This window comes from Hansschlegelia zhihuaiae, from assembly GCF_004103825.1.
GTDB lineage: Bacteria > Pseudomonadota > Alphaproteobacteria > Rhizobiales > Methylopilaceae > Methylopila > Methylopila zhihuaiae.
In genome coordinates this window covers 71,018-127,313 of the sequence record NZ_RYFI01000002.1, presented here as the reverse complement: position 1 = coordinate 127,313, position 56,296 = coordinate 71,018, and the positions used below count along the sequence as shown (strand labels likewise).

Sequence of the window (56,296 nt, the reverse complement as noted above, 5' to 3'; positions counted from 1 at the left end):
GCGGAAAGGCTCCTCTTGCGGACGGCCCCGCCGCTCACCCTCATCCTTACCTTCTCCCGCAAGCTGGAAAAGGGGTGGCCAGCGTTGCGCCTCAATGAGGCCGCCCTTCCTCACCCCGGCTCGTCATAGCCGCGGCCCCTGAACTCGATCAGGCAGAAGCCGTGCCCGAATGGGTCGGCCAGCATCGCGATCCGGCCGTAGGCGACGTCCGCGACGTCGCGTTCGACCGTCGCGCCGGCTGCGATCGCCCGGTCGCGCGCGGCTTCGACGTCCTCGACCACGAGGTCGAGATGCACCGGCGTCCAATGTCGAACGTAGCTTCGCGGGGCGCGGCCTCCCGGCAGCGCCGGCGAGCCCTCCGGCTTCTCGAGCAGATAGAAATTTGCGCCGAGCCCCGAGAGCTCGACGACGTCCTGCCCGATCCGGCGCGTCACCTCGAGCCCGAAGGCCGCGACATAGAAGGCGGTCGCGGCGTTCAGCTCCGGCACGTCGATATTGATCAGCGCCCTCATTTTCGCCTCCCCGCGGCGTCGGTCGCCTTGCCCGGCCCCGGCGCTCCGCTAGCTTCGCGGCGCCGCCGACGATCGAACCCGAACCGAACTTGAAGCCGATGCCCCAAGGTCAAGACGAAGCGCCCGTCACCGCCGCGATCCTCGTGATCGGCGACGAAATCCTTTCCGGCCGAACCAAGGACACGAATTCCGGCCACATCGCCGAGACAATGACGGCTATCGGGATCGACCTCACCGAGATTCGCGTGGTCTCCGACGTCGAGGAGGCGATCGTCGAGGCGCTCAACGCGCTGAGAGCCCGCAACGCCTATGTGTTCACGACCGGCGGCATCGGCCCGACGCATGACGACAAGACAGCAGACGCGGTCGCCGCGGCCTTCGGGGTCGGCATCGACCACGACCCGCGCGCAGTCGCCATGTTGCGGGAGCGCTTTCCCAATCCGGGCGACCTCAACGAGGGGCGGCTCCGGATGGCGAGAATCCCCTTCGGCGCCGACCTGATCGACAACCCGGTCTCAAAGGCGCCGGGCTTCCGGCTCGAGAACGTCTTCGTCATGGCCGGCGTGCCCTCGATCATGAAGGCGATGCTCCAGACCATCGTCCCTCAGCTTCGGACCGGCGTCCCGGTCGCAAGCGTGACGCTGCGCGCCGACGCCAAGGAGGGCGACATCGCGGTCCCGCTCCGCGACGTCCAGAACGCCCATCCGAGAGTCACGATCGGCAGCTACCCGTTCACCGAGGGCGGCCGGTTCAACACCAATCTGGTGCTGCGCTCGCGCGACCCCGCCGCACTCGCAGATGCGAAGGCCGTGGTGGAAGCCATGCTCACGAACATGAGAGCGGCGCCCGCCTAGCCCTGATCGGCTATCATATTCCTTACAATTTTACGAATTCAGCCGTCCAAAGCCATGCGTAAGACGCATGGCATACCAGCAAACAACGCGCATTGTGCGCTGCGGCATCCCGCTTATCTTGTCGTCACGAGGCAAGCGCCTCATGAACGATTGGAGATTGAACGTGGCCCGCAACCTGTCCCTCGCCATTGGCCGGCCCGCGCCGTCTTTTGGCATCCGCGAAGTGATCCGCGAGGCGCGCGACGCCCTCGTGCTGATCGCCGCCGCCGGTCGGGTGGGCGCCGCGGTCGAGGCGCGCCAGACGCCCTCGCCCGAAGACCTGAAGCTCTCCGGCCTCGACAAGGCCGAGATTCTTCGCGCCCCCTACCGGTTCTGAGTTTCCTCCCCCGCGCAATCCTCCCGCGCGGAACCTTCAAAGCGCGCCGCTTGCGGCGCGCTTTTTTTCTGTGCATGCACGGCGCCGCGCGGACGTGGCGAAACCGGTAGACGCACGGGACTTAAAATCCTGGGCCGCAAGGCGTGCGGGTTCGACTCCCGCCGTCCGCACCATGCTTCGCGACCGAGCCCTCAGGCGCCGTCACGCACCGCGCCCGGCTGGCCATCCAGCACCACGAAGCGCTCGGCCAGGCTGACGGTCCCGTCGGGAGCCTCGACCTTGCTCGCGAAGCGCAGGCGGGCATGGAGCATCGCGGGGGTGAGGGTCATGCGGAAATAGCCGCGCTTGTCGCCCTCGTAATATTTGATGTGCGGGTTCGTGGGGATCATCGGGCCGTAATAGGGGCCGTAGGGCGTGCCGTCGCCTCCGCTGGTGATGGCGGGCGTCACGAACTCGGTCGCGAGCACGGGCGCGTTCTGGTCCTTAAAGCGCAGCTTCAGGTCGTTGACGAAGGTTGAGTGCCAGTCGCCGGTGAGCACCACCGGATTACGAGCGCCGGACGCCTGGATGTCGCGGAACACCCGGTCGCGGGCGCTCGGGAAACCGTCCCAGGCGTCGTTCCAGAAGCGCTTGCCGGGGCCGATATCGTGGTCGAGTTCGGCCATCAGCAGTCCCTGGGTCACGAAGGTCCAGCGGGCGCGCTTGGCGAACAGCTGGCGGGACAGCCACTGCTCCTGCGCGGTCCCGAGCATCTGGACGCGGTAGTCGTAGGCCGCGTCGCAGCGCAGGCTCTCGCCGTCGCCGCACGGATTGTCGGAGCGGTACTGGCGGGTGTCGAGCATCACGAACTCGGCGAGGTCGCCGAACTGCAGGCTGCGGTAGATCTTGAGGCGGTTGTTCGCGCCCTTCGGCGGCAGCCTGAGCGGCATGTGCTCGTAATAGGCCTGATAGGCGTTGGCGCGGCGCGCGAGGAAGACGTCGAGCGGCATGTTGTCATATTCGGGGAACTTGCCCGAATAGTCGTTCTGCACCTCGTGATCGTCCCAGATCACCACGAAGGCGTGGTTCTTGTGCGCGAGCTGCAGGTCCGGATCGGTCTTGTAGAGCGCGTGCTGATCGCGATAGCGCGTGAGCGACGCGGTCTCGCCAGCGAAGCGGTCGGGCAGCACGACGCCGCGCTTGTTGGTCCGCGGGTCGTATTCGTAGAGGTAGTCGCCGAGGTGGAAGACGACGTCGAGGTCCTGGGCGGCGACGTCGCGCAGCACGGTGTAGAAGCCGTCCTGCCAAGCCTGGCAGGTCAGCACCGCGAATTCGAGCTTCTTCAGCCGCTCGGCGGCAGACGGCGCGGTGCGGAAGTGGCCGACCGGGCTTTCGTCCTGGCGGTAGTCGAACTGGTAGAAATAGTCGCGGCCGGGCGTGAGCCCTTCGACCTCGACATGGACCGAATGAGCGAGCGCCGGCGTCGCCATGGCCTTGCCGGAGGCCACGACGTCGCGCATCGCCTCGTCGCGCGCGACGCGCCAGCCGACGCGGACCGTCTGGTCCTTCATGCCGCCGCCGAACAGCGGGTCGGGCGCGAGCCGCGTCCAGAGCACCGCGCCGGTCGGCGTCGGATCGCCGGACGCGACGCCGAGCGTGAAGGGATCGGCGCCGATCGCCTTGGCGAACAGGTCGTCGCCCGGGATGAGCGCCATCGCGGTCGCCGCGGTCGCGGTCGTCCAGGCGGTGTTGATGAAGCGGCGACGATCCATCGCGTCGCGCAGCCGATCCGAAATCGCCACGTCCAGTCCCCCCGGTGAAGCGCCTCCGACGGCGCGGCCTGACGGGAGACGGTAACGGGCTGCGATGACAGCCATGTGAGACGCCGCGTCGAGCTGGACGAATTCGAGACAGGCCGAGACGAACCGAATGGTTGAATTCGTCGGCGCGCCACGGTCAGTTCAGGGTGCCGCCATCACCGACGGAACGCCGATGCCCGCGCCGATCGAGTTCTTCTTCGACTTCCCCTCGGCATACGCGTACTTCGCCGCGCTCGAGATCGACGAGCTTGCGGCGCGGCACGGCCGGGAGGTCCGGTGGCGGGCTTTCAGCCTCGGCACGGCGTTCCGGCTCACCGGGGCGCAGCCGCTGACGCGCGTCCCCCTGAAATCGGATTACACGGCGCTCGACTGGGCGCGCGTCGCGCAGCAGAAGCGCCTCGACTTCGCCATCCCCGAGGGCCATCCGCATGCCGGCCTGCCGGCGCTCAGAAGCTTCCACTGGATCGACGCGCGCGACCCCGGCCTCGCCAAGCGCTTCGCGCTGGAGGTCTATCGCCGCTATTTCGACGGGTCGCTCGCGATCGACGACGTCGCCGCGGTGATCGAGACGGCGGCCGGCCTCGGCGTCGATCGGGAGGCGCTCGCAAGCGGCGTCGCCGATCCGGAACTGAAGGCGAAGGTCAGGGAGGTTGGCGAAGAAGCCGTGTCGCGCGGCGCTTTCGGCGTCCCGTGGGTCATCGTGGACGGCGAGCCGTATTGGGGATGGGACCGGCTGCCGATGATCGAGCGCCGGCTCGCGGGCGATTGATCGGGGAGAGCCTGCGCCATTTCGCCTGACGCGCTAGAACCAGCGTCCCGAGCCTTCCGAACCGATCCGCCCCTCGTGACCCGACGCCTGCTATCGACCGCCCTCGCCGCGGCTCTCTGCCTCGCCGCCCTCCCCGCGGCCGCGCAGGGCTTTGGCGCGGTCGAGCGGAACCAGTCCGCGTTCAGTCCGGCCCTCGGCCGTCCGCTCGTCTACAACGTCTATCGCCCGGCGAGCGCCCCGAAGGACGGCGCGCGCTGGCCGGTCCTCTTCCTGCTCGAGGGCCGGCCGAGCGAGTCCGACTGGCTCGACCAGGGTTTTGTCTTCGAGATCATCGACCGGGCGGTCGACGAGGGCGTGATTCCGCCGACGCTCGTGGTCATGCCGGTCGCGCCGTTCAGCTGGTATATCGACAACGCCGATCCGGGAGGCCAAGGCATGATGGCGACCGCGATCGCCCGCGACCTCACGGGCGCGATCGACGCGCGCTATCCGACCGCCGCCTGCCGCGAGGCGCGCTCGGTCGGCGGCCTGTCGATGGGCGGTTATGGCGCGGTCCTGTTCGGGCTCGACCATCCCGACGCGTTCGGCGCCGCGATGAGCTTCGCCGGTGCGATCACGCCTCCGATCGCCCCGAAGGACGCCGAGCGGCTGGCGCGCGCCGACGCGTTCTACGACGGCGCCTTCGGACGCCCGCTGTCACGCGAGCGCTTCAACGCCTGGAACGTCTTCACCAGGGCCCGCGCGGCGGCCGACCGACCGGGACAGAGGGCCGCGTTCTACATCGCCGCCGGAGACCGGGACCGCGCCGGCCTGCTGCAGAGCGCGACGCTGCTCCACGTGACGCTCGGCCGCCGCGGCTTCGATTCGACGCTCCGGATCGGTCCTGGCGCGCATGACTGGGAGACCTGGCGCCGCCAGCTCGGCGAGGCGCTCGCCTGGCTCGGGCCGCGGCTCGACCCAAGTTGCGGGCAGGAGGTCGCGGGCGCGTCAAAGAACGCAGCGTCGCCGTAGGCGTTCAGAGCTCCAGCGTCTTCTCGAACACCGTGAGCCCGGTCAGGCAGTCCTCCATCGCGCGGCGGGCGCGCGGGCGGGGGCAGTCGAGCGCCTTGGCGATGGTCTCGAGCCGGTGGTTCGGCACGTCCTTGATGCGCGACTGAGCGAACCGCATGGCGCAGACCGTGGTGGGGGGCGCGGACATGCCCTCCCGCTCGGCCTCGGCCACCAGGAAGGCGTGGTCGAAGCCGATATTGTAGGCGACCAGCGGGTCGTCGCCGACGAAGGCGAAGAACTCGGAGAGCGCGGACTTGGCGTCCGGCGCGTCGGCGAAGGCCGCGTCGTCGAGGCCGGTCATGGCCCGGACGAAGGCCGGGATCGCACGGTCGGGCTTCACCAGCGTCTGGAAGCTGTCGAGCTCGCCGCTCGTGCGGTCGAAGCGCAGCGCCGCGATCTCGATGATCCGGTCGCGCTTCGGCGTCAGCCCGGTGGTCTCCAGATCGAAGAACACATAAGGCGTCTCGCCGGCGGCGATGCTTTCGAGAGGCGTCGACATTTTGGCGAATCCACGAGCGAGCGTCCGAGATTTGAGAGAGTTCCTACGCAATCGTCGCGCCGGCTTCCAGCCCGCTTCCCGGAAAAGCCGCCACATGGCATAGGCTCGGCCCCATGTCCCACAACTCTTTCGGCCATCTGTTCCGCGTCACGACCTTCGGGGAGAGCCACGGGCCCGCGATCGGCGCCGTGGTGGACGGCTGCCCGCCTCGACTGACATTCACCCGCGACGACGTCCAGGCGGCGCTCGACCGGCGCCGGCCGGGGCAGTCGCGCTTCACCACGCAGCGGAAAGAGCCGGACCAGGTCGAGATCCTGTCGGGCGTGCTGGAGGCGTCGGATGGGACGCTGACCACCACCGGGACGCCGATCGGACTGCTGATCCGCAATGTCGACCAGCGCTCGAAGGACTATTCGAACATCGCCGGCAGCTACCGGCCAGGCCATGCGGACTTCACCTACGACGCCAAATACGGCGTGCGGGACCATCGCGGCGGCGGCCGCTCTTCGGCCCGCGAGACCGCCTGCCGGGTCGCCGCCGGCGCGATCGCGAAGCTCGTGATCCCCGAGATCACGATCCGCGGAGCGCTTGTCGCGATGGGCTCGATCGCGATCGACCGCAGCCGGTGGGACTGGGAGGAGGTCGCGAGGAACCCGTTCTTCTGCCCGGACCCGATCGCGGCGCGTGAGATGGAGGGCTATCTCGACGGCGTCCGGAAGTCGGGTTCCTCGGTCGGCGCAGTCATCGAGGTCGTAGCGGAGAACGCGCCGGCCGGCCTCGGCGCGCCGATCTACGGCAAGCTCGATTCCGATCTCGCGGCGGCGATGATGAGCATCAACGCCGTGAAGGGCGTGGAGATCGGGGCCGGCATGGGGGCCGCGCTCCTCACTGGCGAGCAGAACGCCGACGAGATCCGGATGGGCGCGGACGGCCGGCCGGTCTTCCTGTCCAACAACGCCGGCGGGATCCTGGGCGGCATCTCGACCGGCCAGCCGGTGGTCGCGCGCTTCGCCGTGAAGCCGACCTCCTCGATCCTGACGCCGCGCCGTTCCATCGACACGTCCGGCCAGGAGGTCGAGGTTTCGACGCGCGGGCGGCACGACCCCTGCGTCGGCATCCGCGCGGTGCCGGTCGGCGAGGCCATGATGGCGCTCGTTCTCGCCGACCATGTCGTTCGTCACCGCGGCCAAATCGGCTGATCGGGAACTGCCTCATCCGAAATGATAATCGACGGGAATCGGGCCGCACGCGATCCGATTGACCCGACCGTCCGTAACTGCGGCCACGACGCCGTCATCTCCGCGGCGGCGACCAACTTGAGACGAAATCGTCCACCGCCGGCGCGGCCCTGCAGTCACCGCGTCGGCGGTTTTTTTCGCCGTCAGCGCTGCGGCGCGGCCTCGAACAGGTTGCCCGCGACCTCACGCACGGTCGGGGCCTTCCGCTCGACGAAGGGCAGCGGCCGGCAGACCGCCATGGCCGCGAGGCCGACGCGGGCCGTCAGCAGACCGTTGAGCACGCCCTCTCCCAGACGCGCCGAGAGCTTCGCCGCGAGCCCGTGGCCGAGCATCTGCTCGATGAGCCCGTCGCCCACCCCCATGCCGCCGGTGACGGCGAGATGCGCCCCGACGTGCCGGGCGAGCTTGAGGAAGCCAAGCGTGCCGGGCCGCCCGCCATAGATCGCGCCGATGCGGCCGATGAGGCGCATCGACTCGACCAGCACGAAGCCGAGGTCGACGATCGCGCGCGGCGAGACCGCCGTGACGACCGACACGCGCTTGGCCGCGGACGCGATGGCGCGCGTGGCCTCCCGGTCGAGCGCCTCCAGCAATTCACGCTCCGCGATCCGCAGGCGGTCGGAGCCGTCGATGATCTCGTCGTCATGGGTCGCGACTGCCGCGCGCGCCCGCGCCGTCTCGGGCCGCGCGGCGTAGAGCGCGACCACGTCCGCCACGACCTTCTTGGCCTGCGTGGGATCGTCCGAACTGTGCGTCTGGTCCGCCGCCGCCCGAAGGTGCTCGATGCGGTTCAGCCGCATCAGGCCGGCGATCTCGCGCGCCACGATGGCGAGCCCCGCGAGCGCCGCAAGGGCCGCCAGGGCGAGCGCGAGCCAGCCGAGCCAGTCGGCGCGCGAGAAGGTCTCCTCGACGACCCGCGTGGCCCACAGACCGAGCGCGAGCGAGATGAGGCCGCCGAGCGCGCTCCAGAACAGCCCGCCGAGCGTGACGCCGCGCCGAGGCTTCTCGACCGGCGCCGCCGCGGGCTCGAGCCCGGCCTCGAAGGCGTCCGGCTGCGGCGTCAGCACGACGCCGCCGCGCGAGGTCGACACCTCCTCGTTCTGGGCGCCGAGCACGACGGAGGGATCGTTCAGCCGGAAGGCCGCGGGGCGGCGGGGAGCCTGGGTCATGCGAGCGCGTCACCGATCAGGAATTCGAGCGTGCGGTCCAGCCTGATATGGGGAAGCTGCGGCGGACGCTCGGCGGCGACGAGCTTCGGCGGCCGAAACTTGATGAAGCGCAGGTCGCCGCCCTCCCCGCTGGCGGCGCGGCCGCGATAGCCGCCGGACCGCAGCGCGACCTCCGGATCGTCCGGCAGGTCGCCGGGGAACACCGCGATCTCCTCCTCGCCGTCGAACGCCTGCCCGTTCGAGCGCTCGCCTTTTTCGGGCACGCCGACGATCACGGGAAGCTCCTCCCTGCCCTGCCGCGCGCTCGCCTCGCGGGTGGCGCGCACCGCCGCAAGCGCGACGACGTCGACCGCAGCGCCGCCGAACTCGGCCTTTTTGATCGCCCGAGACACCAGCCGCTTCAGGATCGCCTCAAGCCGGTCGTGGCTGGTGTGGTGCAGATGGTCGGCCTTAGTGGCCGCGAACAGCAGACGATCCACGCGGGGCCGGAACAGCGAGCTGAGCCAGGAGTTGCGGCCGTGGCGGAAGGCCGCGAGCACATCGGTCAGGGCGTTCTCGAGGTCCGCGACCGCCTCGGGGCCGGCGTTGAGCGCGGCGAGCGCGTCGACCAGAACCACCTGCCGGTCGAGCCGCGAGAAGTGGTCGCGGAAGAACGGTTTCACGACATGGGTTCGGTAGGCCTCGTAGCGCCGCTCCATCATGGCCCAGAGCGAACCCGCGGGCGCCTCGCCTTCCGCAGGCAAAGCGAGCGGCGCGAAGGTGAGCGCGGGGCTGCCCTCAAGCTCGCCCGGCATCAGGAAGCGCCCGGGCGGCAGGGTCGAGAGCGCGACGCGATCGTCGCGTCCGGCGCGGAGATAGGCGGTGAACAGCGCCGCCGCGGTCCGCGCGGCGTCCTCGTCCTGCGGCGCGGATGGATCGAGGCTGGCGAGAAAAGCGCGCCAGTCGGCCGCGAGCGGCGCGCGGGTCGGTCCCTCGCTCGACGCCAGCGTGCGGCCCGACCATTCCCGAAAGTCCTGGCCGAGCAGCGCGAGGTCGAGCAGCCACTCGCCCGGATAATCGACGATGTCGAGGGTGAGGCGCCGCCGCGAGCGCGAGCCGCTCAGGAAGCCGCGCGCCTCGAAGTCGACGACGACGCGCAGCTCCGAGATCCGCCGGGTGCCTTCGGGCCAGCGTCGGTCGGGCCCGGTCAGCGCCTTCATATGCGCCTCGACGTCGAAGCGCGGCACGGCGTCGTCCGGCTGCGGGCTGAGCCGGGCGCCCGCGATCCGCCCCTGGGCGTAGGCCCGGAACGCCGGCAGCCGTCCGCCATGGACCAGCGCCTGGACGAGCGCGGTGAGGAAGACGGTCTTGCCGGCGCGCGAGAGGCCGGTGACGCCCAGCCTGATCGTCGGGTCCAGCGCCCCGGCCGCCGCGTCCGCAAGGCTCCGCGCGACGATGCGGGCCTCGTCGAACAGGTTGTCGAAGATCATGCCTCGCCGAGTCCAAGCGTCTTCGGCGTGACGAACCTGTCCAGCCGGCCGGACGCCTGCTTGACCGAAGCCCAATCGTCGATGGGAAAGTCGACGACTGCGATCGCCGCCGTCGGAAACTTCTCCGACAGCGTCCGGCGGGCTTCGGGGTCGCCTTTTGGAGCAAGCATTTCTACGAACTGTTCGAGGCCCGGATTGTGGCCCACGATCATCAAGGTTTGAACGTCAGCCGGCGCGCTTCTCGTCAGTTCGACCAGCGCGTCGGGGGAAGCCATGTAGATGCCGGGCTCGAACCGCGCCTTAGGGGCCGGAGTGAAGGCGGCCCTCGCCAGGTCCCAGGTCGCGCGGGCGCGCCGGGCCGTCGAACACAGCACGAGGTCGGGCCGGAAGCCGCGGCCGGCGAGCCAGGCCCCCATGGGCCCCGCCACCCGCCGTCCGCGAGGCGCGAGCGTCCGGTCATGGTCGTCCTGCCCGGCTTCGGACCAGTCGGACTTGGCGTGGCGGAAGAGAATCAGGCGGCGCATGGGGCTCCCGGTCGGCGAATGGGCGGGCCTCGGCCGCGCCCCGAGGCAGGTGGGAAGCCATTCAGGCTTTCTCAACCCTGTCGCTTCACCAGCCGGTAACCGTCGAACGGCGAATCCTCGGGCGTCCGGCAGTGAACCCCGAATGAACGTCCCGTTCGGACCAAGTTCAAAGCCGGTCCGGCATCTTGGCGAGAGTGGCGTAAAAGCCACGCAAAGCCAGAAGAAAGAATTTGTAGCAAATGGTGAACCAACCGCGCCCAGATTTGGACAGAACAGGCGCACAGTAACAAAGGGACGAACCGCCGCGTACCCTGGCGGGATCGGAGCGTAGAAGTCATCATGTCGAGCATCATGAAGCAATTCGAGCAACGTGCGGACAGCTCTTTCGCGACCGCGATCGACGTCGTCCACCTCAACCGCCAGACCATGGGCGACCGCTCGCTGGAGCGCGAGGTCCTGGAGCTGTTTCGTCGTCAGGCGCGGATCCTGCTGTTCCGCTTCGACGCGCTGACCAACCCGGAAGAGCGGGCCAACGTGGCCCACACGCTCAAGGGTTCGGCCCGCGGCGTCGGCGCGAGCCGGGTGGCGTTCGCGGCAGAGGAATTGGAGCGCGCCGCGATTTCCGGCGAGCCGACCGGCAAGGCGCTCGCGGAACTCGCCGAGTCGGTCGCGGAAGTGACCTCGGCGATCGAACTCCGCTTCGGCCTCGATCGCTGATCTCAGCCGGCGTTCGCCCGAGGGCGCGCATGCGCCGGCTGGCGCGTTCCTTCGAGACGCTCTAAACGAACCCGCGCGACCGGCCGCCCGCTCGTGCGGCCGGCCAACACCCGGAGGCCGCGCGGCGCATGGCGAAGATCACCTTCATCGATTCATCGGGCGCGAAGCGCACGGTCGAGGCCGAGCCGGGCTCGACCGTGATGGAGAACGCGATCCGCAACGACATCCCCGGGATTGAGGCGGAATGCGGCGGCGCCTGCTCCTGCGCCACCTGCCATGTCTATGTCGACCAGGCCTGGGCCGACACCGTCGGCGGCCCGCAGCCGATGGAGGAGGACATGCTCGACTTCGCCTACGACGTCCGCCCCACCAGCCGCCTGTCCTGCCAGATCAAGATGACGCCGGCGCTCGACGGCCTCGTGGTGACGACGCCGGAGCGCCAGGGCTGACCGACTCGCCGGTTAGGTAGAACTACTTAGACGACCCTACATAAACCTGGCGTTACGAATCTTGGAATAGCTTCGCGCTGGAGTTGCGGAGCGGCCCATGAAGATCGTCATCGTCGATCCAAGCCGCGTCGTCCTGAAGGTTCTGGGCGCGACGCTCGAGAACGCCGGCCATGAGGTCGTGCCCTGCACGGACGCCATGGCGGCGATCGAGCGACTGCGGCAAGACTCCTTCGTCGACGTCCTGGTGACGAGCCTGCAGCTCGACGGCATGAGCGGGCTGCAACTCACGCGCCAGGCCCGTCTCGTCGCAGGCTCGCGCCGCGCGCTCTACATTCTCGTGATGTCGTCCTCGTCGGAGCGCAGCACGGTCGTCGAGGCGCTCGACAGCGGCGCCGACGACTTCATCGTCAAGCCGCCTGCGGCGGACGAATTGCTCGCCAGGCTTCGCGTCGCGTGCCGCCTCGCGAGGCTTCAGTCGGACCTGATCCGCCTCGCCACCATCGACGCGCTGACCGGCTTGCTGAACCGTCGCGCCTTCTTCGAGACCGCGGCGCTCTATTCGCGATGCGAGACGGACGCGGTCGCGATCTTCGACATCGACCGCTTCAAGCAGATCAACGACACCTATGGCCATAGCGCAGGCGACGTGGTGATCGCCGCCGTCGCGCATGCGGCGTCGGCCCGCTGCGCGATGGTCGGCCGGCTCGGCGGCGAGGAGTTCGGGCTGCTGTTTCCCGGCGGCTCCGTGAAAGACGCCGTCACGACCTGCGAGGCGGTGCGCCTCGACGTCGCCGCCCTCTCGTTCCCGGAGATCGACCCGCGGCTCAGGATCACCTGCAGCTTCGGGGCGGGCGAATGGCGCAGAGACGAATTGATGGACGAGGCGCTGAAGCGCGCCGACGTCGCGCTTTACGCCGCGAAGGCCGGCGGCCGGAACAGGGTGATGGCCGCGACTCTGTCGCCGAACGACGTCGCCATGGCGATGAGTTCGCCCCTTGCGCCCGGACGCCGCCCATCCCGGCTGAACTGACCGCCGGGCTGTCCTCGCCGCGCGGCGAGCGCGCTTTTCCTCATGGGGCCATTGTTCTAAACCGTCCCGCGAGGCTGGCCGCGATTTTAAGCGGCGCCGCAAGACGCTTCGCACCCAGGATCCCATGACCGAGACCATCAAGACCGACGTCGTCATCGTCGGGGCCGGCCCCGTCGGCCTGTTCGCCGTCTTCGAGCTCGGCCTGCTCGACATCAAGGCCCATGTGGTCGACATCCTCGATCGCCCGGGCGGTCAATGCGCCGAGCTCTATCCGGAGAAGCCGATCTACGACATTCCGGGCCTGCCGATGGTCACCGGCCAGGGCCTCACCGACAATCTGATGGAGCAGATCAAGCCGTTCGGCGCGACGTTCCATTTCTCCGAGATCATCGCGAGCCTCGAAAAGACGGCAGACGATCGCTTCCTGCTGACCACGGACGCGGGAACGCGCTTCGACACGAAGGTGGTGGTGATCGCGGCGGGCGGCGGTTCGTTTCAGCCCAAGAAGCCGCCGATCGAAGGCGTCGAGGCCTTCGAGGAGAAGTCGGTCCATTACGCGGTGCGGAAGATGGACGTCTTCCGCGGCAAGCGGGTGCTGATCGTCGGCGGCGGGGACAGCGCGCTCGACTGGACGCTGAACCTCGCGCCGGTAGCCGAACGGGTGACGCTCATGCACCGCCGCGACGCCTTCCGCGCCGCCCCCGACAGCGTCAACAAGATGCGCAAGCTGGTCGACGAGGGCGTGATCGACCTCGCGCTCGGGCAGGTGACAGAACTGATCGGCAAGGACGGCGTGCTGCAGGCCGTCAAGGCGAAGCTCGCCGACGGCTCGACGCACGAGATCGCCGCCGACGCCATGCTGCCCTTCTTCGGGCTGACCATGAAGCTCGGGCCGATCGCCGATTGGGGCCTCAATCTCGAGGAGAACCTGGTCCCCGTCGACACCGAGAAATTCGAGACCACGACGCCCGGCATCTATGCGATCGGCGACATCAACTCCTATCCGGGCAAGCTCAAGCTGATCCTGTCGGGCTTCCACGAAGGCGCGCTGATGGCGCAGGCCGCCGCCCGCCGGATCAATCCGGACCGCAAGATCGTGTTCCAGTACACGACCTCCTCGACGAGCCTCCAGAAGAAGCTCGGCGTGGCCTGAGCTTCCGTCAGGAGAAGCTCAGGCGGACGAAGTCCCGGAACAGCATGATCTGGCGCGGCAGGATGCTAGGGTCCTGATGGACCCGCCCGAGGATCAGCCCGCCCTCGACCAGCGTGATGACGCTGTCCGCCATGGCGTCGAGGTCGACCTCGCGCTTCGGCGGGTAGCGTTCGACGATCGCCTCAAAGCGCCGGCGGAAGCTCGTCCGCCAGTCGAGCATGCCCTCGATATTCATTTCGCGTATGCGCGCGCTGAACAGTTGGTCCTGGTAGCAGAACGTGGCCGCAAGGCAGCCGGGATGCGCCTCGGGGATGTTCGAAAGCGTCTCGGCGAACATCTTGAGTGCGGCCAGCATGCCGTGCAGCGGGTCCTCGATCAGCTCGTCGGCCCGGTCGAAAATGTCAGAAATCACCTTACGGTTGTGGACGAGGTAGCGGTCCATCAACGCTTCCGCGAGCTCAGTTTTATCGCGGAAATGGTAGAAAAAGCCGCTCTTCGTGATGCCCACGCCGGCGATCAGCTCGTCGATCGAGGTGCCGCCGAAGCCTTTGGCGAGCGTGGACGCCTCGGCGAGTTCGAGGATGCGCTCGCGAGTGTCGGTGCGGCGACGATCCGCTGCATGCAGCATGCGACCCTCCCCTCGGCGCTCTGACCTTGTCCGGAATGACTGTACCAAAGGTGCAGCCATTATTGGAACGTTCGTTCCGGACATCGGAGCTTCGGACCGAACATTCCGGCCAAACGTCTCTGCCGGCTGCACACTTTTGCGTGACGCCGAGCTGGACCACGGGTCCGCTAGCTTTCGGTCCCGGCGTGGATGATCGTCCAGCCCCATAGGCGCAGGATGAAAGCGCCCAACAACGTCATCAGCGGGTTCGAAACGCCATTATGTCTAAATACCGACACGCCCTTCCCCAACTCGGGGATACGCTCTTCCTGACCGACGGCGGAATGGAGACGACGTTCATCTTTCACCAGAAGATCGACCTGCCGCATTTCGCCTCTTTCGTCCTGATGGACGCCGAGGACGGCGGCGAGCGACTGAAGGACTACTATGCCCAATACGCCGTCATGGCGAAGCGGTGGGGTCTCGGTTTCATTCTCGACAGCCCGACCTGGCGGGCGAACCACGACTGGGGCGCCAGGCTGGGCTACGACGCAGCGGCGCTCGACGCGATCAACCGCCAGGCGATCGCGATGCTGAGCGAGTTGCGCGAGCGCTTCGACGCGCCTTCGGCGCCGGTGGTGACCAGCGGCACGATCGGGCCGCGCGGCGACGGCTACCAGGCGGCCGAGATGATGTCAGCGGCCGAGGCCGAACAGTACCACGCCGCGCAGATCGCCTCGTTCGTGGCTGCCGGCGCCGACATGGTCGCGGCTTACACGCTCACCTATCCCGAGGAGGCCATCGGGATCGCCCGCGCGGCGGACCGGGCCGGCGTCCCGGTCGCGATCTCGTTCACGCTGGAGACCGATGGCCGGCTTCCGGCCGGTCATTCGTTGCGCCAGGCCATCGAACTGGTCGACGCCGCAACGGGCGGGGCGCCGGCATACTACATGATCAATTGCGCCCACCCGACGCATTTCGCCGGCAGCCTCGACGACGAGGGCGAATGGCTGCTGCGGCTCAGGGGGTTGCGGGCAAACGCCTCCAAGCGCAGCCACGCCGAGCTCGATTCCTCGTCGGATCTCGACGCGGGCGATCCGGTCGAGCTCGGGCGCCAGTATCAGGCGCTGCGCAGCCGTCACCGCCAGATCACGATCCTTGGCGGCTGCTGCGGAACGGACTGCCGGCATGTCGAGGAGATCCGCTTCGCCTGCACGAGCGAGCTGCGCGCGGCGTGAGGCCCGCAGGCCGGCGGCGCCCTAACGCGCGCCGGCCTTCAGGGCGGCCGCGCCAACTTTACGACGGAGCGACGCCGGCAGGCGGCCGAGCGCGGCGCGCAGCCGCGGACGCAAGGTCTCAAGCCAGAGGCCGGCATAGAGCGCGCCCGCGATCGTCACCGGCCGGACATGGTCGCGGACCGGAACCGATCCGTTCGACCAGAGCCGCTTGTAGTGATCTGCGGGCGGAAGCAGGTCGATCGTCTCGAGACCCTGCGCTCCGCACCAACGAAACGTTTCTTCCATCAGTATCTTTCCGGGGCTGGCGGCCGCGAAGTCGCCGGCGACGACGCCCAAGAAGGCGTGGTAGCGCGCGCCTTGCACGAGCCCGATCTCGTAAGCCGCGGGCCGTCCCCCGACGCCGAGCCGGGTCGCGACGAGGCAGCGGCCGTCGCGCGGGTCCTTGGCCACGCGCGCGAACGCTTTCGCGAATTCCGGGTCGTCGATGACCGGACTCGCATGGCCGGCCGCCGCGAGCCAGCGCCGCTTCATCTCGACGGCGTCGCGAACCCATTCGCAGGCCTCCGCCCCGCGGCGGACCTCGAAGCCGAGCGCACCCTGCTCCGCCAGGCGCCGGCGCGAGCGGGCGCGTTCTCGCCTCTGCTTCGCGCCGCCGATTGCGTGCAGCAGGTCTTCGACGGGGCGTCCATTCGCGAGATCGAGGAACGGCGCTTCGAGGATCGGTCCGGTCGGTCGCGCGAACCGGCAGAGGGCGGACATGAGCGCCGAGCCATCGCGCACGCGCCGGAACTCCAGGACGTCGACATTGATGGCCCGGGCGAGCTCCCGAAGCGCAAGCTCGCAAAGCCTCGGCGCGACCTCGCGGGCGAGCAGGACGTCGCCATACTGGGCGAACGGGTCGCCCAACAGCATAGCGACCTTGATCCCGCTCCGTCTCGCGACCGCGATCGGAAGCGCGCAGACCAGACGTCCGGACTGCATCACGGTCGCGGTCAACACGCGCTCTCCGCGCGCCTCATGGTAGTGGGCGGCTGCGACCGCGAAGGCGAAGTTGAGGAACGGCGCGCCGTCCCGCGCGGTCGCCGCGAGGGCGCGCCAATCGCATTCGAGCGCTGAAATCCCGGACGACCCTCGGACGACGCCCGCGGTCGCGCTCGCGACGGACGCCGCGCATCGCGACTGCGAACGCAGAGGAAGGATCAATGAAACGGAAGTCATTAACCAGCCCCCTCCTTCCCTGCGCGGCCGGTTAATCATTATGACGACGCCGTCGGTTCGGCTATCTGTCAGCTATTCACTACTTCGTCAGGTGGTCGATATTACTCGGTCCGGAGTGTGTTAACCTTAACGGCGGTGGTTTACGGACGCCGAACGGGCCGACGGATCGGCAGGCTCTTCGGAAGCCGGGTCCGCGAGCCGGCGGCATCAAAAAGGACGTCGGCGCACGGGGTTTTCCACACGCTCACGCGGGCCCGCGCCGCGACGAACCTCAAGCGCTTCAAGCCTCTTCGCTCCTCGCCGTCGAATGGTTGCTGAAACGTTAACGATGTTTGCCAAATGCGGGATTCCGCGGTTCTCTAGAGTTAAGATCGCCGATAGCATTGTCGGCGCAGGAGTATGCCCCGTCGGGCGAAGCGTCGCGCGTCGGGGCACCAAGGGGATCGTCAGGAAGGCCATTTCTCCAGAGAAACGAATGGTTTGAGATCCGGCTTAAAGACCGGACGAGAACCTTCGGGCCTTTCCCAGCGACCAATTGTGTGTGGCGTGCGGACGCGAGGCGACGACGATGGCGAATGCGACACCGGCGAAAGACCCGGCTGAGGCGGCACTGTCGGCGATCGAGGAGGCGCTGAATCTCGTCTCGCCGCAGTCGAAAACGACCGTCGAGCTTCCTTCCGCCGGCAATCCGTCCGCGGCCGCCAACCCGGACCTCACGGCCGCCAGATCGTCGGAGCCCCGCCTCGATCCGCCGGCCGGCGAGCGGCGCCCGCCCGTCGACCGCAGCGGCAGGCGCGCGCCCGCCAATGACGACGCGCGCTCCTTCGCGCATCTCGTCTACGCGTTGCAGCGCAAGCCTTCGCGCGCGCCCTTCGTGGTCGCGACCGCGGCGGCGGTCGCCTGGGCCGCGCTCGGACTGATCTATGCGGTGACGGTGCTCGGCGTCGGCGGCGCCGAGTTCAACCTCGCCGACCGCGGCGCGCAGGCGCAGCTCGCCGTCGCGGCCCTCGGCGCGCTCGCCCCGATCCTGTTCTTCTACATGCTCGCGATGATGTCCTGGCGCAGCCAGGAGATGCGCATCGTCGCCCGCTCGATGACCGAGGTGGCGCTGCGCCTCGCGGAGCCCGAGACGACCTCGGCCGAGACCGTCACCTCGCTGGGCCAGGCGGTGCGCCGCGAAGTCGCCGCGATGGGCGACGGCATCGAGCGCGCGGTCTCGCGGGCCGGCGACCTCGAATCGCTCGTGCGCGGCGAGGTTTCGTCGCTTGAGCGCTCCTTCCACGAGAACGAGGTGCGGGTCCGCACCCTGATCGAGGAGATCCAGGCCCAGCGCGAGGCGATCGACGGCAACGCCGAACGGCTGCGCGAGACGATCGCGGGCGCGCATGATCTGCTGGCGCGCGACCTCAACGCCGCCGCAGGCGTCCTGACCGACAACATCTCCGAGTCCGGCGCCCGCATGACGGGCGACCTCGGAACCCGGAGCGGCGAATTCACCGACGCGATCCGCCGGGCGGGCGAAGAGATGCTCGAGGCGATCGGCGGCCGCGGCGCCGAGATGGTCGAGCGCCTCACCTCGAACGCCGCCGAGGTCGCGCGCGAGCTCGACGAGGTCGGACGCCGCGTCGCCGACACGCTGACCGAGCGCTCCGAGCTCGCCCGCGTCTCGCTCGCCTCGTCGAGCGAGACGCTGGTGCGCGCGATCGACGAGCGGGCGATGCTGGTCACCGACCGCCTCGCGGCCGCGAGCGCCGACTTCGACGACCGCGTCGCGCGGTTCTCGTCCGAGGCCGCCTCCGCGCTCGACATCCGCGGCCAGGCCGTGGTGGGCGAGATCGAGAGGGTCGGCGCGGCGGTCTCCGACCGCCTGGCCGAGCATTCCGACGCCATCATTGAACAGCTCGACCGCACCGGGCTCGGCGTGACGGACCGCTTCGCGGGCCGCGCCGAGGAGCTCACGGGCGCGCTCGCGGCCGCCGGCGCGCTGTTCCACGACCAGATGTCGGAGCGCGCCGACGACGTCCTGTCGACCCTCGCCGACCGCTCGCGCGAGATGACCGACGCGCTGGCCGACGCCGGCGCCCGCTTCCACGAGGCGATCGAGCTCAAGGCGCGCGCGGTGATCGACGCGCTCGACGACCGGTCGCGTGACCTCGTCGAGACGCTGGCCGCGACCGCGGAGTCCGTCACCGAAGCCTTTGGCGAGCGCGGCGATCGCTCGATCGAGGCCTTCGCGACCACGGCCGCGCGTCTCGCCGACGACTTCGCCTCGCGCGGAACCGCCTTCAACGACGATCTGGAGCGCACCGGCGGCCAGGTGGTCGCGCTGTTCGGGGATCGGTCCGACGTCGTGGTCCGCACGATCTCCGAGCGCGCTGACGACACCACGGCGGCGCTGCGCGCGCTCGCCGCGGACGTCGAGCAGTCGCTCGCCGCACGGTCCGACGAGGTCACGAACGCCCTGCGGGGCGCGAGCGACCGCGTCGTCGAGGACCTCTCGCTGCGCGGCGGCGAGATCGCCGAACGGCTCGACGGCGCCGGCCGGAGCCTCGCCGAGGAGATCGCCACCCGCGGCGAGGACCTGTCCGACCGGCTCGCCGAGGCGAGCGCCAGGATGCACGAGGCGATCGTCGTCCATGGCGGCGAGCTTGAGCGCCGCTACACGGAAGGCGGCGACCGCATCGCGAGCCTTCTCGAATCCCAGGGCCTCGAGGTGGCGGCCCGCATCGCCCGCGCCAGCGACCGGGTCTACGAGGCCGTGGTCGACCGCAGCGCGGCGATCGAGACCGACTTCGGCGAAGCCGGCGCCCGCATCGTCCAGGCGATCGACGGCCGGGCCCAGGAGGTCCGCGAGTCGATCGAGACCGCCGGCGTCACGATCGCCGACGTGCTGTCCGAGCGCAGCCAGATCCTGCTCACCAATCTCGGCGACACCGCCGAGCGCATCCACGACGTCGTGGTCACGCGCGGCGACGACCTCGAGCGTCGGCTCTCCGCCAGCGGCGAGCGCATGAACGAAACGCTGGACGCGCGCGCGGTCGCGGCCGAGGCCGCCTTCGACGCCGCCGCCGGCCGGGTCGGCTCCAGCGTCGACGTCCGCTTCAAGGCGTTCGAGGAACGTCTGTCGACGACCGGCGAGGCGGTCGCCGAGCTCATCGCGGAACGCGGCGGCGCGCTGACGGAGACGCTGAACGAGACCGCGGAACGCATCCACGACACCGTGGTCACGCGCGGCGGCGAGTTCGAGCGCCGCTTCGCGACGGCGGGCGACGAGTTCGCGGGGCGGATCGACGCCCGCGCCGGACTCGCCGAGGCCGCCCTGGCGGCGGCCGCGCAGCTCGTCACGGGCCAGGTCGGCGAGCGGCTCGGCGAGTTCGAGCAGCGCCTCGCCTCGATCAGCGAGGCGATCGCCGAGATCATCGCCGACCGCGGCGGCGCGCTGACCGAGTCGCTTGGCGAGACCGCAGATCGGATCCACGAGACGGTCGTGGCCAAGGGCGGCGAACTCGAGCAGCGGCTCGCAGCCGCTGGCGACGCGCTGTCGGGCAAGATAGACGCCCGGGCCCTTGCGGCCGAGGCCGCCTTCGACGCCGCGACCGGGCGTATTTCGACGGGGGTCGAGGACCGCCTCAAGGCCTTCGAGGACAGACTGTCGACCACCGGCGCTTCGGTCGCTGACATCATCGCCGACCGCGGCGGCCGGCTGACCGTGACGCTCAGCGACACCGCCGAGCGCATCCACGACACGATCGTGGTTCGGGGCGGCGACCTGCAGAAGCGGATCGCCGAGACCGAGACCCGTCTCATCGAGCAGATCGCGGCTCGTGCCGCGATCTCCGACGAGGCCTTCCGCAAGGCTGACGAGCGGGCCGGCCAGGCGATCGCGGAGCGCATCGGCGCCTTCGAGGAGCGCTTCGACATCGCAAGCGCGACGCTGGGCGACCGGCTCGCCTCCGAGATCTCCTCGGCCGAACGGATGCTCGCCGACGCGGCCTCCCATGTGGCGCTGCGCCTCGAGGACGGCGCTGCGGTGGCCAAGACCACCCTCGAAAGTTCGGTCGCGGGCTTCGGCGGCCTGATGGACCAGCGCGTCGTCGCGATCCGCGAGCGCCTGGACGGCCTCGCGGGCGAGATCGGCGCGGTCATCGGCCAGCGCGGCGAGAAGGTCGCCGAGGCCCTCGCCGTCGCGGCGCACCAACTCTCCGAAGCGATCTCGGCGCGCGGCGGCGCCGTGGGCGAGACGCTCGCGACGCAGCTCGCGGCGCTCGACGAGGTGTTCGGCACGCGCGGACCGGCGTTGGTCGACCGGCTCGGCCGGGAGACCGGTCGCTTCGCCGAGATCATCACCGACCGGGTCGCCGAAGTGGAGAACCGCCTTCGCGCCGAAGGCGGACGCCTCGCCTCGTCGATCGACGACAGGCTCGTCGCATTCGACGGCAAGCTCGGCGATCTCGACGGCCAACTGGCGGACCGCATCTCCGGCTTCGACGGCCGTCTGTCGGCCTTCGACCAGGCGACCCGCGCTCATGTCGCCGGGCTCGACGCCCAGGTCGCGCGCGTCGGCGACGAGATCGGCTCGCGCGCAGCCCTCGTCCATCAGAAGATCTCGGAGCTCGACGGCACGATCAGCCGCATCGACGGCGCGATGGTTGAGCGGGTCGCGGCGGTCGACGCCAAGGTCGCGGCAGTCGATGAGACGATCGGCGTTCAGATCGGCAAGATCGACGCCCGCGTCGGGACCCTCGACCGCGTCATCGGCGAGCGTCTCGGCGCCTTCGACGCCCGGGTCTCGTCGCTCGACGCGGCGCTCGGCGAACGGCTCCAGACCTTCTCGGCCCATGTGTCTGCGCTCGACGGCGCGATCGAGGAGCGCGTCGGCGCCCTAAACGAACGCGCGACCGCGATGAGCGACGCCATCGCCGAGAGCTTCCAGGGGCTTGACGAGCGCGCCCAGCGGCTGACCCGCTCGGTCTCGGTCCATGTCGCGGGCTTCGACGCCAAGGCCGCGGACCTCGAACGGGCGCTCGCGGAACGGGCGGACTCCTTCGCCGAACGGGCTGCGGACCTCGACACCCAGCTCGCCACGCGCTTCGGCTCCTTCGACGAGCAGATGTCGGCCCGCATGAGCGACCTCGCGCTCTCGCTCGAAAGCCGCATGACGCGGATCGACGACGGCCTGAGCTCGCGCACCCGTTCGCTCAACGAGACGCTGGCGCAGCGCACGCTCGAGCTCGCCCGCACGCTCGGCGAGGGCTCGACCGGCGTCGCGACCCTGCTTGCGAGCCGCGCCGCCGAGTTCGCGGCGACGCTCGCGGCGCGCACCGACGACCTCGTGGCGTCATTCGACGGCAAGGCGGAGGCGGTCAACCGCGCGCTCGGCTCCAAGGCGATCGAGGTCGCGGACACGCTCGACACCCGCATCGCGCGCTTCGAGATGACCGTGCTCGGCCGTCTCGACCAGGTCGGCTCCACGCTCGACGAGCGCGGCGGCGGCCTCGCCGACCTCATCGGCGAACGCGTCGAAGGCGTCACCCGCTCCCTCGCCGACGTCTCGGCCAAGATCGAGTCGGGGCTCGCCAAGCTCACCGACGACGTGGCCGAAGATCTGCGCCGACGGATCGAGGAGCTGTCGGCCGCGCTCGACAGCAACGGGGCCGGCCTGCTCGACAGGCTGGAAAGCCAGGGCGGCGCGGTCACGCGCGAGCTTTCGAGCGTCGGCGAGGCGGTGGTCAGCCGCCTCGACGAACGCTCGGCCGCCCTGGTCGAGACGCTCGGCGTCCGCGGAGAGGCGCTCCGCGAGGCGATCGACGCCCTGAACGGCGACCTCGTCGCGACCTTCGAGACGCGCGGCGCCTCGACCATCGCGAATCTCAACCAGGTGGCCGACCGTCTCAGGCTCACCTCGCAACGGCTCGGCGAAACCATGGGCGCCGAGACCACGCGCGCGGTCGAGCAGCTCGACGGTTCGAGCCTCAAGCTGCAGGAGGCGGTGACCGAGGCGACCTCGACGCTCGCCCGCACGATCTCGCGCGAAAGCAAGCGCGCCGTCGCCGAGCTGACCGAGACGCAGACTGCGCTCGCGGGCGAACTGGCCGACACCCTCACGCGCCTCGCCGACGCCAACACGGCGCTGCAGACCCTGCTCGACAACGCCGGGCGCAAGCTCGGCGCGGTCGAGAGCGACCTCTCCGGCCGCGTCACGGCCTTCGAGGAGATCATGGCGGACATCGCCGAGACCACGACGCGCACCGGCGACCGGGTCGGCGCGCAGGTCGCGTCGCTGCGCGACGTCTCGATGGGCGTGCTCGAGCGGGTCGGCGACGTCGCCCGCCAGCTCGAGAGCCAGACGGCGTCGATCTCCAAGGTCATCGAAACGCTCGACGGCACGCATACCCGTCTCGCGGGCGACCTCGAGGAACGTCGCGGCGCGCTAGACACGCTAGCCTCGGGGCTCGGGGTCAAGGCCAAGGAGCTCGGCGGCGTGCTCGAAGGCTTCGCGACCTCGATCGACGCCGCGCTGGCGAAGTCCGAGCAGCGCGCCACCAAGGTGGCCGAGGGGCTCGCGGCGCAGGTCGGCGCCACGACCCAGTCGATCGCGGGCGAATTCGAGAAGGTGCGGACCACGACCGAGAGCGAGCGCGCCAAAACCACCTCGGCGTTCAAGGCGGCCAATGACGACGCGGCGCGCGAGATGAACCGCATGCTCACGGAAGCGAGCGCGCGGTTCGGCGAGGTCGCGCGCGAGATGCGGACCATGACCGCGTCGATCCAGTCCGAGCTCGACACGACCCGCGAGCAGTTGAAGCGCGGCGTGCTCGAAATGCCCAAGGAGGCGGAGGAGAACGCCGCCGAGCTCCGCCGCGTCGTGGCCGAGCAGATCAAGGCGTTGACGGCGCTTGGGGAGATCGCCTCGCGGCACGGCGCGAGCTTCGACGTCGCCGAACGTCCGCGGGTCGCGGCGGCAGGCGCGGCCGCGCCGGTCCGCGCGGCGCCCGCCGCGCCGCAGGCGCGGGCGCCCCAGCCGCCGCGTCCGGCCGAACCTGCGCCGGCGGCCCCCGCCCCGAAGGCGCCTTCGGAAGCAAAGGCCCCGCCGCAACCCGCCGCGCAGGCCCCCGCGCCGAAATCTGCGCCCCAGCCGGCCGCCCAGCAGCCAAAGGCGGCTCCCCCGGCCGAACCGAAACCCTCGGCGCGCCTGCCGCGCGCCGAGGAGGACGGCGGCAGCTGGATTTCCGGGCTGCTCGCCCGCGCCTCCCGCGACGACGGCGAGATCGATCCGGTCCGCCGCAGCGAGGGTGGCGCGCAGGCCCGCGCCCAGCAATCGGCGACGATGGAGTCGCTCGACAATCTGTCGGTCGACATCGCCCGGATGATTGACCACCAGGCCGTGACCGACCTTTGGGACCGCTACCGGCGCGGCGAGCGCAACGTCTTCACCCGCAGGCTCTACACGCTGCAGGGCCAGCAGACCTATGAGGACATCAAGCGCAAATACGCCGCCGAGCCGGAGTTCCGGGCGACGGTCGACCGCTACGTCGCCGAGTTCGAGAAGCTGCTCGACGAGGTCGCGCCGCAGGGCTCCGACGACGCCCTCGCCCAGACCTACCTGACCTCGGAGACTGGCAAGGTCTATACGATGCTTGCCCACGCGGCCGGCAAGTTCGAGAGCCGCTGAGCCGTCCACGTCTGAGGAAATGCCCGCCGGCAGACCACGCCGGCGGGCTTTCATCCGTCCGGACGGTCAGAGATAGGCGATCATCCGCCCGAGCCCGGCGACGGTCACCCAGAGCGCGATCGAGGCCGCGGCCTGAAGCTTCGCGAGCCATGGCGCGAACAGGTCCCAGTCCGGAAGCAGCCTCCCCCACCAGAGCCGCAGCAGCGCCGCATTGGCCAGCGCCGCAGCGATCAGGACGAGCTTCGCGATCAGCAGCGCGCTGGTCGAGAGCGACTTCGCGTCGGCGACGAACAGCAGCGGCCCGGTGGCGGCCGCGAAGGCGAGGCCGGCAAGCGCGAAGCGGGTCAGCACGCGCGACGCCGCCGCGGCGTCGATCAACCCGCGGCCGAACCCCATCAGCCGGAGATCGAGCAGCATGATCGGGCCGACAAGCAGCGTCAGGCCGAGAAGATGCAGCAGGTTCGCGACCGGATAGGCGAACAGCGACTGGCGCATCGCGACGCCGAGCCAGGAGGCCTCGAGCGCCGCGGCCCATTCCGGGGCGTGGCCGGCGTGCTCCACGTCGGGATTCTCGGCTTAGCGCAGCTCGACCGTCTTGCCGCCCACGGTGATCCGCTCGGCGCGCATCTCCGGCTCGCCGTCGGACTTCGGATAGCCCTCGACCTTGACGGTCTTGCCCTTGGCGATGTCGGCCTCCGCGAGGCCGCGGGCGGTCATGCGCGAGGGCGGCGCCAGCACGATCTCCCAGCGCTTTCCGCCGTGGTCGAGCTCCAGCGAGCCGTGCGGATTGCCGTAGGAGGAGTCGATCACCGGACCCTCGATCACGAACATCTTCGACGAATCGTAGCTCGACCAGCCGTGATGGGCGAGCGCGGGCGTGGCGATCAGCGCGGCGAGGGAAAGCGCGCGAAACAGCTTGGTCATGGCCTTGGGGCCTCCGTCGCTTGTGTCGCGAAGGAGGTCGGGCGGCCAGAGCGCCGGGCAACGGTCCAGCGGATGACGCCTGCGTGAGGCGTCAGGCCGCCCCGCCGCGCCAGGCGACGAGATCGGCCAGCACCTCGCCGAGCGCGGCGTCGAGCGCGCGCGTGGCGTTGGGCCCGTCCACGGCGGCGACCGGCCGCCGCGCCGAGAACACCCGCGCGGCGACGATCTTGCCGGTCTTGTCGTTCACCACCTTGGCCGTGAGCTCGACACTGGCGGTTCCGGTCGCGGCGTCGATCTCGAAGGCGCGGAGCTCGCTCAACAGCTGGTAGTCGACCGTTAGGCGGTCGCCCGGCCGGCCGACCGACCGCAGCCGGTTCGAATTCTCGTAGGCTTCGATGATCTTGGACTGGACGAGCTTCGGCAGTCGGTCGGCCCATTGCGAGTTGGGCAGATAGGTCACGATGCCGGTGGTCGGCTTCACGACCACGTTCTGCCCGTCGAGAGTCGCGACCGCGATCGGTTCGGCCACGATGAGGTTACCGGCGAATCCGGCCGATCGCCCGGGACGGGACGGAGCGGTGAGGTCGAAGGTCTGCGGCGGCGGCGCGCTCGAACAGCCTGTGAGCGCGAGCGCCGCGAGCGCCAGCGCGCCCAGCCGTGCTTTCGCCCGACGTGAAAGGAACAAGGTCATCGGGCGCGATACTCCGGAACGCCGCCCTTGGTCCCGAACAGGAACTGCTGGGGGTTGCGTCTGATGTCGCCGAGCACGGCGTCGAGATTGTTGAGCGTGCGGCGGCCGTCGGCGATGAAGCCCGAAAGGTCGCGCTGACCCGAGCTCGACAGCCTTGTGATGCCCGCGGCGATCTCGGCGGTGCGGCCGTCGAGCTTGAGCGCGAGATCGCGGACCGCCTGGCTGGCCTTCTGGAAGTCCGCGACCGCCCCCTGGGCTTCGCCCGACCCGACCAGCTTGCGGGCGTCGTCGAGCAGCGCGTCGAGCTTGTCGGCGGTGCCGGTCAAGCGCCCGGAGATGTTGCGCGCATCGGCGATGATCTGGTCGACGGTCTGGCTGTTGCGGCCGAGCGCCTCGGCGAAACGGTTCACATTGTCGACGGTGGCGCGGACCTTGTCGCCGTCGATCGCCGAGACGGCGCGGTCGAAGCTCGCCACCGCCCGGTTGATGGTCGGACCGTCGATCGAGGTCGCGAGCCCCGTGAATCCGTCGACCGCCCGGTTGATCTTCTCCGGATCGATCGCCGAGATGGTGCGGCTGGCGTTGCGCGAGGCCTCCTCGATGGAGGCGATCGTCGAAGTGACCTTCGCCGGGTCGACCGACTGCAGGACCTGGTTGAAGCGGTCGACGGCCGCGTTCACGGTTTTCGGGTCCACCGCATTCACGATGCCCTGCACGCGCACCAGCACGTCGTCGACCTTCTGCCCGGAGCCGCGAAGCTGCTCGGCGAGCGCCGCGACCTGGGTCAGCGCCTTCTCGACCTGCGGGCCGGCCTTCTTCAGCGAATCAGTGAACGCGACCGCGTTCGACATGGTCTGGTCGACCTTGTTGACGTCGACGGCGCGCACGAGGTTCTGCACGTCGGTGACGAGCGGCACGAGATTGTCCGCGAGGTTGCCGATCTGCCGCGCCGCGACGCCCGTGTTCTGCATGAAGCTCTTGAGGTCGCCGGAATTCGCCGCGAGCGCCGAGGTGAACTGCTCGACATTCTGCAGCGACCTCTCGATCGAGCCGCGCGAATTGCCGACGAGACCCTGGATGTCGCCGAAGGTGGTGCGTGCCTGATCGAGCACCGTGCGGGCGCTCTCCAGGATGTCCTGGAACGCCGAGCCTTCGGCGATCAGCACCGGGGCGTTGTTGGGATCGCCCGATTCGGTGGTCACCAGCGGAAAGCTCTCGGCGGTCTGGGAGCCGCCCGTGAGCTGGATCACGGCGCCGCCGGTGAGGCCCGTCATCTCGAGCCGGGCGCGCGTGTCGGTGCGGATCGGGGTGTTCTTGAACACCTCGATGCGGGCCACGACCTTGGCCGGGTCCTGCGGATCGAAATTGAGGCTCGTGACGTCGCCGACCCGGATGCCATTGAACTGCACGCCCGAGCCCGGCGTCAGGCCCGACACCGCGCCCTGGAACTGGATGCGATAGATCGCGCGCTCGCTTGTCTTCCCGACCCCCGCGAACCACCATACGAAGCCGAAGGCCGCAGCCAGCACGGCGAGCGTGAAGGCGCCGACGAGAACGTGATTGGCGCGGGTCTCCATCGGTCTACTCTCCCACGCTCACGCCGCCGCGCCGATGCCGGCCGCGCGGGCGCGCTCGCCGCGGAAATACTCCTGCATCCACGGATCGTCGTTCCGCACCATCTCGGACATCGGACCGACGGCGATCAGCTTGCCGCCCTTGAGCGCGGCGATGCGGTCGCACACGGTGGTCAGGCTGTCGAGATCGTGGGTCACCATATACACGGTCAGCCCCAGCGTGTCCTTGAGCGTCATGATGAGCCGGTCGAACGCGTTGGCGCCGATCGGGTCCAAGCCCGCCGTGGGCTCGTCGAGGAAGACGATGTCGGGATCGAGCGAAAGCGCCCGGGCCAGCGCCGCGCGCTTGATCATGCCGCCCGAAAGCTCCGCAGGGAAGAGGTCGGCGGCCTCGGGCTTGAGGCCGACAAGCTCGATCTTCAGCCGGGCGATCTCGTCGCGCAGCTTGGCGGAGATATGGGTGTGCTCGCGCAGCGGCATCTCGATGTTCTGCTTGACCGTGAGCGAGGAGAACAATGCGCCCTGCTGGAACAGCACGCCCCAGCGGCGCTCGATCGCGAGCCGCTCGTCCCAGGTCGCCTTGTCCATATCGACGCCGAACACCTCCACCGTCCCCGCCTTCTTCGGCAACAGCCCGATGATGGCGCGCAACGTGACCGACTTGCCGGCGCCCGAGGGCCCCACCACGCCCAGAATCTCACCGCGCCGGACGTCGAGATCGAAGCCGTCGATGACGTTGCGCTCGCCGAAGCCGACGACGAGATCGCGGACTTTGATCACAACCTCGTGGTCGCCGCCCTTCGGGACGGGCGCGGCGCTCTCGGCGGGGGCCATCGTCAGATCCCCATTGCCGCGAAGAACATGGCGAAGACGCCGTCGAGCACGATGACGACGAAGATCGCCTTCACCACCGACGCCGTCGTCCGGGCGCCCAGTGATTCGGCCGAGCCCTCCACCTTCATGCCTTCGGTGCATGCGATGAGGCCGATCACGACCGCCATGAATGGCGCCTTGATGATGCCCACCATGAAGGTCTGGAACGTGATCGCGTCGTTCAGGCGCTGCAGGAAAGTGATCGGCGTGATGTCGCCATAGCCCCACGAGACGAGTCCGCCGCCAAACAGGGCGGACATCGACGCGATGAAGGAGAGCATCGGCATCGCGACCACAAGTGCGACGAGGCGCGGCAGCGCCAGGATTTCGACAGCGTCGAGACCCATGGTTTTCAGCGCGTCGATCTCCTCGCGCATCTTCATGGAGCCGATTTCCGCCGTGAAGGCCGAGCCCGAACGGCCGGCGATCATGATCGCCGTCAGGAGGACCCCGAGTTCGCGCAGCACCAGGATGCCGAGCAGGTCGACCACGAACAGCGTCGCGCCGAAGTTCCGGAGCTGGAAGATCGACTGTTGCGCGACGATCGCGCCGACCAGGAACGAGATCAGCGCGATGATCGGCACCGCACGCAGGCCCACGCGGTCGAGGTGGTGGACCGTCGAGGTGAAGCGGAACCGCCAGGGCGTGATCGCGAGCTTCGCGCAGACCGAGACGACCGCGCCGAGGAAGCCGAGCCCTCGTTTCACGTCGTCGCCCATCTCGATGACGCTCGCCCCGACGCCGGCCAGCAGATCGACAGCGCCGGAAGTCCGGCGCGCGGGCGGCGGCTTCTGCTTGGCGTGCTCGCGGAGCGCCGCCATCAGCCTTTCGTGCTGCGGCTTCACGGCGTGGAGCTCGGCGGTCGCGCCGGCGGCCTCGGCGGCCGCGCGCAACCGCTGGATCAGCAGCGCTCCGACGGTGTCGAGGCGCGCGACCTCCGCCATGTCGATCACGACCGACCGACCGTCGGCCCCGCTCAGGTTGAGAGCGTCGATCTTGTCCTGGAGCTCGTCCCCCGTGCGCGCCGTCCACGGGCCGAGCGGCGTCAGCACGAGACCTTCGTCGAAGGTCCCGACCGTCAGATCTGCGGCAGTCTCGTCAACATCCACGCGCGAACTGTCCGGGCCCGGCGACGCCGGGTCGCCTTGTCCGATGGGGGTCCGTCCTACTATTCAGGACGCGCGCAATCTGTCGAGGCTGGCGCCGCCCGGAGACCCCCCGTGGAGATCATAAGGCCCTACTTGTTGTTTCTGGGCGACGCCCCGGACCAGCTCGCCGCCAAGACTGCGGCCGGCGTCGTCGACTGGCGGCGCGACTGGTGCGTCGGCCAGATGCGCCTGCCCGGCTGCGGCGCCGATGTCGGCCTGCCGGACATGGACGTGGCCGAGGCCGTCCGGCAGGGCGCCAAGACCTTCGTGATCGGCGTGGTCAACGCCGGCGGACGGTTGCCGGAGCACTGGATCGACGCGATCGTCGAAGCGATCGGACGGGGACTCGACGTCGCGAGCGGCATGCATGTCCGGCTCGCCTCGTTCCAGCGCGTGGCCGAAGCGGCCCACGCGCATGGCCGAAAACTGTTCGACCTCAGGGCGTCGACCGAGCGTTTCGCGACCGGTAATGGCGAGAAGCGGCCCGGGCGCCGCGTGCTCACCGTCGGCACCGACTGTTCGGTCGGCAAGAAGTATGCGGCGCTCGCGCTCGAGGCCGAGATGCGCGACCGCGGGCTCGACGCCGAGTTCCGCGCGACGGGTCAGACCGGCGTGCTGATCGCCGGCCGCGGCGTCGCGATCGACGCGGTGGTGGCGGACTTCATCGCGGGCGCCGCCGAATGGCTCTCGCCCGCCGCCGCGCCCGGCCACTGGGACGTGGTCGAGGGCCAGGGCTCGCTGTTCCACCCCTCCTTCGCGGGCGTGACGCTCGGCCTGTTGCATGGCGCGCAGCCCGACGCCTTCGTGGTCTGCCACGAGCCGACCCGGAAGACGATGCGCAATGTCTCGCATGCGCTGCCCAGCATCGCGCAGGTCATCGAGGCGACGGTCTCGGCCGGCCGGCTCACCAATCCCGACATCCGCTGCGTCGGCGTCGCCATCAACACGTCGGCGCTCCCCGAGGCGGAGGCGCGGGCGACGCTCGAGAAGGCGGCCGCCGCGCATGGCGTGCCGGCGAGCGATCCCCTGCGCTTCGGGATGGCGACGATCGTGGACCGGCTGCTGGAGGAGTTTCCGGCGCCGCGCTGAGTCCGCTCAGCGCCTCTCGTCGCCCGCGTCGAACTCGACCGTCAGCCGGAAGATCCGGTCGAGATCCATCGCGATGTGGTCCGCGCTCTCGAACACCTCGAGCCGTTTCGGCTCCGCCGCGGCCTCGTGGAGGAGCCTGGCGTGGAGCACGGGGATGATCGCGTCGGCGTCGCCATGCATGATCAGGACCGGGGCCCTCACGCGGCGGATGCCGTCGATGGACGAGAAGCGGTGCCGGAGCAGCAGGCTGACGGGCAGATACCAGAAGACCTCCGAGGCGGCGTCCACGACCGAGGTGAAGGGCGAGATCAGGACCAGCGACCTCACGGGGTTCCGCGCCGCGAGATCGACCGCGACGCCGGTCCCGATCGAACGGCCGACGACCGTGATCCTCTCAGCCGGAACGTGCCGGGCAAGGAAACGGAAGCCGGCGTCGGCGTCGGCGTAGAACCCGGTCTCCGAGGGCTCGCCGCCCGAGCCCCCATAGCCGCGGTAATTGACGCCGAGCACCGAATATCCGGCCTTGGCGAAGCTCCTGAAGAAGCCGGCATAGGGCGGCAGCGCGTCGGCGTTGCCGTAGAAGAACAGGATCGCCTTCTCGCGGCTGGCGTTCTCGTGGAGCCAGCCGACGAGCGGAACGCCGTCCTCCGCGACCATCTCGACGCGGCGGAATTCGGCCAGCCCATAGGCCGCCGGAGGCCCGGTCTCGGGCGTCGGATGGAACAGGAAGGCCTTTTGCGCGAGGAACATGACGAGACAGAAGGCGGCGTATGCGCCGACGACGCCGAACGCGATCTTCGCGATGATCCACACCCGCTCGCCACTCCATTCGTTGACGGCTCATAAAGCCCGTTGAAGGCGGCCGAAGCGAACGCGCGCGGTCGAACGCATGTTCAAATCGGCGTTCGACCACGCTATCAGCAGGGCCTCGCATCGCTTGGGCGTCCCCCTCATGGCCCCTACCCTCACCACTCGTATCGAGCGCTGGCCGATCGTCGGCGCCTTCACCATCGCGCGTGGGTCGGTGACCGAGGTCGTCACCGTCGTGGCCGAACTCGTGGACGGCCCGCATCGGGGCCGCGGCGAGTGCCGGCCCTATCCACGCTATGGCGAGACGCCGGAGGGCGTGAAGGCCGAGATCGACGCGCTCGCGGCCGGGATCGCCGCCGGCCTCGACCGCGCCGCGCTGCAGTCGCGGCTGCCCGCGGGCGCCGCCCGCAACGCCCTCGACTGCGCGTTCTGGGATCTCGAGGCCAAGCGCGCAGGCACGAGCGTCGCCGCGCTCGCAGGCCTGCCCGAACCCGAACCGCTCGTCACCGCCTTCACGCTGTCGCTCGGCGCCCCCGACGCCATGGCCGAGGCCGCGCGCGCGGCGGCCGCCCGTCCGCTTCTCAAGGTCAAGCTCGGCGGCGGCGACGGTCGCGACCCCGAGCGTATTGCGGCGGTCCGCGCCGCGGCCCCGAAGGCCGAGCTCATCGTCGACGCCAACGAAGGCTGGACCGGCGCCGCGCTCGCCGAGAACCTCCGGGCCTGCGCGGCCGCCCGCGTGACCCTCGTAGAGCAGCCGCTGCCGGCCGGCGATGACGGGGCGCTCGCGACGATCGACCGGCCGATCGCGGTCTGCGCCGACGAGAGCGCGCATGACCGCGGGAGCCTCGCGCGCCTCATCGGGCGTTACGACGCCATCAACATCAAGCTCGACAAGACCGGCGGGCTGACCGAGGCGCTGGCGCTTGCGGCCGAAGCTCGCGCGGCGGGCCTCACCGTCATGGTCGGCTGCATGCTGGCCTCCTCGCTCGCCATGGCGCCGGCCGTCCTCGTCGCGCAGGGCGCGGCGATCGTCGACCTCGACGGCCCGCTGCTGCTCGCCCGCGACCGGGAGCACGGCCTTGTCTACGAGGGCAGCCTGCTGCGCCCGCCCGTTCCCGCGCTGTGGGGATGAGGCGGCATACGGGACATTCCTACCTTTTCGCAGGCGCGAAATTCGCTTTAGATGCACTCTCGTAGCGTCTGCGGCCCGAATCCGGCCGCGGCCCGGAGCGGATCGGAATGTCGGCCCTTACGCCACTCTCGCTCGAGGACTACGACGCGATCGCCTCCGCGGTGATGGAGACGGAGCGGGGCCGTTGGTTCCTCGCCGAGTTCGCGCGCCGCAATCGCACGTCGGACACCATGGCCGTGCTCGACGCGCTCGTGGCGCTCGAGGGGCGGCTCGCGTCACGGCAGAACGCGCCGCAAGGCTCGGCGGAGGCGGTGGGGCGCATCCGCGCCGCCGCATCCCTCGCCACTGGGATCCGCGAGACGCTCGCTTCCGTCCCGAGGCCGCGCCGCCAGGCGGGCCGGGCTTTGCGACAATGCGGCGAACTCGAGCGCGCCATCGCGCTGGCTCTCGAAGCTCTCGGCGAAACGCCGCGCCTCCTGGAGCCGCCGCAGGCTTCCGTCTCACCGGTCGCAGACGCCGCCGGCGGTTATGACGAGTTCGAGGACGACGCGTTGGTCGCGGAGCATGCGCTCGTCGACGGCGCCGTCGAGGAATCTGCCGCGCAGTTCGACACCGTGGCCGCGGAGACCGATCGGTTCCCCCGAGCCGTCATGCTGGTGAATGGCGAGGCCTTGGACCTGACGGACGAACACGCCGCAGCCCCGCTGGCGGCCTCCCCCTCCCCGTCCCCGGCCGCAGCCACACGGCCGGTCATGCCCAAGGCCTGGACGCCGGGCCTGCTGGAAAGCCTGTCCGAGGAAGAGAAGGCGATCCTGTTCGCCTGAGCCCGTGGACCTCGGGTCGCCGGGGCAAGTCCGCAACAGAACGACTTGCTCTAGGCGGTCAACCGTTTCGCCCGGCGGGCCATGACCGTCCTGACGTTTTCCACGAACATGCGCGCCGCCTCCGACCAGCCGTGCTGGAGCGCGACCGCCCGCGCCTTTTCCTTCGGGATTTCGAGCGCCGCGAGCGCCGCGGCCCGAAGATCCTCGTTCAGCGCCCCGGCGCCGGCGCCTGAACCGCTCAGCACGTCGATCGGACCGGTGACCGGAAAGGCCGCGACCGGCAGGCCGCTCGCGAGCGCCTCAAGGATCACGATGCCGAAGGTGTCGGTTCGGCTCGGGAACACGAAGACCTCCGCGGAGGAGTAGGCTTCGGCGAGCGCCTCGCCGTCGAGCGACCCGGTGAAGCGCGCGGCCGGGAACGCCGCGGCGAGCGCCGCGCGCGACGGGCCGTCCCCGACCACGACCTTTGACCCCGGCAGGTCGAGGGAAAGGAAGCCCTCGATGTTCTTCTCCGTCGCGATCCGGCCGACATAGAGGAACACCGGCCGCGGCAGGCCGAAGACGTCGACGCCGGGGCGGGGCCTGAAGCGATCGGCGTCGACGCCGCGCGTGCACCTCATCAGGCGTTCGAAGCCGCGCCCCGCGAGGTCGCGCGCGAGCGAATCGGTCGCGACCATCATCCCGTCGCCGGCGTTGTGGAAGCGGCGGAGCCAAGCATAGGTCCAACGCTCGGGAATGGGCATGCGCCGCCGCACATATTCCGGGAACCGCGTGTGGTAGCTGGTCGTGAAGGCGAGCCCTCGCCTCAGGCAGGCGCGGCGCGCCGCGAGGCCGAGCGGCCCCTCGGTCGAGATGTGGATGTGGTCGACCTTGGCGGCGTCGATCATGCCGCCGACCACCGCGGCGCGGGCGAGCGCCAGCCGGATCTCCGGATAGGTCGGCAGCGGGGCGGTGCGGAACGCCTGCGGCGTCAGCAGCACGATCTCCGCCCCATAGGTCGGCGCATGGGTCACGAGCTGCTCGATCGTGCGCACCACGCCGTTGACCTGGGGGCGCCAGGCGTCCGTCACCACCAGGACCCGCATGGGCCGACTCCGTAAAGGCCGCGCGCCGGTCAGGCGGCGACGGGGGCTCGCGTCTGCCGTTTGCTCCCGAAGTCGGCGGGTTCGACCGCCTTGCGGTCGGCCCAGCGGATCAGCTCGAGTCGGCCGTCGGCATGTTCGGCGATCGCGGTGCAGCTTTCCACCCAGTCGCCGCAATTCACATAGGCGACGCCGTTCATGTCGTGCATCGCCGCGTGGTGGATATGGCCGCAGATCACGCCGTCGACCTTGTGCTTGCCGGCTTCGGCCGACAACGTCTCCTCGAACTGCCCGATGAAGTTGACGGCGTTCTTGACCTTGAGCTTCGCCCAGGCCGATAGCGACCAGTAGCTCAGGCCGAGCTTGCGGCGGACCAGATTGAGGTAGGTGTTGACCGCGAGCGCCGTCTCGTAGGCCCAGTCGCCCAGGAAGGCGAGCCAGCGCGCGTGGCGCACGACCATGTCGAAGATATCGCCATGGATCACGAGATACTTCCGCCCGGTCGCGGTCTCGTGGATCGCGGTCTCCACCACCTCGATCCCGCCGAAATGCGTGCCGTAATAGTCGCGCAGGAACTCGTCGTGATTGCCGGGCAGATAGACGATCCGCGCGCCCTTGCGCCCTTTGCGCAACAGCTTCTGGACGACGTCGTTGTGAGCCTGGGGCCAGTGCCAGGACTGTTTCAGCCGCCATCCATCGATGATGTCGCCGACGAGGTAGATCACCTCGGCGTCGTGGTCCCGCAGGAAGTCGAGAAGCATCTCGGCCTGGCAGCCCTTGGTTCCGAGATGGACGTCGGAGATGAAGAGCGCCCGGAACCGCTGCGTTTCAGGTTCGTCCAGCAAATCGGCGCCTCGCGTGCTGCTCGCTGTCCGCCATAAGCCTGATTCGTCTCAGGCCTGTGACGAAGGTCCCACAGAGAGATAATGGGAGAGCGCGCGCAAAACGCCAGCGTTCCGCGAGCGGCGGACGCCGCGGACGCGCGGACTTGAACGGCGGATCGGCCGTCGCCAGATTGTCGCAAGACGGCGAGCCCTGCCCCCGGGGCGCCGCCGAACGGAGACGACGATGACCTCGAACCCCCCGATCGATGACGCCGCCGCCGTCATCCCTGGCGTGCCGCATCGCTGGACCGCCCTCACCATCGCCCTCACGGCGATCGGTTTCATCCTGTTCTGGCCGCTTGGGCTCGCGATGATCGTCTATGTGATCTGGGGCGAGAAGATCGCGGCTACGCTGCGCGGCTCGGGCGGCGCGCTCGATCGGGCGCGGCAGGCCGCCGACGACATCGGCCGCAATTTTCGCGACGAGTTCCGCCCACGTCGCGCCAGCGGCTGCGGCGCGCCGCGCCGGACCGGCAACGCGGCGTTCGACGCGTGGCGGGACGGCGAGCTTCGCAGGCTCGACGAGGAGCGCCGCAAGGTCGACGAGACCACGGCCGCCTTCGAGTCCCATCTCAGGGCCGAGCGCGGCGCCCATGACGAGACCCGCCAGCGCGAGGAGTTCGAGCGCTTCATGGCCTCGCGCGGCTGAAGCCGCGCCCCGAGCCCATCTCTCCGGCCGGCCCTCTGGGCCGGCCTTTTTGCCGAAAAGAGCAGGATCGCGCCCTCATGGATCTCGGGATCGCCGGCCGCACCGCCATCGTCTGCGCCTCGAGCAAGGGCCTCGGTCGCGCCTGCGCCGAGGCGCTCGCCGCAGAAGGATGCCGGGTCGTGGTCAACGGCCGTGACGCGCCCCGGCTCGAGAAGACGGCCGCCGAAATCCGCGAGCGGACCGGCGCCGAAATCATCGCGGTCACGGGCGACGTCGCAAGCCGCGAGGGACAGGACGCTCTGCTCGCCGCGGCGCCTGCGCCCGACATTCTCGTCAACAACAACGCCGGCCCGCCCCGCAAGGATTTTCGCGAGTTGAACCGCGACGCGATGCTGTCCGGCGTGGTGGCCAACATGGTCGCGCCGATCGAGCTCATCCAGCGGGTGATCGACGGCATGGCGGAGCGCGGCTTCGGCCGCGTCGTCAACATCACCTCGGCGTCCGTGAAGGCCCCGATCGTCGGGCTCGACCTTTCGAGCGGCGCGCGGGCCGGCCTCACCGCCTTCGTGGCCGGCGTGGCGCGCACGGTGGCGCACCGCAACGTCACCATCAACGCCATCCTACCCGGCATGTTCGACACCGACCGGCTGCGCGGCGGCTTCCCGGCCGAGGCGAAGCTCTCGGGCCGCACCGAAGAGGAGGTCGCGGCCTCCCGGATGGTCGGCGTGCCGGCCAAGCGCTTCGGCGACCCGACCGAGTTCGGCCAGCTCTGCGCCTTTCTCTGCTCGGCGCAGGCGGGCTACCTCACGGGCCAAAACCTCCTGATCGACGGCGGCAACTTTCCGGGCGCGTTCTGAGCGAAACTATCGCCCAGACGGGAATTTGGCCAAGGCGCGACAGGCGCGGCCACCCGTTTTCCAACTGCCCCTTACGCGGGAACGCCGGAACTCAGTATTTGGTGACGAGGGCCGCCGGGGCGTCGCCGCCGAACTTATAACGCACTGCGGCCGAAACGATGTGGACTTCCGACTTGGACTTCGCCGAATAGGGCAGTCCCACAAAGTCGGGATCGCCCGCTTTGATGTCGATCTTCGACTTGCCCGGCACAAAGATGTAGGAATATCCGAGATCGAAGGCCAGCCGGTCGCTGTGGTTGTAGGAGCCGCCGGCCGAAAGCCACCAGCGGTCGTCGTCGGGGAGCCTGTTGGAGCGCACCTTGTCGGTGATCGGCGACCACTCGTATGCGACGCCCGCGCGTCCAGTGAGGGCGGGCGTAAACCGATATTCGGCGCCGCCCGACACGAACCATCCGTCCTTGTAGCCGAACGGCAGCGTCGTCACGGTCGCGCCGCCCGTCCGCGCCTTGACCGCGACCGAGTCCAGCCGGCTCCAATTGGTCCATTCGCCGCCGGCGAGCAGAGTCAGATCCTCGGTCACCCGCTGGCGAAGACCGATGGTGACCTGCTCCGGCAGATCCACTTCGGCCTTGATCTTCACGTTCGGACCGGGGACCGAGAGATTGCCCTTCAGCTTGTGCTCGATCGAGGAGCGGAAGCCGACGCCGACGCTGGTTCCCTCGACCGGCGCGATCGTCATGCCGGCCGTGAAGCCGACCCCGATGTCGTCGCCAGTGAGGGTCGCGTTCTGCGAGCCTTGCGGCAGTCCGAGCGCCTGGCGCAGCTGGATGTCGAAATACTGGATCTGGACGCCGCCTGCGATCGAGAGCCAGTCGTTGACCTGATAACCGACCGTCGGCGCCGCGTTGATCGAGCGCACCTGGGAGGAGCGTGCGTAGGTCTGGCCGGCCCAATTGTGATGCGGGTCGGTGGCGAGCCCGAACGGCGTGTTGATCGACAGGCCGACTGAGACCTGATCGCTCACCCGATAGGCGCTGTAGCTGGCGCCGAGCAACGCGTATTCGCCGATGTCGCCGCCGTCGCGCGGCGTTCCGCCGAGAGCGCCCACCAGTCCCTTCGTGGCGTCGCTGACCTCGATCTTCGAAGACGGCGCGATGAAGGACAGGTGCTGTTCGCCTTGGAGATGCTCGACCTGATTGACGACCGCAGGGTTCCAGAACATGCCCGACAGGCTGTCGCCGCCGCCCGCCGCCATGCCGGCGAAGGACATGCCCTGGCCGGTCGCGCTCTGCTCCCGCAGCGCGAAGGCCCCCGCGTTCGCCTCGTGGGACGCGACGAGCGCGGCAAGCGTAACCACGCCGGACAGAAGCCTGCGGCGGCGACGGTACATGATACTGGACATGTGCGTTCCCCGAGACGCGGGTGCGAAGCCGGCGCCGATATTGGTCCGCCGGCGATTCCCCCGCGGCGGTGTAATCAGGTTGCGGACGCTCCTTTCGCCCGGCAACAGTTTTGACGCATTTTGTCGCGGGTTTCGCCGCAGGCGTGGTTTCGGCGCACCACATCCGGCGCCCTCATCCCATCGCCTCGCTCGCCAAGCGCGCCGCCGCGCCCTATCGCTTCCTGCTCGGAACAAGACGACCGCTCAGAGGCGGCGAAGATGAGGGGACGCTGATGAAGCTCGTGCGTTTCGGGGAGCGGGGCGCGGAACGGCCCGGATTGATCGACGCCGAAGGCCGCGTGCGGGATCTGAGCGACGTGGTCCCGGACGTCGCGGGCGACGCGTTGACGGCCGACGGCCTCGCGCGCATCCGCGAGCGTGATCCTGCGTCGCTGCCCGAGGTCCCGGTCGGCGCGCGGCTCGGCCCCTGCGTCGGAAACGTGCGCAACTTCATCGGCGTCGGACTGAACTTCGCCGATCACGCGGCGGAGACGGGGCTCAGGGTCCCCCGCGAGCCGATCCTGTTCAACAAGGCGCCGAACTGCGTCTCGGGCCCGAATGACGACGTGATGCTGCCGAAGGCCGCGCAGAAGGTCGACTGGGAGGTCGAACTCGCCATCGTGATCGGCGATCGCGCGTCGAACGTCGAGGAAGCCGACGCGCTCTCCCACATCGCCGGGGTGTGCATCTGCAATGACGTGACCGAGCGACACTTCCAGACGGAGCGATCCGGCCAGTGGACCAAGGGCAAGGGCTGCCCGACCTTCGGTCCTCTCGGGCCTTGGCTCGTGACGCTGGACGAGGCCGGAGACCTCGACAATCTCGCGATGTGGCTCGACGTCAACGGCCGCCGCATGCAGGACGGCTCGACCTCGACGATGATCTTCCGCGTCCCCTATCTCGTCTCCTACGTCTCGACCTTCATGACGCTCGATCCCGGCGACGTGATCACCACCGGCACGCCGCCCGGCGTCGGCATGGCCATGAACCCGCCGGTGTTCCTCAAGGCCGGCGACACGATGCGACTCGGCATCGCGGGGCTCGGCGAGCAGCAGCAGACGATCGTGCCCTATCGCGAGACCGAGGGCGGCCGCGGGTCGTCAGCCTACAAGACCGGCTTCGACATTCCTCGCTGAACAGTGTCCTCGGCGTCGTCTCGTCGTCATCGAGACGCGCCATACGCTCCCCGATCTGCATGAAACTCAGCCGGCTGAACGCCGGCGAGACGGTTCGGGAGAACACGATGGCCGACACGGTGGTGGCGAAGGGCGAGACGCTGGACGAGCGCCTCGACATGGAGGGGGCGGACACGCTGCGCGTCGAGGGCGTGTTCGCGGTCTCGGACGAGGACGAGACGGTCCGCTTCACCGGCCCGACCGACGGCGCGTCGATCGTCAACGAGGGCACGATCGAGAACCTCGCCGAGGAAGGCCGCGCGATCCGCTTCGAGGAGGAGATCGGCGAGCGGCTCGTCGCCGACATCGCCAATAGCGGCGTCATCCGCTCCGACGACGACGCCGTCCAGATCGACGAAGCGCCGCTCTCGGCCGGCAGGCTCCGCATCGACAACGCCGAGGGCGGCGAGTTTCGGTCCACCGTCGGCTCGGCGCTCGACCTCGGAGACGCCGGCGCGGGCTTCCGCAGCCACGTCTTCAACGACGGGCTGATGGCGTCGCGGGAGAGCGACGGTGTGAAGATCGGCGGTTTCGGCCGGATCGAGAACACCGGCCAGATCTCGGGCGGCAAGGCGGCCGGCTATATCGACGGCGCCGACGGGATCACCTTCGAGGACGAGGCGACCGGCGTCGTCATCAATTCCGGCCTGATCAACGGCGACCGCCATGCGGTCGACGCCGGCGAGGGTTCGGACATCCGCGTCGTCAACGAGGAAGGCGGCGTCATCACCGGCCGCAACGGCTCGGGCGTCGGCTCGGATGGTTCGGCGACCGTGATCAACCATGGCGTCATCACCGGCGCGTTCAGCGACCTCGACGGCACCGACGTCCACGGCTCCGACGTCGGCGAGGAGGACGGCGGCGGACCGGACGGGATCAATGACGGCGACGGCGACGGCGTCGACGTCGACTTCCTGGCGACGATCGACAATTACGGCGTGATCCGCGGCACGGGCGCGGGCGGCAACGGCTCCGACGGCCTGCCCAACACCTCCGACGGCATCGCGGCAGGCGGCGGCGTCATCCGCAATTTCGAGGGCGCGGAGATCTTCGGCGCCGACCGCGGAATCCTGATCGACAACAGCTCGCAGGGCAGCGCCGGCTTCGTCACCCGCATCGAGAACCATGGCGAGATCACCGGCGGGACCGGCTTCGCAGTGCGCATCGTCAGCGATCTCGACGACGTGATCGTCAATGGCGGCGCGATCACTGGCGGCGACGGCGTCGCGATACAGTTCGGCTCCGGCGACAACACGCTCGCGATCGAGGACGGCTCCGAGATCTCCGGCCTGTCGCGCGGCGGCGGCGGCCAGGACGTGCTGGACTATTCCGGGTTCTCGGAAGGCGTGACCGTCAACCTCCGCTCGGGCGCCGCGACCGGCACGGGCGGCGTCGAGGGCTTCGAGCAGGTCCTGGGCTCCGACCAGGACGACCAGCTGTCCGGTTCGGGTCGCGGCGACGTCCTCAAGGGCGGCGACGGTGACGACGCGCTCGACGGCCGGAACGGCGCGGACACGCTCGAGGGCGGCGCAGGCGCGGACGTCTTCCGCTTCGCTTCCGAGCCCGGCCGCGGCGTCGACCACGTCCAGGACTTCATGGTCGGCGAGGATGCGCTTGAGCTTTCGGCGTCGATCTTCGGCCCCGACGCGGGCGACCTCGCGAAGGCGGCGTTCCGGATCGGCGACGAGGCGCGCGACGCTTCCGACCGGATTATCTACGACAAGGCGAGCGGCGCGCTGCTGTTCGACGCCGACGGCAAAGGCGGCGAGGACGCGGTCCAGTTCGCGACGCTCGGGGCCGGGCTCGATCTCAGCCGCGACGATTTCTCGGTGGCCTGAGCGAAGTCAAAGCAGCCGCGCTTGCGGGGGCCGCGTCAGGCGGCCTCCGCGAGCTCGGCGAGCCACGCCCTGAGCGCAGCAGGATCGGGCAGCATGTGGGCGGCGGCCGAGGGGCGATCGACCTCGCCCACCAGGACCGCGCCGCCGCCGAGCGACACAGCGGCCTCGAAGGCGAATTCGTCCGTCAGGTCGTCGCCGAACACCAAGGGGACTCGGCCCTTGAAGGGCGGCTGCTCCATCAGCGCCTTCAGCGCCGCGCCCTTGTCGACGCCGCGTGGGCGCACTTCCGCGACCATCTTGCCGGGCTGCACCTCATGGGTCGGCGCAAGCCTGTCGACCAGCTCGCCGACCCGCTCGCGCACCTCCCCTTCCCGTTCCGGGCTCGCGCGGAAATGCACCGCGACGCTGGCGCCCTTGTCCTCCAGGGAAAGCCCCGGGCGCTGATCCACGAAGGCGCCGAGAGCGGCCGTAAGACGTGCGGGCGGCGGTTCGGCCGCGCCCGCCGAGCGCCCGCCGCCGCGCCGCCTGAGCTCCGCGCCGTGCAGCGCGGCGGCGGGCAGCCTAAGCGGCTGGAGAATGTGGTCGACATCCGCGAGACTGCGGCCGGTGACGACCGCGAGCGCGCCATCGAGGCGCCTCGCAAGCCGCCCGATCGCCCGCACGGTCTCGCGCGGAATCGAGACGCCGCCGGGCGTCGCCGCGAGGTCGAGCACCGTGCCGTCGAGATCGAGGAAAAAGGCGATCCGGTCCGGAAAGCCCGCCGGCGCGTCGGGCGGCGCGGGGAGCGTCGCCGCCGAGGCGGCCGTGTCGTGCGACAGGGTCTGGAACGTCATGGAGGCCTCACGCGACGTCGGCCGCCGGGGTTACGCAGGCTCTAGATAACCGCCGCGCCCGAGGAGACAAGCTGAGCCGAGCGACTGACGAGCGTCCCGTTCGTTCGGGCCTCGGCCGCGGGCCGGCGCGCCGCCGGCTCCGAAGGTCGACGATCAGCCGCGGCTCTGCATCTGCGCCATGAACGAGTCGAAGGGCAGCTCGGCGACCCGAAACCACAGCACCTCCTCGTTGCGGAAAGCGGTCTGACTCTCGTGGATCTTCTTGAACCACTCGTTCTTCGCATAGAGCTCGGCGTAGATGTCCTGGCTCGCCTTATACGCCCCCTCCATGATGTCGCGCGGATAGGGTTTGAGCTTCACGCCCGAGGCCACGATCTCGCGAAGCGCCTTCGGGTTCTGGGCGTCGTATTTCGCGAGCATCGTCTCGTTGGCGATCGCGGCCGCGCCCATCGCCATGGCCTTGTAGGTCTTCGGCAGCTCCTCCCACTTCGCCTTGTTGACGAAGAGATGGATGCAGGGGCCGCCCTCCCACCAGCCGGGATACATGTAGTTCTTGGCGACCTGATTGAAGCCGAGCTTGTGGTCGTCATAAGGCCCGATCCATTCGGCGGCATCGATCACGCCCTTCTCGAGGGACGGATAGATGTCGCCCCCGGCGATCTGCTGCGGCACCGCGCCGAGACGCGCCATCGTCTGGCCTGCGAGGCCGGCGATCCGCATCTTCACGCCCTTGAGGTCGTCGAGCTTGTTGATCTCCTTGCGGAACCAGCCGCCCATCTGCGCGCCGGTGTTGCCGCAGGGCAGGTTGACGAAGTTGTGCTGGGCGTAGAACTCGTCGAGCAGTTCGCGGCCGCCGGAGCGCAGCCAGGCGTTCATCTGCCGGGCGTTCGGGCCAAAGGGGACGGCGGTGCCGAGCGCGAAGGTCGGGTCCTTGCCGACATAGTAGTAGGAGCAGGTGTGACAGGCCTCGACCGTGCCGTTGGTCACGGCGTTCGCGGCTTCGAGCCCCGGCACCAGTTCGCCCGCTGCGAACACCTGGGCGGTGAAATTGCCGTCGCTCATCTCGGAGATCGCCTTGGTGAAGGTCTCCGCGCCGCCATGGATCGTGTCGAGCGACTTCGGAAAGCTCGACGTGATGCGCCATTTGATCTTGGGCTGCGACTGCGCGACGGCGGGAGCGGCCAACGCGACGCCCGCGACGCCTACGCCGGCGGCGCTGATGAATTTGCGGCGTTCCATAGGATCAGGCCTCCTCGAACGCGGGTCTCACGCCCGCTGTCTCGGCGACCCATGATCCCGCCGCCTCTTGGGATGTCCCTCAAGGTAGCCGCGGGCCCGACCTCGGCAAGGCCGTAAAATAAGCAAAGGCCCGGCGCTGCCGCCGGGCCCTGCAGTTTGGTCGGACGGAGCCGCCTTAGCCGCGGCTCTGGACCTGCGCCATGAAGCTGTCGAAGGGCAGCTCGGCGACCCGGAACCACAGCACCTCCTCGTTGCGGAAGGCGGTCTGGTTCTCGTGAATCTTCTTGAACGCCGGGTTCTTTGTGTAGAGGTCGGCGTAGATCTCCTGACTCGCCTTGTAGGCCGCCTCCATGACGTCGCGCGGGAACGGCCTGAGCTTCACGCCGGACGCCACGATCTCGCGCAGCGCCTTCGGGTTCTGGGCGTCGTACTTCGCCAGCATCGTCTCGTCGGCGAGCGCGGCCGCGGCCTTGGCCACCGCCTTGTAGCTCGCCGGCAGTTCTTCCCACTTGCCCTTGTTGATGAACATGTGGACGCAGAGGCTGCCTTCCCATCAGCCCGGATACATGTAGTTCTTGGCGACCTGGTAGAAGCCGAGCTTGTGGTCGTCGTAAGGCCCGATCCATTCGGCGGCGTCGATCACGCCCTTCTCGAGGGACGGATAGATGTCGCCGCCGGCGATCTGCTGCGGCACGACGCCAAGCTTCGCCATCGTCTGGCCCGCGAGGCCTGCGATGCGCATCTTCACGCCCTTGAGGTCGTCGACCTTGGTGATTTCCTTGCGCCACCAGCCGCCCATCTGGGCGCCGGTTCCGCCGCAGGCGAGGCTGACAAAATTGTGCTGGGCGTAGAACTCGTCGAGCAGTTCGGTGCCGCCGGTCCGGAGCCAAGCGTTGAGATGACGGGTGTTGAGACCGAAGGGAACCACCGAGCCGAGCGCGAAAGTCGGGTCCTTGCCGACATAGTAGTAGGAGCAGGTGTGGCAGGCCTCGACGGTGCCGTTGGTGACGGCGTTGGCGGCCTCCAGTCCCGGCACCAGCTCGCCCGCGGCGAACACCTGGGCGGAGAAATTGCCGTCGGTCATCTCCGAGATCGCCTTCGCGAACACCTCGGCGCCGCCATAGATCGTGTCGAGCGACTTCGGGAAGCTCGACGTGATGCGCCACTTCACCTTGGGCTGCGACTGCGCGATCGCCGGCGCGGCGAGCGCCGCGGCGCCCGCGACGCCTGCGCCGGTCGCGGCGAGGAATTTACGACGTTCCATATGCATATACCTTTTTCTTAAAGTCTGGTCGCAGGCAGCGGCCAATTCCCTGAGCGCTCTTCCGCGTGCGCTGACGCCGCGCGAACCGCGACGTTCGACCGCAGCCGAAAGATCGAGGCGATGGTTACGACGGACGAGACTGGAGGAGCAAGCGCTTCGCCCGCCAAATCCGCGTCATCGCTCTCCGGATGTCGGAGGCGCGAGGGCCGCGAGGTGATTGTCCCAGCGCAGTGCGCCTGCCCGACGCGCGACGATGGCGCAGCCGTCCACGTCGACCGCGATCCGCAGCACGTCGCCGAGCCCCGAGGTCGCTACGAAGCCGGCGGGCTCGCGGGCCGGCGCGAGCCCGCAGACGTCCGGGGCGGCGACCGAGCCGATCACCTTCCCTGTAACGACGTCGAAAGCCGCGACGACCCCGCCCTTCGGGCTCGACGCCGCCGCGAACCGGCCCGAGCGGTCGACGGCGAGCGAGCCCACATAGCCGGCGAACAGCGGCGTCGCCTCGAGCGCCTCGTCGAACGGACGAAGCCGCCCTCCGTCGAGGCGCGCCACCAGCGGCCGGTCGCGGACGCTCGCCTCCCGATCCTGCGCCGCGACCAACACACCGCCCTCCGGCAGCGTCGCGAGGTGGCGCAGCGACAAGGTCTCGAGGCCGCCGCCGCCCAGCTCGGCGACGTTCTCGACAACGCCAGTGACGGGATCGATCAGCGCGAGATTGGAGAGGGCGCGCGCTCCATCGAGCGCGGCGATCCCCGGATCGCCCTTCGGCTCCTTGGCCCCGTTCGCGACGGCGATCAGCCGGCCGGTCGAGACCAGCTCATGCGGGCCGACGCCGGCCGACCGGAATTCTCCGCGGACGGCGTATCCGCCCGCGACGTCGCGGATGACGATCACGCCGTCGCCGGTCGCGACGTCGATCTCGGTCGACAGGAACGTCCGGCCGTCGTCGCGATAGACGCCGTGTCCCGAAAAGCGCCGGCCTTCGCTCGCCCTGAAGGTCGCGCGCACGCGCGACCCTGCCCCGTCCAGAACCAGCGCGAGATCACCGGGCCGGCGCGCGACGGCGACGCATTCGCGCCCGTCGGACCGCGGGCAGAGCGCGTGGAGCCGAAGCGGGGCCGGCGCGCCCTCGGCCTCGCCGAAGGCGGCGTCGATCAGGCCTATGCGGAAATTGCCCGACGCGTCCTGAGCGGCGCCGAGTATCTCCGGAACGAGGTCCGCGTGGGCCTCTCCGAGGCCGAGCGCGGCGACCGAGCCGCCCAGCAGCCCAAGGGCGGCGCGGCGCGTCACGCGATCATGGCCCGATCCCGCCATCGTCTCTCAGTCCCCGTCGAGCGCGTTGAAGCCGAGCGGCAGACCGAGCGCCGGCGCGAGGTTCTTCGCGACGTCCGCCTGCGCGGCCTTCAGCGCGGCGACCGCGGCCTCGAGCGTCTTCCGGCGCTTCGGATCGGCCGCCGCTTCGCCGAGGTCGGCCGGGAGCTTCGCGACCGCCGCGCGGGCCGCATCGAACGCTTTCTCGTCCGCCTTCGCGATATCCGGCGGCGCGGAGGCCGCGAAGATCTTGGCCATGTCGCCGAGGCTCGCCACCGTCGCCGCGAGCGCGCGGGCCGAACGGCCGGATCGCCAGCCCTCGGCGGATTTGGGTTTCGCGGCGTCGGCGGAGCTTCCCAGCGCCGGCAGGAGCTTGAGGTCGACCATGCGCTGGACGCCCCCGGCGAGGTCGGTGACCAGCCGCGCGGCCGCGTGCTGGGGATCGGCGAAGTGCAGCCGGTCGCCCTCGCCGCGCCTCAGCTTCTCGAGCGGACCGTCGGCGGCGCGCCACTCGCGCACGATGTCGTCCGCGATGCCCGCGAGGTTGCGGGCGATCGCCGAACCGATCCGGCACTGGCCGGCCGACGGCGCGTCGCCCGGCTCGTAGAGCACGCGCTCGAGCGCCGGAAACCCCTGTCCCGCGACGCTCGCGCTACGCATCGCGTCGGCGGTCAGGTCTGCGTCCCTCGCGCGGCTGGCCAGCTCAGAGAGCGCCTTGGTCACATAGTTGCGGCGGTCCGGTCCGAAGAAGATCCGGTCGGCGCGGAGCGACTCGCCGATCGGGCCGGTGGTGACGAACTCCACCCCGGCCCAGGCGTCCGCGGCCGCCTGGTAGTCAGCCTTGAGGCTCTCGGTCTCGGCGCCGGAGTCGCCGTCCGCGCAGGCCCGCGCCCAGTCCTCCGCCTGTCGCGCGGTCGCCGCGGCCAGCGCCTCGTAGCGCGGCAGCACGGCCTGTTCGATCACGCGGACGGCGAGCGGGCCGGGCTCGGGAGGGGCGGCGGACGCCGGCGCCGCCCACGCCATGCCCGCGAGGAGCGCGAAGGCGAGAACCAGCTTCATGGGCGTCACCTCGCCGCGGATGCGGGCCGCGGGTCGGCGATCGATCCGGCCGCCGCGGTCCGGTCCTCCGTGCACCCTGGCGAGGCGCCGCGCAAGCGCGGCCCGGCGCGCGCGTCGAGAGGTCGCGACGCTCCGCTCAGATCAACTCGAGAACGGATCGAACAGCCTGAAATCCGAATGCTTGAGGGCGACGCCCTCCTCGAACTGGGCGATCTTCACCTGGTCGTAGAAGTCGCGGCCGCCGTCCTCGTCGTAGAACAACGAACCGGTCTTCTTGTCGTAGATCAGGTGCTGATCGTCGGTCTTGGCCGCGGTCCCGATGACGAAGGACGCCTTGGCGAGCTTCGGCCCCATACCGTCGAAGGCTTCGTAGCCGAAGGTGGACAGGACGATCTTGTCGCTCCCGGCCTGGAAATTCTCGATGTCGTCGACCCCGGGCTCGTAATCGCCGTTGAACCTGAAGACGTCCTTGCCCTGACCGCCGACCAGCGTGTCGTCTCCGCCACCGCCCGAAAGCTCCACGGCCTTTTTTCCGGCGACGAGGCGATCCGCGTAGTTGGTGCCTTCGATCTTTTCGATGGACGAATAGGCGTCGCCCTCAGCGTAGCCCGTATTGTTCTTCGGCTTCAGCAGATCGACGACAAGGCCGTCGCTACCGCTGAAGCTCGAGAAGCTGACCGTATCGAAGCCTTTGCCGCCATTGTAGTGATCGGCGCCGCCGCTGCCGTTGAAGACATCGTCGCCGCCGAGGCCGTCGAAGGACTCCGCAGCCGATGTGCCGAGAAAGACGTCGTCGCCGCCAAACAGCTTGCTCACCAGCTGCTTCAGGCCGCCGCCATCGATAGCCTTGTTGAGGTCAGCCGCCTTGATTTCGAGCGATCTCGCCGCCGCGACCGGCTGGAAGGCGGTGTCGTAGACCGCGATCTCCGTGATCGTTCCGCTCTTCGGCGCGCCGGAGCCGTCGAACGTCAGGCCTTCGCCCTGGATGATCAGGTTGAACGAGCCCGCCTGAACCTGGACGGTGCTGGAACTTCCCGTGTGGTAATCGCCCTGCAGGAGCTTCGCGAGGCTGTTCGGCCCGTCGAAAGCGTCGAAGGGCTTGCTGTAGCTCAGAGAGGTCATGCGCGATCCCCGTCAGAGGCGCCGAGCTCGGCCCCGATCGCCGGATTGTCCGGACAAGACGAAATCTGCTGAAAAATGAAAGCGATCGCCAGATCGTAGGATTACTTACCTCCGAGAGAGCCAGCTCAAAGATCGTTCAAATAGTCGAGGAGCGCTTGTCGCTCGTGGGGCGCAAGCTTTTCGAACCGGGCGCGTGCGGCGGCCGCCTCGCCGCCATGCCAGGCGATCGCTTCCGCGACGGTCCCGGCGCGGCCGTCATGCAGCAGGCCGCTTCCCAAAGCGAGCGTCTCGGACAGCCCCCAGAGCGGCGCCGTTCGCCATTCCGGGCTCGCCGCCGCCCCTTCGGCCGCGCCGTCGTCGAGCCCCGAGCCCATGTCGTGCAGGAGCAGGTCGGAGAACGCCCGCGCCTCGCCGCCATCCGCGAGGGCGAGGCTCGGGACGTGGCAGGCGCCGCAACCGACGGCCTCGAACAGATCTTCGCCGCGTCCGGTCGCCGGGTGAGCGGGCGCCGGCCGGCTCTTCAGGAACGCGACGAGACCCGCGAGCAATTCGGGCCCGACCTCCGGCTCGCCCGGTCCGCCGCCATTCGGCGCCTGGCGGCAGGCAACCTGCGCCGACGTACAGTCGCCGACCGGGTCCGGCCGGCCTCGGGTCGACAGGCCGAGGTCGAGCGCGAAGGCGGCCTCGGCCTGAGCCTGAAGGGTCGGCTCCGTCGCCTTCCAGCCCAAGCGGCCGATCTCGCCCGAGGCGAGCCGCGCCGCACGGCCCGACACCCCGTCGCCGTCGCGGTCGTCGGGGTCTTCGCGCGCGACGATCGCGGCGTCCGGGACGCGCGCGAGAAGCCCGAGCCCCGCCAGCGACGGCGCCACGCGGGCCGATACGCGGGCGCCAGCGCCCAGAGCTCCGTAGGCGAGACCGTCGACACGCCATTCCGGCTTTACGGACGGTCCCGGCGCTGGCGGGCGGCTCGCGGCCGCCTCGCCTTCGCCCGGCGCGCCGCCGAGCCCTGCGGGTTGCAGCTGCGCGCCATAGACCGGGTCGGGCCGGCCCTTCGCATCCGCGAGTCTCAGCACGAGGCCGGGCGTCGCCGCCGGATCGTCTCGGCCGAGCAGGAAGCGCGCCCGCTTGCCGTCCGCCCCGTGGCACGCCGAACAGGAGCGCGCCGCGAACAGCGGGCCAAGACCATCGGCGCTCTTGGTCGAGGACGGCGCCTGGACCCACAGCCGGTCGAACACCGCCTTGCCGACGGCGACGTCGAGATCGCGGGCGACGGCGATCGACGCGGCGGTGGCGACGCCCGTTACGAGGGAGAGGACGGCGGCGCGGGCGGCCATGGCCCCCGCCTAGAGCTCAGCCGCCGCCACGAAGGGCAGGAAGCCAATCGCGTCGCCGCGCCTGACCTCGTCTCGGCCAGCGGGGATGACCGCGAGGCCGTCGGCTGCGATCAACGGCGCAAGCCGCGCCGAGCCGCCGCGGCCGAGCTTCTCCACCACCGGCAGGCCGTTGTCGGCCGCCCCGATGACGCGGGCCGGGGCGAACTCCGTGCGGCCGCCAGGACCGCCTTGCGAAAAGCCCGCGACCGCCGCGAGCGGCCGTAGCGGGTGCGGCTCCATGCCGGCGAGCTTTTCCAGCGCGATCCGCCCGACGAGCAGCCAGGCCACCAGCGCCGCGAAGGGATTTCCGGGCAGGCCGACCAGGACCGTCGAGCCGACATGGCCGGCGACCACCGGTTTGCCGGGCTTCAGGGCGACGCGCTGCAATTCGAGAGCGCCGCCCGCCGCCATGACGGCCGCGGCCAGATGATCCTCGTCGCCGACCGAGGTCGCGCCGCTCGTCACGATCAGGTCGCACCGGGCGGCGGCTTCGCTCACCAGCCGCGTCAGCGCCGGGCGGTCGTCCGGCGCGACGCCGAGATCGACGATCTCGATCGCCGGCTGGTCGAGCAGCGCCGCGAGCATCGGGCGGTTGGCGTCGTGGATCAGGCCGGGTCCGAGCGGGCGGCCGGGCCGCACCAGCTCGTCGCCGGTCGACACCAGGCCCACGACCACGCGCCGCCGCACCGCGATCTCGGCGACGCCCGAGGCCGCAAGGATCGCGACGTGGCGGGCGTCGAGCCGCCCCCCCGCCGGCACGATGACGTCGCCCGCGGCCACGTCCTCGCCGCGGCGCCGGATGTTGTCGCCGGGCGCAGGAGGCCTGTTCAAGACGATCCGGCCGCCGGCGCGCGTCACGCGCTCCTGCATCACCACCGCGACCGCGCCCTCGGGCATCGGCGCGCCGGTCAGGATGCGGACCGCCTCGCCCTCGCGCAAAGGCGCGCGCGCGCCGGCGTCGCCCGCCGCGAGCCGCCCGCGCACCTCGAAGCTCGCCCCGACGCCGCCGAGCGCATAGCCGTCCATAGCCGAATGGTCGAACGGCGGCAGCGGCGTCGGGCTGAGGACATTCTCGGCCGAGACCCGTCCGCCGAGCCGCGCCAAAGGCGCGCGCTCGCCCGGCACGGCGCGCGCCACCAGCTTTTCGGCGCGCTCCTGCGCGGCGGCGATCGAAAGCAGCGCAGAATCGGAGCGCAGAGCCGCCTCCAGAACGCTCATCCGGTCGCCTCGTCGACGTCGATGCGCATGCGCCGGCCGCGCCTGTCGAAGAAGGCGCCGTCATTGATCGCGAGTCTGTCGTCGTCGATCATCGACTCCACCCGGCGGAGCTCGACCCGCGCCAGCGGCTCCTCGACGGGGCCGCCGTCGCGCGCGGTCGCGGTGAAGAACACGGCGCCGTCCCAGCCGCCCGGCGCCGAGGCGAACAGCTTTCGAACGTCCGCCCAGCGCGCCTCGCCGCCGATCACGTGGAAGAACGTCGAGGCGACGGGCCTTGCGTCGCGTTCGCCGATCTCGACCAGCACCACGAGCGCGGTGAAGCCGCCGGTCGCGGCGTATTCCGCCGGCATCCAGTCGTCGAAGTCGAGCATCAGCGGCGGATCGGCGGCGTGATCGTCAGAAATCGACAAGCGGCGTGTCCGGCATGTAGCGGTCGAAGAGCTCGGCGAAGGGCTTTCCGCGCAGCGCCTCGAACCGCGCCTCGAAATCCGAGAGCGCGATCAGCAGCGCCGTTTCGCGGCCCTCGCCATGCGCGGGCTCGTCGAGCGAGTAGGCGACCGGCTCGGCGTCCGCCTCCGGTCGCGCCTCCGCGGCCGCCCGCGCTTCCTCCTCACGGGCCAGGCGATCGTCGTGGACCGCGTCCGCAAGCGGCGTCATGGCGTCCAGCACCTCGTCGCGCGCGGCGTCGCGGCCGGCCCATTCGAGCTCTTCGGCCGCCGCGAGGCGCTGGGCCGCGCGGGACGTCTCGCGATCGGCCGCCGTCGCGTCGGCGGAGACCAGAGCGCTCAGGAAATGGAACCGGCGATAGGCGCGTCGCCGGTCGGTCTCGAGCTGCGCGATCTCCTTCGCGAATTGATCGCGGAGCTGGCTCTCCGCGGCGCCGACCTCGGCGGCGGCGCGCTCGAGGGCGTCAAGGGCGGCAGGCGGCGAGAAGGGGATCATGAGGCCAGACGCTCCTCGCCGGTTTCGGTCACGCTCGACCGGCGGAACAGGTCGCGGCGGTGGCGGTTGATCCGCCGCTCGTCGCCCCGGCGAATGGTGACGCCGTGCCGGTCGAAGAATTCGAGGATCTGGATAGCGACCTTGCGGCCATTGTCGAGCCGGTCGCGGAAACGGGCGGCCGTCACGACGCCGGACGGCTCCCGTTCGGCGATCTCGGTCGCGATCTCGACCATCTCGGCCACGACCTCGCGGAGAAAGAAGTGATCGTGGGCGACCTCGTCGACCCGGCCGAGGCGACCCGACAGTTTCAACATGCGGCGCATGTCCTCTTCAGCCGCGCCAAGCTCAGCCGCGAGATCGCGCACGCGCGGCGGCCGGAACCGGGCTTCGCCGGCGAGGCGCGGCGCCGCCGCCTCCCAGAGGCGATCGTCCGCGGGCGCGAGTCGCGCCACATGGCCGGGCAGGCTGACCCAGGCCCCGGCGATCCCGACCGCGCCTTCGCGCTGGAGGGCCGCGAGCGCGGCGAGGAAGGCGCGGCCCGGCAGGCGCGGCTCGACCGAGAGCCTGAGCCGTTCGGCGCCCAGTCCCTGAAGGTCCGGATTCGCCGCATGATGCGCCGCGAGCGCGTCGGCGACGGCCGAACGAAAGGCCGAAAAGATCTGTGGCGCGAGCGCATAGCCGCGGCCGCCGGGAAGCGGGCTCACGCCGAGACGCGAGGTCAGCGCCGCGCCCGCGGCGGGTCCGATGTTGCGGTCGCGGAAGAAAGCCTCGACGTCGACCGCATGGGGCGGCGCCGCGAACAGGGCGGAGAGCGCCTCGGCGTGGTCGGCATGCGCCAGCGCGTCGAGCTGGGCGCGGCGCTCGGGCGCGCGGCGGCGGCGGGCGGGCGCCCTGAGGTCCAGAATTCTTCCGCCGGCGACGGTGCGGACGCCGCTGGTGTCGCGCAGCACGAAGCGGTCGAGCGCGACTGCGGCGATCGGCCGGTCGAGCGCGATCTGCGCGCGGGCCGCGACCCCCGGCGCGAGCGCGTCGCCCTCGAGCGGCACCAGGCGGGCCGCGACGTCGGCCGCGCCGTGGTGCAGGCGGACCGGCGTCCAGGGGCCGAGCGGCCGCGGCTCCGAGGCGAGCACCGAGAGCTCGACGTCGATGCGGTCGCTCGGCGCGTGGAGCTCGGGAGCGCCGACGACGTCGCCGCGCCGGATCGCGTCCTTGGAGACGGCGGAACCTGCGAGGTTCAATGCGCAGCGTTCGCCGGGGCGGCCGATCTCGACCGCCCGGTTCTGGGCGTGGATGGCGCGCACCCGCGCCGTTAGCCCCGAGGGCGAGACCGTCACGGCGTCGCCGACACTCACCGGCCCGTCGCGGAGCGTCCCGGTCACGATCGTGCCCGCGCCGGCGAGCGTGAAGCAGCGGTCGACCGAAAGCCGGAAACGCCCTTCGCCGCCCTGGGAGGGCGCGAATGCGCCAAGCTCGTCGAGCCGGGACTGCAGGGCCGCGAGCCCCTCCCCGGTCACCGCCGACACGGGCAGGATCTCGGCGCCCTCGAGCGCGGTGCCCTGCAGCAGCTCGTCGATCTCGTCCTCGACCTCGCGTAGCCGGGCGTCGTCGGCGAGGTCGCATTTGGTCAGGGCCACGAGCCCCCGCCGCACGCCGAGCAGATCGACGATTGCAAGATGCTCGCGGGTCTGCGGCATCGGTCCGTCGTCCGCCGCGACCACCAGCATCACGAGGTCGATCGCGCTCGCGCCGGCGAGCATGGTGCGCACGAAGCGCTCATGGCCGGGCACGTCAACAAAACCCAGCACCGAGCCGTCCGGGCGCGGCAGATAGGCGAAGCCGAGCTCGATCGAGACGCCGCGCGCCTTCTCCTCCTTCAGCCGGTCGGGATCGATCCCGGTCAGGGCCCGCACCAGCGCCGACTTGCCGTGGTCGACATGGCCGGCCGTGCCGACGATCACGCCTCGGTCTCCGTGGCGATCGGACGTCGGGCGGCCGCGGCCGCCGCCGCCTCGTCTTCTGGCTCCAGCGCGGCGCGCACGGAGCCGAGGAAGGAGGCGGCGAGCGCGCTGCCGCCAGCCTCCGCGCGCAGCAGCCAGACCAGCGCCGCCCGGTCGTCCTGCTCGACGCCGGCGCCGAGATGGAGCGCCGCGCCCAGCATCGCCTGGCCGTCGGCGTCGCCGCGGCGGGCCGCCTCGTACCACCAGCGCGCCGACTCGTCCGGGTCGCGCTCCATGCCGATGGCGTTGTGCGCCATCAGGCCGAGCCGCGTCATGCTGCTCGCGACCTCCTGTTCGGCGGCGGCGAGCGCCCAGCGGCGCGCCTCGCCGGCGTCGAGCTCCACGCCCTGGCCTTCGAGCAGCATCCAGCTCAGCATGTCCTGCGCGGCGGCGTCGCCCTGCTCCGCGGCCTGCCGATAAAGGTCGGCGGCGGCCGCGTCGTCCTGCTCCACCCCGCCCTCGCCCTTGAAGTAAAGCGTCGCCAGATGACGCTGGCCGACCGGGTCGCCGGCCTTGGACGCGGCCAGGAACCACCGCGTCGCCTCTTCGAGGTCTCGCTTTACGCCGAGCCCCTCGGCGTAGCAGGCCCCGAGATTGCTCTGCGCGCGCGGCTGCCCCTGCTCCGCAAGCGGACGCCATACTCCGGTCGCGAGCGCATAGTCGCCGGAAGCTGCCGCGTTGAAGGCCATCTCCATCAGCGCGTCGACGTCCTCGAGGTCCTCTTCCTGCTCGGCCAGGGTCGGCCGCTCCTCCTCCGGATTTCCGCGCAGGATCTTGCCGAACCAGCTCATTCGGCGTCCTCCGCCGCGGTGGCGAGGCCAAGCTCGACGATGCTCTCGGCGAGCGCGTGCTCGTCGTCCAGACCGCGCAGGTCGAGGTTCAGGCGATCGTCGGAGATCCGGCCGATGATGGGGACCGACAGCGCCCGCATCGAGGCGGCGAGCCGCTGGAGGGCGCCGCCGCCCCCCTTCTCGCCGAGCGACGCGACCGCGAGCCCGCCGCTCGGAATGGTCGCGAGCGGCAGCGCCCCGGAGCCGATCTGGCTTTCGAGATCGACGATCTCGACCTCGAAACGCGGCCCGATGGCGTCGGCGAGAGCGGGCCGGAAGCGCGCCGCCAGCGCCTTCAGCTTCTCGGCCGGACGCGCCAGCAGCGCGAGCGTCGGCAGGCGTTCGGCGAGGCGGTCGGGATCGCGGTAGAGCCTGAGCGTCGCCTCGAGGGCCGCAAGCCTCAGCTTGTCGATCCTGAGCGCCCGCTTGAGATGGTTCTTGGCGAGGCGGCGGACGAGATCGTGGCGGCCGACCACGAGCCCGGCCTGCGGGCCGCCCAGCACCTTGTCGCCTGAGAAGGTCACGATGTCGGCGCCGTCGCGCACCGCCTCCTGCACGGTGCGCTCGCGCTGCAGACCGTAGGCGGCGAGGTCGACGAGCACCCCAGAGCCGAGATCGTCGACCAGCGGAACGCCGCGCTCATGGACGGCTGGCGCAAGCTCGGCTGCCGGCGTCTCCTTCACGAAGCCCTCGATGCGGTAGTTCGAGGGATGCACCTTCATGACGAGCGCGGTCTGGGGCCCGATCGCCTCGACATAGTCGGCGAGGTGGGTCCGGTTGGTCGTCCCGACCTCGACCAGGCGCGCGCCGGCCCGGTTCATGATCGAGGGCATGCGGAACGCGCCGCCGATCTCGATCAGCTCCCCGCGGGAGACGATGGTCTCCTTCCCGTCCGACAGCGAATTGAGCGTGAGCAGCACGGCGGCGGCGTTGTTGTTGACGATGACGGCGTCCTCGGCGCCCGTCAGCTCGCGCAGCAGGCCGCGCACATGGTCGTCGCGCTCGCCGCGCCGGCCGTCGGAGAGGTCGAACTCCAGCGCCGTCGGGCTGCGCATGGCGGCGACGACGGCGGCGATCGCCTCCTCGGCGATCAGCGCGCGGCCGAGATTGGTGTGCAGCACCGTGCCCGTCAGATTGAGCACGCGCCGCTGGCTCGGCCGGCTCTCGCCCTCGAGCCGCATCGAGGCGGCCGCCGCGATCCGCTCCGGCGACACGTCGACGGCGGCGCCGGCCCGCCAGGCCGGACGAACCTCGTCGAGGCTCGCGCGGACGCCCGCCACCGTCGCGGCGCGGCCATAACGCTCGATCGCGAGCTGCGCCGCGTCGGTCGCCAGCACCCGATCGACCGCCGGAAGCGGCGCGCGGGTCTCGGGCGGGATCTCACGCGGCTCGTGCAACATACGCTCTTCGGCCTCGGCGGGGAAAAGGCCCCGCCTCAGATCAATATCCCAGCAGATAGGGATTGAAAGCCGCTCGCGCCCAGCCGGCCTCGCGCACCTTGATGTCGAGGCCGAGCGAAGCGACGTCGTCGGCGACCGGATCGAGATCGACGTCAAGGTGTTGGTGCATGATCTTCACGTAGCACCTGCAGGTGTCGCAGGTCTCCGCCTTGACGGTCGCGCGGTCGTCCCTCGGCTTCGAAGCGGCCACGGGCTCGACCGTCTCGCCGTCTTCCGACAAAGCGCGATAGGCGATCCCGGCGGTGGAGTCGCAGGCGACGCATTTGACCCGGACGTGGTTCCAGAGCGTGCCGCAGAGCGCGCAGGCGACGTAG

The 56,296-nt window shown here is 70.1% G+C and carries 48 protein-coding genes, 1 tRNA gene and 2 pseudogenes; 19 read left to right on the top strand and 32 right to left on the bottom strand.

All coding sequences use genetic code 11. From position 1 onward, the window contains the following. Positions 1-110 precede the first annotated feature (110 nt). Entirely contained in the window at positions 111-512 is a 402-nt protein-coding gene (locus EK403_RS02900; protein WP_128776005.1) for a VOC family protein, read from the bottom strand. 98 nt (positions 513-610) lie between these two features. Between EK403_RS02900 and EK403_RS02895 the strand changes: the two genes are divergently transcribed. The 3 genes from EK403_RS02895 to EK403_RS02885 all read left to right on the top strand — a co-directional run bounded on the left by EK403_RS02895 (position 611) and on the right by EK403_RS02885 (position 1,915). After that, positions 611-1,366, top strand: a complete 756-nt coding sequence (locus EK403_RS02895) for a competence/damage-inducible protein A (protein ID WP_128776004.1) — start codon at positions 611-613, stop codon at positions 1,364-1,366. A 163-nt stretch (positions 1,367-1,529) separates the two neighbouring features. Further along, complete coding sequence (locus tag EK403_RS02890) at positions 1,530-1,742, top strand: hypothetical protein (RefSeq protein ID WP_128776003.1); 213 nt, start codon at positions 1,530-1,532, stop codon at positions 1,740-1,742. An 88-nt stretch (positions 1,743-1,830) separates the two neighbouring features. After that, positions 1,831-1,915 (top strand) — tRNA-Leu (locus EK403_RS02885). A gap of 18 nt (positions 1,916-1,933) precedes the next feature. On the opposite strand, the gene EK403_RS02880 is transcribed toward EK403_RS02885, so the two are convergent. Continuing rightward, positions 1,934-3,523, bottom strand: coding sequence for an alkaline phosphatase D family protein (locus EK403_RS02880; protein ID WP_206659468.1), 1,590 nt, complete (start codon positions 3,521-3,523; stop codon positions 1,934-1,936). A 127-nt stretch (positions 3,524-3,650) separates the two neighbouring features. Between EK403_RS02880 and EK403_RS02875 the strand changes: the two genes are divergently transcribed. Next, positions 3,651-4,310: a 2-hydroxychromene-2-carboxylate isomerase gene (locus EK403_RS02875; protein ID WP_206659467.1), complete on the top strand. Its 660-nt coding sequence runs from the start codon at positions 3,651-3,653 to the stop codon at positions 4,308-4,310. Positions 4,311-4,385: 75 nt separating this feature from the next. Next, complete coding sequence (locus EK403_RS02870) at positions 4,386-5,321, top strand: alpha/beta hydrolase (RefSeq protein WP_245479470.1); 936 nt, start codon at positions 4,386-4,388, stop codon at positions 5,319-5,321. Between the two features lie 4 nt (positions 5,322-5,325). Here EK403_RS02870 and EK403_RS02865 read toward each other — a convergent pair whose 3' ends face one another. Further along, positions 5,326-5,859 carry a 3'-5' exonuclease gene (locus EK403_RS02865; RefSeq protein WP_128776001.1) on the bottom strand — a complete coding sequence of 178 codons (534 nt, stop codon included), beginning with the start codon at positions 5,857-5,859 and terminating at the stop codon, positions 5,326-5,328. 113 nt (positions 5,860-5,972) lie between these two features. Between EK403_RS02865 and aroC the strand changes: the two genes are divergently transcribed. Continuing rightward, a complete protein-coding gene (gene aroC, locus EK403_RS02860; RefSeq protein WP_128776000.1) occupies positions 5,973-7,058 on the top strand; it encodes a chorismate synthase in 1,086 nt (361 codons plus the stop codon). Positions 7,059-7,240: 182 nt separating this feature from the next. Here the strand turns inward: aroC and EK403_RS02855 are convergent, their stop codons facing one another. From EK403_RS02855 to EK403_RS02845, 3 genes are read right to left on the bottom strand one after another with little or no spacing between them, the layout of a single operon-like run. Then, positions 7,241-8,266, bottom strand: a complete 1,026-nt coding sequence (locus tag EK403_RS02855; protein WP_128775999.1) for a YcjF family protein — start codon at positions 8,264-8,266, stop codon at positions 7,241-7,243. Then, positions 8,263-9,735 (bottom strand): YcjX family GTP-binding protein, encoded by a 1,473-nt coding sequence (locus EK403_RS02850; protein WP_128775998.1) that lies wholly within the window; start codon positions 9,733-9,735, stop codon positions 8,263-8,265. Before EK403_RS02850 ends, EK403_RS02855 begins: the two co-directional genes overlap by 4 nt. Beyond that, positions 9,732-10,259, bottom strand: coding sequence for a SixA phosphatase family protein (locus EK403_RS02845; protein ID WP_128775997.1), 528 nt, complete (start codon positions 10,257-10,259; stop codon positions 9,732-9,734). Before EK403_RS02845 ends, EK403_RS02850 begins: the two co-directional genes overlap by 4 nt. A 339-nt stretch (positions 10,260-10,598) precedes the next feature. Here EK403_RS02845 and EK403_RS02840 point away from each other — a divergent pair, with 339 nt between their 5' ends. From EK403_RS02840 to EK403_RS02825, 4 genes are all read left to right on the top strand, one after another. Beyond that, complete coding sequence (locus tag EK403_RS02840) at positions 10,599-10,976, top strand: Hpt domain-containing protein (protein ID WP_128775996.1); 378 nt, start codon at positions 10,599-10,601, stop codon at positions 10,974-10,976. Between the two features lie 128 nt (positions 10,977-11,104). Next, on the top strand, positions 11,105-11,425 hold the full coding sequence (locus tag EK403_RS02835; RefSeq protein ID WP_128775995.1) for a 2Fe-2S iron-sulfur cluster-binding protein: 321 nt from the start codon (positions 11,105-11,107) through the stop codon (positions 11,423-11,425). Positions 11,426-11,522: 97 nt separating this feature from the next. Further along, complete coding sequence (locus tag EK403_RS02830) at positions 11,523-12,455, top strand: GGDEF domain-containing response regulator (RefSeq protein ID WP_128775994.1); 933 nt, start codon at positions 11,523-11,525, stop codon at positions 12,453-12,455. A gap of 124 nt (positions 12,456-12,579) precedes the next feature. Beyond that, on the top strand, positions 12,580-13,608 hold the full coding sequence (locus EK403_RS02825) for an NAD(P)/FAD-dependent oxidoreductase (RefSeq protein ID WP_128775993.1): 1,029 nt from the start codon (positions 12,580-12,582) through the stop codon (positions 13,606-13,608). Between the two features lie 7 nt (positions 13,609-13,615). Here EK403_RS02825 and EK403_RS02820 read toward each other — a convergent pair whose 3' ends face one another. After that, positions 13,616-14,236: a TetR/AcrR family transcriptional regulator gene (locus EK403_RS02820; RefSeq protein ID WP_128775992.1), complete on the bottom strand. Its 621-nt coding sequence runs from the start codon at positions 14,234-14,236 to the stop codon at positions 13,616-13,618. Between the two features lie 260 nt (positions 14,237-14,496). Here EK403_RS02820 and EK403_RS02815 point away from each other — a divergent pair, with 260 nt between their 5' ends. Next, positions 14,497-15,453 carry a homocysteine S-methyltransferase family protein gene (locus EK403_RS02815; RefSeq protein WP_128775991.1) on the top strand — a complete coding sequence of 319 codons (957 nt, stop codon included), beginning with the start codon at positions 14,497-14,499 and terminating at the stop codon, positions 15,451-15,453. Positions 15,454-15,474: 21 nt separating this feature from the next. Here EK403_RS02815 and EK403_RS02810 read toward each other — a convergent pair whose 3' ends face one another. Next, positions 15,475-16,671: a GNAT family N-acetyltransferase gene (locus EK403_RS02810; protein ID WP_164919476.1), complete on the bottom strand. Its 1,197-nt coding sequence runs from the start codon at positions 16,669-16,671 to the stop codon at positions 15,475-15,477. Between the two features lie 568 nt (positions 16,672-17,239). Here EK403_RS02810 and EK403_RS02805 point away from each other — a divergent pair. Then, a complete protein-coding gene (locus EK403_RS02805; protein ID WP_128775989.1) occupies positions 17,240-24,343 on the top strand; it encodes an apolipoprotein A-IV repeat region-like domain-containing protein in 7,104 nt (2,367 codons plus the stop codon). A gap of 66 nt (positions 24,344-24,409) precedes the next feature. Here the strand turns inward: EK403_RS02805 and EK403_RS02800 are convergent, their stop codons facing one another. The 6 genes from EK403_RS02800 to EK403_RS02775 all read right to left on the bottom strand — a co-directional run bounded on the left by EK403_RS02800 (position 24,410) and on the right by EK403_RS02775 (position 29,514). Beyond that, positions 24,410-24,904 carry a hypothetical protein gene (locus tag EK403_RS02800; protein ID WP_164919475.1) on the bottom strand — a complete coding sequence of 165 codons (495 nt, stop codon included), beginning with the start codon at positions 24,902-24,904 and terminating at the stop codon, positions 24,410-24,412. A gap of 15 nt (positions 24,905-24,919) precedes the next feature. After that, complete coding sequence (locus EK403_RS02795; protein WP_128775988.1) at positions 24,920-25,267, bottom strand: DUF6152 family protein; 348 nt, start codon at positions 25,265-25,267, stop codon at positions 24,920-24,922. A gap of 91 nt (positions 25,268-25,358) precedes the next feature. After that, a complete protein-coding gene (locus EK403_RS02790) occupies positions 25,359-25,958 on the bottom strand; it encodes an ABC-type transport auxiliary lipoprotein family protein (RefSeq protein WP_128775987.1) in 600 nt (199 codons plus the stop codon). Further along, complete coding sequence (locus tag EK403_RS02785) at positions 25,955-27,535, bottom strand: MlaD family protein (protein WP_128775986.1); 1,581 nt, start codon at positions 27,533-27,535, stop codon at positions 25,955-25,957. Before EK403_RS02785 ends, EK403_RS02790 begins: the two co-directional genes overlap by 4 nt. A gap of 18 nt (positions 27,536-27,553) precedes the next feature. Continuing rightward, the gene (locus EK403_RS02780; protein WP_206659466.1) at positions 27,554-28,366 is read right to left on the bottom strand and encodes an ABC transporter ATP-binding protein; all 813 of its coding nucleotides are present in this window, start codon (positions 28,364-28,366) and stop codon (positions 27,554-27,556) included. A 2-nt stretch (positions 28,367-28,368) separates the two neighbouring features. Then, entirely contained in the window at positions 28,369-29,514 is a 1,146-nt protein-coding gene (locus EK403_RS02775; protein ID WP_128775985.1) for an ABC transporter permease, read from the bottom strand. Between the two features lie 111 nt (positions 29,515-29,625). On the opposite strand from EK403_RS02775, the gene dgcN reads away from it, so the two are divergent. After that, complete coding sequence (dgcN, locus tag EK403_RS02770; RefSeq protein ID WP_128775984.1) at positions 29,626-30,642, top strand: N-acetyltransferase DgcN; 1,017 nt, start codon at positions 29,626-29,628, stop codon at positions 30,640-30,642. Between the two features lie 6 nt (positions 30,643-30,648). On the opposite strand, the gene EK403_RS02765 is transcribed toward dgcN, so the two are convergent. After that, the gene (locus EK403_RS02765) at positions 30,649-31,455 is read right to left on the bottom strand and encodes an alpha/beta hydrolase (protein WP_128775983.1); all 807 of its coding nucleotides are present in this window, start codon (positions 31,453-31,455) and stop codon (positions 30,649-30,651) included. Positions 31,456-31,594: 139 nt separating this feature from the next. On the opposite strand from EK403_RS02765, the gene dgcA reads away from it, so the two are divergent. Both dgcA and EK403_RS02755 read left to right on the top strand, forming a co-directional pair. Further along, positions 31,595-32,584, top strand: coding sequence for an N-acetyl-D-Glu racemase DgcA (gene dgcA / locus EK403_RS02760; protein WP_128775982.1), 990 nt, complete (start codon positions 31,595-31,597; stop codon positions 32,582-32,584). Between the two features lie 230 nt (positions 32,585-32,814). After that, positions 32,815-33,408, top strand: a complete 594-nt coding sequence (locus tag EK403_RS02755; protein ID WP_128775981.1) for a hypothetical protein — start codon at positions 32,815-32,817, stop codon at positions 33,406-33,408. Positions 33,409-33,458: 50 nt separating this feature from the next. On the opposite strand, the gene EK403_RS02750 is transcribed toward EK403_RS02755, so the two are convergent. Then, positions 33,459-34,493: a glycosyltransferase family 4 protein gene (locus EK403_RS02750; RefSeq protein ID WP_128775980.1), complete on the bottom strand. Its 1,035-nt coding sequence runs from the start codon at positions 34,491-34,493 to the stop codon at positions 33,459-33,461. A 29-nt stretch (positions 34,494-34,522) separates the two neighbouring features. Next, a complete protein-coding gene (locus tag EK403_RS02745) occupies positions 34,523-35,335 on the bottom strand; it encodes a UDP-2,3-diacylglucosamine diphosphatase (RefSeq protein ID WP_128775979.1) in 813 nt (270 codons plus the stop codon). A gap of 223 nt (positions 35,336-35,558) precedes the next feature. On the opposite strand from EK403_RS02745, the gene EK403_RS02740 reads away from it, so the two are divergent. Together EK403_RS02740 and EK403_RS02735 are read left to right on the top strand one after the other, a co-directional pair. Beyond that, positions 35,559-36,023, top strand: a complete 465-nt coding sequence (locus EK403_RS02740) for a DUF2852 domain-containing protein (RefSeq protein ID WP_128775978.1) — start codon at positions 35,559-35,561, stop codon at positions 36,021-36,023. A 77-nt stretch (positions 36,024-36,100) separates the two neighbouring features. Further along, complete coding sequence (locus EK403_RS02735) at positions 36,101-36,880, top strand: SDR family oxidoreductase (protein WP_128775977.1); 780 nt, start codon at positions 36,101-36,103, stop codon at positions 36,878-36,880. A 91-nt stretch (positions 36,881-36,971) separates the two neighbouring features. Here EK403_RS02735 and EK403_RS02730 read toward each other — a convergent pair whose 3' ends face one another. Further along, positions 36,972-38,282, bottom strand: a complete 1,311-nt coding sequence (locus tag EK403_RS02730) for an OmpP1/FadL family transporter (protein ID WP_245479469.1) — start codon at positions 38,280-38,282, stop codon at positions 36,972-36,974. Between the two features lie 272 nt (positions 38,283-38,554). Here EK403_RS02730 and EK403_RS02725 point away from each other — a divergent pair, with 272 nt between their 5' ends. After that, positions 38,555-39,457, top strand: coding sequence for a fumarylacetoacetate hydrolase family protein (locus EK403_RS02725; RefSeq protein ID WP_128776183.1), 903 nt, complete (start codon positions 38,555-38,557; stop codon positions 39,455-39,457). Between the two features lie 59 nt (positions 39,458-39,516). After that, positions 39,517-41,334, top strand: a complete 1,818-nt coding sequence (locus EK403_RS02720) for a M10 family metallopeptidase C-terminal domain-containing protein (RefSeq protein WP_245479468.1) — start codon at positions 39,517-39,519, stop codon at positions 41,332-41,334. A gap of 35 nt (positions 41,335-41,369) precedes the next feature. Here EK403_RS02720 and otsB read toward each other — a convergent pair whose 3' ends face one another. The 14 genes and pseudogenes from otsB to EK403_RS22895 form a co-directional block, all read right to left on the bottom strand. After that, positions 41,370-42,167, bottom strand: a complete 798-nt coding sequence (gene otsB, locus EK403_RS02715) for a trehalose-phosphatase (protein ID WP_128775976.1) — start codon at positions 42,165-42,167, stop codon at positions 41,370-41,372. A gap of 153 nt (positions 42,168-42,320) precedes the next feature. Continuing rightward, complete coding sequence (locus EK403_RS02710) at positions 42,321-43,406, bottom strand: TRAP transporter substrate-binding protein (protein WP_128775975.1); 1,086 nt, start codon at positions 43,404-43,406, stop codon at positions 42,321-42,323. A 175-nt stretch (positions 43,407-43,581) separates the two neighbouring features. Beyond that, positions 43,582-44,670: pseudogene (locus EK403_RS02705) on the bottom strand (TRAP transporter substrate-binding protein). 174 nt (positions 44,671-44,844) lie between these two features. Continuing rightward, a complete protein-coding gene (locus tag EK403_RS02700; protein ID WP_128775974.1) occupies positions 44,845-45,984 on the bottom strand; it encodes a DUF1513 domain-containing protein in 1,140 nt (379 codons plus the stop codon). Between the two features lie 6 nt (positions 45,985-45,990). After that, positions 45,991-47,040 (bottom strand): imelysin family protein, encoded by a 1,050-nt coding sequence (locus EK403_RS02695; protein WP_128775973.1) that lies wholly within the window; start codon positions 47,038-47,040, stop codon positions 45,991-45,993. Positions 47,041-47,181: 141 nt separating this feature from the next. Further along, complete coding sequence (locus EK403_RS02690) at positions 47,182-48,162, bottom strand: M10 family metallopeptidase C-terminal domain-containing protein (RefSeq protein WP_128775972.1); 981 nt, start codon at positions 48,160-48,162, stop codon at positions 47,182-47,184. A gap of 125 nt (positions 48,163-48,287) precedes the next feature. Beyond that, the gene (locus tag EK403_RS02685) at positions 48,288-49,496 is read right to left on the bottom strand and encodes a di-heme oxidoredictase family protein (protein ID WP_128775971.1); all 1,209 of its coding nucleotides are present in this window, start codon (positions 49,494-49,496) and stop codon (positions 48,288-48,290) included. A 9-nt stretch (positions 49,497-49,505) separates the two neighbouring features. Then, positions 49,506-50,753 carry a molybdopterin molybdotransferase MoeA gene (locus EK403_RS02680; RefSeq protein WP_128775970.1) on the bottom strand — a complete coding sequence of 416 codons (1,248 nt, stop codon included), beginning with the start codon at positions 50,751-50,753 and terminating at the stop codon, positions 49,506-49,508. Further along, positions 50,750-51,163 (bottom strand): hypothetical protein, encoded by a 414-nt coding sequence (locus EK403_RS02675; protein WP_245479467.1) that lies wholly within the window; start codon positions 51,161-51,163, stop codon positions 50,750-50,752. The genes EK403_RS02680 and EK403_RS02675 overlap by 4 nt, the downstream gene beginning before the upstream one ends. Then, on the bottom strand, positions 51,150-51,695 hold the full coding sequence (locus EK403_RS02670; protein WP_128775969.1) for a hypothetical protein: 546 nt from the start codon (positions 51,693-51,695) through the stop codon (positions 51,150-51,152). The genes EK403_RS02675 and EK403_RS02670 overlap by 14 nt, the downstream gene beginning before the upstream one ends. Further along, positions 51,692-53,653, bottom strand: a complete 1,962-nt coding sequence (gene selB / locus EK403_RS02665) for a selenocysteine-specific translation elongation factor (protein ID WP_128775968.1) — start codon at positions 53,651-53,653, stop codon at positions 51,692-51,694. Before selB ends, EK403_RS02670 begins: the two co-directional genes overlap by 4 nt. Next, positions 53,650-54,483: a tetratricopeptide repeat protein gene (locus EK403_RS02660; protein WP_128775967.1), complete on the bottom strand. Its 834-nt coding sequence runs from the start codon at positions 54,481-54,483 to the stop codon at positions 53,650-53,652. Before EK403_RS02660 ends, selB begins: the two co-directional genes overlap by 4 nt. After that, entirely contained in the window at positions 54,480-55,922 is a 1,443-nt protein-coding gene (gene selA / locus EK403_RS02655; protein ID WP_128775966.1) for an L-seryl-tRNA(Sec) selenium transferase, read from the bottom strand. Before selA ends, EK403_RS02660 begins: the two co-directional genes overlap by 4 nt. A gap of 40 nt (positions 55,923-55,962) precedes the next feature. Next, a pseudogene (locus EK403_RS22895) lies at positions 55,963-56,296 on the bottom strand (formate dehydrogenase accessory protein FdhE domain-containing protein); the annotation flags it as partial.

What these genes read in the sequence shown, in the direction of transcription:
- EK403_RS02730 (WP_245479469.1), bottom strand. Translation starts at nt 38,282, where the DNA reads ATGTCCAGTATCATGTACCGTCGCCGCCGCAGGCTTCTGTCCGGCGTG.
- EK403_RS02845 (WP_128775997.1), bottom strand. Translation starts at nt 10,259, where the DNA reads ATGCGCCGCCTGATTCTCTTCCGCCACGCCAAGTCCGACTGGTCCGAA.
- aroC (WP_128776000.1), top strand. Translation starts at nt 5,973, where the DNA reads ATGTCCCACAACTCTTTCGGCCATCTGTTCCGCGTCACGACCTTCGGG.
- EK403_RS02850 (WP_128775998.1), bottom strand. Translation starts at nt 9,735, where the DNA reads ATGATCTTCGACAACCTGTTCGACGAGGCCCGCATCGTCGCGCGGAGC.
- EK403_RS02750 (WP_128775980.1), bottom strand. Translation starts at nt 34,493, where the DNA reads ATGCGGGTCCTGGTGGTGACGGACGCCTGGCGCCCCCAGGTCAACGGC.
- dgcA (WP_128775982.1), top strand. Translation starts at nt 31,595, where the DNA reads ATGGCCCCTACCCTCACCACTCGTATCGAGCGCTGGCCGATCGTCGGC.
- EK403_RS02830 (WP_128775994.1), top strand. Translation starts at nt 11,523, where the DNA reads ATGAAGATCGTCATCGTCGATCCAAGCCGCGTCGTCCTGAAGGTTCTG.
- EK403_RS02805 (WP_128775989.1), top strand. Translation starts at nt 17,240, where the DNA reads ATGGCGAATGCGACACCGGCGAAAGACCCGGCTGAGGCGGCACTGTCG.
- EK403_RS02695 (WP_128775973.1), bottom strand. Translation starts at nt 47,040, where the DNA reads ATGAAGCTGGTTCTCGCCTTCGCGCTCCTCGCGGGCATGGCGTGGGCG.
- EK403_RS02835 (WP_128775995.1), top strand. Translation starts at nt 11,105, where the DNA reads ATGGCGAAGATCACCTTCATCGATTCATCGGGCGCGAAGCGCACGGTC.
- EK403_RS02785 (WP_128775986.1), bottom strand. Translation starts at nt 27,535, where the DNA reads ATGGAGACCCGCGCCAATCACGTTCTCGTCGGCGCCTTCACGCTCGCC.
- EK403_RS02820 (WP_128775992.1), bottom strand. Translation starts at nt 14,236, where the DNA reads ATGCTGCATGCAGCGGATCGTCGCCGCACCGACACTCGCGAGCGCATC.
- EK403_RS02900 (WP_128776005.1), bottom strand. Translation starts at nt 512, where the DNA reads ATGAGGGCGCTGATCAATATCGACGTGCCGGAGCTGAACGCCGCGACC.
- selA (WP_128775966.1), bottom strand. Translation starts at nt 55,922, where the DNA reads ATGTTGCACGAGCCGCGTGAGATCCCGCCCGAGACCCGCGCGCCGCTT.
- EK403_RS02690 (WP_128775972.1), bottom strand. Translation starts at nt 48,162, where the DNA reads ATGACCTCTCTGAGCTACAGCAAGCCCTTCGACGCTTTCGACGGGCCG.
- otsB (WP_128775976.1), bottom strand. Translation starts at nt 42,167, where the DNA reads ATGACGTTCCAGACCCTGTCGCACGACACGGCCGCCTCGGCGGCGACG.
- EK403_RS02840 (WP_128775996.1), top strand. Translation starts at nt 10,599, where the DNA reads ATGTCGAGCATCATGAAGCAATTCGAGCAACGTGCGGACAGCTCTTTC.
- EK403_RS02755 (WP_128775981.1), top strand. Translation starts at nt 32,815, where the DNA reads ATGGCCGTGCTCGACGCGCTCGTGGCGCTCGAGGGGCGGCTCGCGTCA.
- EK403_RS02725 (WP_128776183.1), top strand. Translation starts at nt 38,555, where the DNA reads ATGAAGCTCGTGCGTTTCGGGGAGCGGGGCGCGGAACGGCCCGGATTG.
- EK403_RS02865 (WP_128776001.1), bottom strand. Translation starts at nt 5,859, where the DNA reads ATGTCGACGCCTCTCGAAAGCATCGCCGCCGGCGAGACGCCTTATGTG.
- EK403_RS02670 (WP_128775969.1), bottom strand. Translation starts at nt 51,695, where the DNA reads ATGATCCCCTTCTCGCCGCCTGCCGCCCTTGACGCCCTCGAGCGCGCC.
- EK403_RS02795 (WP_128775988.1), bottom strand. Translation starts at nt 25,267, where the DNA reads ATGACCAAGCTGTTTCGCGCGCTTTCCCTCGCCGCGCTGATCGCCACG.
- EK403_RS02735 (WP_128775977.1), top strand. Translation starts at nt 36,101, where the DNA reads ATGGATCTCGGGATCGCCGGCCGCACCGCCATCGTCTGCGCCTCGAGC.
- EK403_RS02710 (WP_128775975.1), bottom strand. Translation starts at nt 43,406, where the DNA reads ATGGAACGCCGCAAATTCATCAGCGCCGCCGGCGTAGGCGTCGCGGGC.
- EK403_RS02780 (WP_206659466.1), bottom strand. Translation starts at nt 28,366, where the DNA reads ATGGCCCCCGCCGAGAGCGCCGCGCCCGTCCCGAAGGGCGGCGACCAC.
- EK403_RS02790 (WP_128775987.1), bottom strand. Translation starts at nt 25,958, where the DNA reads ATGACCTTGTTCCTTTCACGTCGGGCGAAAGCACGGCTGGGCGCGCTG.
- EK403_RS02740 (WP_128775978.1), top strand. Translation starts at nt 35,559, where the DNA reads ATGACCTCGAACCCCCCGATCGATGACGCCGCCGCCGTCATCCCTGGC.
- EK403_RS02815 (WP_128775991.1), top strand. Translation starts at nt 14,497, where the DNA reads ATGTCTAAATACCGACACGCCCTTCCCCAACTCGGGGATACGCTCTTC.
- EK403_RS02680 (WP_128775970.1), bottom strand. Translation starts at nt 50,753, where the DNA reads ATGAGCGTTCTGGAGGCGGCTCTGCGCTCCGATTCTGCGCTGCTTTCG.
- EK403_RS02895 (WP_128776004.1), top strand. Translation starts at nt 611, where the DNA reads ATGCCCCAAGGTCAAGACGAAGCGCCCGTCACCGCCGCGATCCTCGTG.
- EK403_RS02875 (WP_206659467.1), top strand. Translation starts at nt 3,651, where the DNA reads ATGGTTGAATTCGTCGGCGCGCCACGGTCAGTTCAGGGTGCCGCCATC.
- EK403_RS02825 (WP_128775993.1), top strand. Translation starts at nt 12,580, where the DNA reads ATGACCGAGACCATCAAGACCGACGTCGTCATCGTCGGGGCCGGCCCC.
- EK403_RS02720 (WP_245479468.1), top strand. Translation starts at nt 39,517, where the DNA reads ATGAAACTCAGCCGGCTGAACGCCGGCGAGACGGTTCGGGAGAACACG.
- EK403_RS02660 (WP_128775967.1), bottom strand. Translation starts at nt 54,483, where the DNA reads ATGAGCTGGTTCGGCAAGATCCTGCGCGGAAATCCGGAGGAGGAGCGG.
- EK403_RS02855 (WP_128775999.1), bottom strand. Translation starts at nt 8,266, where the DNA reads ATGACCCAGGCTCCCCGCCGCCCCGCGGCCTTCCGGCTGAACGATCCC.
- EK403_RS02810 (WP_164919476.1), bottom strand. Translation starts at nt 16,671, where the DNA reads ATGACTTCCGTTTCATTGATCCTTCCTCTGCGTTCGCAGTCGCGATGC.
- EK403_RS02685 (WP_128775971.1), bottom strand. Translation starts at nt 49,496, where the DNA reads ATGGCCGCCCGCGCCGCCGTCCTCTCCCTCGTAACGGGCGTCGCCACC.
- EK403_RS02700 (WP_128775974.1), bottom strand. Translation starts at nt 45,984, where the DNA reads ATGGCGGGATCGGGCCATGATCGCGTGACGCGCCGCGCCGCCCTTGGG.